We start from the raw sequence: 42,889 nt of genomic DNA, 5'->3' as shown, positions 1-42,889 counted from the left end.
GCCCGAGATGGTCAAGGGCGACTGGCTCAAGCCGGGTGCGGTCGTCATCGATGTGGGCATCAACCGTACCGACGCGGGTTTGGTCGGAGACGTGGAGTTCGCTTCCGCGAGCGAGGTCGCCTCGGCGATCACGCCCGTTCCCGGCGGGGTCGGACCGATGACCATCGCCATGCTGCTCGAGAACACGCTCATCGCCGCGGCGCGCGCCGCGGGCCTGAAGTAGGAGAGGAGCCACCATGCCGTACCAGGATCCCACCGAGAAGCCTTCCGGACGCATCCGTGAGGCCACGCTCGGAACCGGCGCCGGCGCCGTGACCGTAGGCGGAGCCGCGGCGCTGCCGTTCTACGCGTTTGACGGCGAGCTGCCGCATCCGCCGACCATCGCGATGGAGGTCTTCGACGTCGTTCCCGATGGCTGGGCGACGGCGCTCACCGACGCGCTCGGCGACCTCATCGGCGATCCGGTGGCGTGGGCCAAGGCCAACGTCGACCGCTATGGCGCCGACATGGTGTGCGTCCAGCTTGCAGGCACCGATCCCAACGGCGCGAACCGCACGCCCGAGGAGGCCGCCGAGACGGTCGCGGCCGTCGTGGCAGCTGTCGACGTGCCGGTGCTCGTGTACGGCAGCGGCAACGCCGAGAAGGACGCCGAGGTGCTCAAGAAGGTCGCCGAGACGGTCACGACGACGCGTCTGGCGATCGGCTCGGCGACAGAGGACAACTACAAGCCGATCACGGCGGCGGCCATGGGCTACGGCCACTCGGTCATCGCCGAGACGCCGATCGACGTGAACATGGCCAAGCAGCTCAACATCCTGATGACACAGCTCGGCCTGCCCGCCGACCGCATCCTCATCGACCCGTCGGTCGGCGCGGTCGGCTACGGCGCCGAGTACGCCTACACGGTCATGGAGCGGTTGCGTCTGGCCGCGCTGAACCAGAACGACGACATGACGCAGATGCCGATGATCTGCAACCTCGGCAAGGAGGCGTGGCGCAGCAAGGAGGCGCGCGCGACCGAGGAAGAGGAGCCCGGCTGGGGCGACGCCGACAAGCGCGGCGTGCTCTGGGAGTCGGTCACCGCCATCACCCTCGCCGTTGCGGGCGCCGACATCCTCGTGATGCGGCACCCCGCGGCCGTCGAGACCGTCCGCAAAGCCGTCGCCGGTCTGTCGGCGTCGTGATGAAGCCCGCGACCGTGGCAGACCAAGGAGGTTTCCGATGACCGACGTGACCAAGGCGGGGCCAACGGACTTCACCGACTACTCCATCGACCCGACCGCCTCCGAGATGCTCAAGATCGCGGAGGACGCCGGTATCGAGACGGTGTTCTCGCGCTCCCGCACCATCACCCCGTGCTCCACCGGCGCGAACGGCGCCTGCTGCAAGCTGTGCGCGATGGGCCCCTGTCGGCTCATCGGCAAGCACGACCGCGGCGTGTGTGGCGCCGACCGGCCCACGGTCGCGGCGCGCAACTTCACACGTCAGGTCGCGGCAGGCACGGCCGCGCACTCCGATCACGGCCGCGACGTCGCGCTCGCACTGCACGCCATTGCGAGCGGCGAGATCGAGGGCGGCACCATCTCCGACCCGGTGAAGCTCGCGAAGGTCGCGGGTTACATGGGCATCGAGGCCGCCGGCAAGGACGTCAACGAGCTCGCGCTGGCGGTGTCCGAATGCGCGCTCGCGCAGTTCGGACAGCAGACCGGCGAGCTCATCGGCGTGAGCCGCGCTCCCGAGAAGCGCCAGAAGCTGTGGCGCGAGCTCGACGTCGTGCCGCGCGGCATCGACCGCGAGATCGTCGAGGCGATGCACCGCACGCACGCGGGCACCGATCAGAACTACAAGTCGCTGCTCGACGGCGCGATCAAGTGCGCGCTGGCCAGCGGTTGGGGCGGCTCGATGCTCGCCACCGACCTACAGGACGTGCTCTACGGCACGCCGCAGCCGGTCCGCAGCCAGGCGAACCTCGGCGTGCTCTCGGCAGACAAGGTCAACATCCTCATCCACGGTCACGAGCCGCTGCTCGCGTCCATGATCATCGACGCCACGCGCGAGCCCGAGATGATCGCGCTCGCCGAGACCGTCGGCGCCAAGGGCATCAACGTCGCCGGCATCTGCTGCACCGCCAACGAATCGCTCATGCGCAAGGGCGTGCCGCCCGCGGGCAACATGCTCCATCAGGAGCTCGCGGTGCTCACCGGCGCCGTCGAGACGATGGTCGTCGACGTGCAGTGCATCTTCCAGGGGCTGACCGAGGTCGCCTCGCACTTCCACACGAAGCTCGTCTCCTCGAGCCCGAAGGCCTGCATCGGCGACTCCGAGCAGATCATCGTCGACGAGCACAATCCGCGTGAGGCCGCTCGGGCGATCGTGAAGCAGGCCATCGAGAACTACCCCAACCGCGGCGACGTCCACATCCCCGACGTCTCCGAGCCGCTCGTCGCCGGCTTCAGCCACGAGTACATCCGCTACATGCTCGGCGGCAAGATGCGCGCCTCTCTCACCCCGCTCAACGAGAACATCGTCAACGGCCGCATCCGTGGCGTGGCCGCGATCGTCGGCTGCTCGAGCCCTCGGGCCCAGCAGGACTACGCTGTCGTCAACACGGTGCGCGAGCTCATCGCCAACAACGTGCTCGTGGTCGTCACCGGCTGCGCCGCCATCACGAGTGGCAAGCACGGCCTGCTCACCCCCGAGACGATGGCGTTCGCCGGCGAGACGCTCGCCGAGGTCTGCGAGACGATCGGCATCCCGCCGGTGCTCCACATGGGCAGCTGCGTGGACAACTCCCGCATCCTCACGGTGCTCGCCGACGTGGCGGCCACCGGCGGTTTGGGCGACGACATCGCGGGCCTGCCCGCCGTCGCGCTCTCGCCCGAGTGGTTCTCCGAGAAGGCGCTCGAGATCGCGACCTACGCGGTCGGCAGTGGCGTCCACGTCATCTTCGGCGGTGTCGGCTCACCGACCGCCAACAGCCCCGAGGTCACCGAGTACATGATCTCGGGCTGGACCGAGCGCTACGGCGGCAGCTTGCGCTTCATCGCCGAGCCGCAGGACATGGTCACGGCCACACTCGACCTCATCGACGGGGCACGCGCGGCGCTCAAGATCGACGTTCCCGCAGAGCGCGTGCTGTTCGACATGGACATGAGGAGGGAACTCAGTGTCTAAGATCATCGCTTCCGCGGCGATCCGCGGCGCACACAACATCTTCGCCAAGACCGAGGCCAAGCTCGATCGGGCCAAGGAGAGCTTCGGCGCCGATGCCGCGATCGAGCTCCCCAACACCGGCTACTACCTGCCGGTCATCTACGGCCTGACAGGCGAGAAGGTCGAGAAGCTCTCGGACATGGACCGCGTGCTCGCGTACGCCAAGGACCTGCTCCCCGAGGCGCCGTCGGAGAACCTGTGGCTGCCCTACCTCGGCACCACGCTCGACGCCGGTATCGCCACGCTGCTCTCCGAGGAGTGCCACGAGGCGCTCACCTACCTCGACAACGATCCGACACCCGTGACGGACCTGTGGCTTGGCGCCGCTGACGACGTCATCATGCGCGCCCGCGGCGTCGAGTTCGTCGACGGCTCGGCACCAGGTTTCGCTGCGGTCGTCGGTGCGGCGCCCGACAGCAAGACGGCCGTCAAGCTCGCCCGCGAGATGCAGGAGAAGATGCTCTATGTCTTCATGGCGGGCTCGGAGAACGGCACCTCGTTCGCGCAGCAGCTCGAGTCCGAGGGCGTGCAGCTTGGGTGGGACACGCGCCTGGTGCCCTTCGGCGACGAGGTCTACAGCCAGATCTACTCGCTCGGCTTCGCGACACGCGCCGCGATGGCGTTCGGCGGCGTGCAGCCGGGCGATTACGAGCGCATCCTGGCCTACAACAAGAACCGCATCTTCGCGTTCGTGCTCGCGATGGGCGAGGTCACCGACGAGTGGTACGCCACGGCGGCCGGCGCGATCAGCTACGGCTTCCCGACAATCTCGACCTCTGACATCCCGCAGATTCTTCCCACCGGTGTGTGCACTTACGAGCACGTGGTCAGCAACATCAGCTGCGACGACCTGGTGCAGAAGGCCATCGAGGTTCGCGGCCTGAAGATCAAGGTCGTCGACCTGCCGATCCCCGTGCCGTACGGTCCCGCGTTCGAGGGCGAGCGCGTTCGCAAGGAGGACACCTACGTCGAGGCCGGCGGACAGCGCACCACGGCGTTCGAGTTCGTGCGCACCCGTGATGCAGCCGACGTGGTCGACGGCAAGATCGAGGTCGTCGGTCCCGAGCTCGACGAGCTCGAGGAGGGGTCGCGCGTTCCGCTCGCGATCGTCGTCGACATCGCCGGGCGCAAGATGCAGGCCGACTTCGAGCCGGTCGTCGAGCGCCAGTTCCACCACCTCATGAACTTCGCAGAGGGCGTCCTGCACATGGGCCAGCGCAACCTCATCTGGATCCGCGTGAGCAAGACGGCCAAGGAGAAGGGCTTCAAGTTCCATCACCTCGGCGACATCCTGCGCGCCAAGATCCTCGACGAGTTCGAGGCGATCGTCGACAAGGTCCAAGTCACCATCTACACCGAGCAGGACAAGGTCGACGAGATGCTCGCCATCGCGCAGGAGTCCTACGACACGCGCGACGCGCGCATGGCGCAGCTCACCGATGACACGGTCGACGTCTTCTACTCGTGTTCGCTGTGCCAAAGCTTCGCACCGAGCCACGTGTGCGTGGTCACGCCCGAGCGTCTCGGACTGTGTGGTGCGTACAACTGGCTCGACGCCAAGGCGTCCAATCAGCTCAACCCGACCGGCCCCAACCAGCCCATCGAGAAGGGCGCCGTCGTCTCGACGCTCACCGGTGAGTGGGAGGGCGTCAACGCGTTCATCAAGGAGAAGTCCGGCGGGGCCGTCGAGCGCATGACGTGCTACTCACTCATGGACAACCCGATGACGAGCTGCGGCTGTTTCATGGCGATCATCGCGCTCATGCCCATGTGCAACGGCGTCATGATCGTCAACCGGGAGTTCCCCGGAATGACCCCCTCGGGCATGAAGTTCTCCACGCTCGCGGGCATGGTCGGCGGCGGCGTGCAGGCGCCCGGGTTCATGGGCATCGGCCGCGGCTACATCGCGTCCAAGAAGTTCATGTCGGCCGAGGGCGGCCTTGCCCGCATCGTGTGGATGCCCAAGGAGCTCAAGGAGGCCATGCGCGCGTCACTGACGCCCCGCATGGAGGAGATGGGCGACCCCGACTTTCTCGACAAGATCGCCGATGAGGCCGTCGGTGACTCCGAGGACGCCGTGCTCGAGTTCCTGACCACCGTGGGGCATCCCGCTCTCACGATGGACCCGATGTTCTAGAGAAGCGCCGACCAGTCGCTGACGATACGAAGGAGTTCCCCGATGGGCCTTTCCGGAATCGAGATCTTCAAGAGTCTGCCCAAGACGAACTGCGGTGACTGTGGCGTCCCCACGTGTCTCGCGTTCGCGATGAAGCTCGCGCAGGGTCAGGCGGAGCTCGCCTCGTGCCCCCACGTCTCGGACGAGGCGAAAGCCGCGCTGTCCGAGGCCTCCGCGCCGCCGATGCGCGCGGTCACGGTGGGCGTGGGCGACACCGCCTTCACCGTGGGCGAGGAGACGGTGCTCTTCCGCCACGACAAGACGTTCGTGCACCCGTGCGCGATCGGCGTGAGCGTGGATGCGGGTGCCGATGATGCCGCGATCGACGCGACCGTCGCCGCCGCGAACGCCGCCGACTTCGAGCGCGTCCAGCAGCAGTTGCGCTGCGGCTTCGTCGCGGTGCTCTCCAACGGCGACGCCGCGCGTTACGCGGCTGTGGTCGCTCGCGTGGCCGGGGCCACCAAGCTCCCGCTCGTGCTCATGTCCGAGGACCCGGCCGAGATCGAGGCGGTCATCGCTCCGATCGCGGCGAGCAAGCCGCTCATCTGCGCTGCGACCGAGGCCAACGCCGACGTGATGTTCGCGCTCGCCAAGACGCACGCGTGCCCCGTCGTGGTGCGCGCCAGCGGTCTGGCCGCCGTCTCGGCGCTCACCGAGAAGGCCACGGCAGCCGGCCTGACCGACATCGTCATCGACTCGGCTCCGGCGACACCCGCCGAGGCGCTTCGCGACCACGTCTTCGCTCGCCGCTCCGCCCTCAACAAGAAGTTCGCCGCCCTGGGCTACCCGGTCATCACCTTCCCGGGTGTGTTCGCGGGTGGGGACGATCTGCTCGAGGTCACGTACGCAGCGGTCGATCTGGACAAGTACGGCAGCATCATCGTGCTCTCGGGCGCCGAGCCGTGGCGGATGCTCCCGCTGCTCGTGCTGCGCCAGAACATCTACACCGATCCGCAGCGTCCCATGCAGGCCGAGGCCAAGATCTACGCGATCAACAACCCCGGTCCCGACGCGCCGTTCTTCATCACCACCAACTTCTCGCTCACGTACTTCATCGTCGCCGGCGAGATCGAGGGTGGGAAGATGCCCGCGTATCTCGGCATCGTGGAGTCCGAGGGCCTGTCGGTGCTGACGGCATGGGCAGCGGGTAAGTTCGTGCCCGAGCGCATCGCGAAGTTCATCAAGGAGTCCGGCATCACCGAGCAGATCTCGCATCGCGAGGTCATCATCCCCGGCGCCGTCGCGCAGATCAGCGGCGAGCTGCTCGAGGAGCTCGACGGCTGGAGCGTGACGGTCGGACCGTACGAGGCCGCCGATATCCCCGCGTTCCTCAAGCGCCGAGCCGGCTAGACGAACGACGACGGAACAGCGGCCATGAGCCCCCTGCCCGCAAGCGAGTACTTCGACATCGGCCCGGAGCCCCTCCGGCTCTTTCCGCCCTGCCGTTCGAAGTGCCCCATACATATCGACGTGCCCGGCTATCTCACGATGATCGCCGAGGGCCGCTATACCGAGGCGCTCCAGATCGTGCTCGATCGCAACCCGCTTCCCAGTGTGTGCGGTCGCATCTGCGTGCGCCCGTGCGAGGACGGCTGTCGACGCTGCAACGTCGACGACCCGCTGGCGATCGCGTCGCTCAAGCGCGCGGCCGCCGATTTCGGCTCGTACCCGGCAGCTCGTCCCGATCGGCCGCGTCCGGAGAGCATCGCCATCGTCGGCAGCGGCCCTGCAGGGCTTACCGCCGCGTTCGATCTCGCGCAGCGGGGCTTCCAAGTCACCATCTATGAGGCCAAGGACCGGCTCGGCGGGATGCTTCGTTACGGCATCCCCAACTACCGCCTGCCGGACAACGCGCTGGACAAGGACATCAACTACATCCTCGCGCACGGCGTGACAGTCGAGACCGGCGTCAAAGTCGGGACCGACATCACGCTCGACGAACTGCGCGCCAAGCACACCGCCGTGGTCCTGTCGGCGGGGCTTCAGGGTAGCCGCCCGCTGCCGATCCCCGGCGCAGATCAGCCACGCGTGCTCTCGGCGCTGCCGTTTCTGGAGGCGGCCGCCAACGGCGAGAAGCCCGAGATCGGCGAGCGCGTGGTCGTGGTGGGCGGCGGCAACGTCGCGATGGACGTCGCGCGCACCGCTCGGCGGCTCGGGGCCAAGCACGTCGACGTGAGCTGCCTCGAGAGCGAGGCCGAGATGCCCGCTTCCGAGGAGGAGGTGCACGAGGCGCGCCAGGAAGGCATCTCGCTGCACTGCTCGTGGGGTCCTGTCGAGGTCGCCTTGCACGAGGACGGCGTCTGCGGTCTGGATGTGAAGCGATGCGTCTCGGTGTTCGATGCCGAGAAGCGCTTCAGCCCGGTCTTCGACGACGCCGACATCAAGCGATTCGATGCCGACACGGTGATCTTCGCCACCGGCCAGTTCGCCGACGTCCGCGATATCGGCGTCGAGCTCTCGCCGCGCGGTGGCATCATCGCCGACGCCGAGAGCTGCGCGACGAACCTCTCGGGCGTGTACGCCGCCGGAGACGTCGTGACCGGTCCGAGCCGGGTCGTCGATGCGATCTCGGCGGGCCACCGCGTCGCGATGTGCATCGTGCGCGATCTCACCAACGACGCGCGGCCGCTCGCCGCACTCGACGAGGAGAGCCGCGTGCTGGGTTCGGTGCCGCAGTCGATGATGTCGAAGCTCGAGACGCGCAGGCGCGTGCAGATGGAGAAGCTCGAGTTCTACGAGGCCGTCGACACGTTCGACGAGATCGAGATGGGCTACACCGAGTATGAGGCCGCCCGAGAGGCGCAGCGCTGCCTTGGTTGCACCACGGGTGCTCGGCTGACGCGCGAGAAGTGCGCGTCGTGCCTCACATGCTTGCGCGTGTGTCCGCACAACGCGCCGGGCGTCAAGATCGGCGGCTTCCTCTACTTCGACGCCGAGACCTGCCACGCGTGCGGCGCATGCGTATCGCAGTGCCCCGCGCAGGCGATCAGCCTCGAGGGCCACTCGGACGCCGAGATGATGCTGCGCGTCGAGCGCCTCATGAACGACCCGGGCCTCGACACGACGCTCGCTTTCGCGTGCGGCTGCACGCCCAACCTGCCCGATATCCCCGGCGACGACGTGCGCACGCTGACCGTCACCTGTCATCTGCGTATCGCCGAGACCACCGCGCTCAAGGCGCTGCAGTCGGGTGCCAGCCGCATCGCCTTCGTTGGCTGCGTCGAGTCCAACTGCCGCTTCCCGCACGCCCGTAAGCTCGTCGCCCAGCGCGTCGAGCGCATACAGGACAAGCTGCGCCAGCTCGAGATGAGCAAGTCGCTCTACGTGCCGGCCGAGCGCACCGAAGACGAGGATGTGCACCTCAGATGATCGTCCTTCGACTCAAGCCGATCGCAGACATCCGCTCGATGGTCGAGCGCCATGCTCGCGTGCTCGTCGTGGGGTGCAACACCTGCGCGGCCGTGTCGCTCGCGGGCGGGGAGACCGAGGTCGAGACGCTCGTCGAGACGCTGCGCCTGGGTGCGTCGCGCTCGGCGTGCCAGACCGAGTACACCGGCGCGATGATCCAACGCCAGTGCGAGCCCGAGTTCGTCGACAAGCTCGAGGCCGGCGGTTACGACGCGGTGCTCTCGCTGGGGTGCGGCGCCGGCGTCGCGTTCCTCGCTAACACCGAGAGTGTCCCGGTCTACCCGGCGCTCGACACGCTGTTCATCGGCGCGGCGAAGGGGCATGCGAGCTGGCAGGCCGAATGCTCGGCGTGCGGCAGCTGCGTTCTCGGCGAGACCGCGGGCATCTGCCCAACGACGCGGTGCGCGAAGGGCATCATGAACGGCCCGTGCGGCGGCGTGAAAGACGGCCGCTGCGAGCTCGGTGACCGCGACTGCGCGTGGGTGCAGATCTACGACCGCCTCGACGAGCAGGGCCGAGGCGATGACTTCGACGGGCTCGGCAGCACCAAGGACAACTCGGTCAACTCGATGACCTGCGAGTGGGACATGAACGCCGACAGCGGGGGGTCGAAGTGACCCTCAAAGACGCGTTCGAGCGCGGCGAGTTCGTCGTCACCTCCGAGGTCGGGCCTCCCAAGGGCATCGATATCGCAGAGATGATGCACGCCGCCGAGAACATGAAGAGCCGCGTGCACGCGGTCAACGTCACCGATAACCAGGCGGCGGTCATGCGCCTCTCGACGATCGCGGCGTGCATCCACCTCAAGCAGGCCGGGCTCGAGCCAGTGCTGCAGGTCACGGGCCGCGACCGCAATCGGCTTGCGATCCAGTCCGACCTGCTCGGCGCTGCATCGTTCGGGGTCACGACCGTGCTCGCGCTCACCGGCGACCACGTGGTCGTGGGCGACCACAAGCAGGCCAAGCCGGTGTTCGATCTGGACTCGGTGCAGATCCTCGATGCGGTCGCGGCGCTCAACGCAGGTACCGACCTGATGGGCAACGACCTCAAAGGCGCGCCCGAGATCTTCGCCGGCGCCGTCGTCACGCCGGACTCCAACCCGATACGGCCCCAGCTCGCCAAGTTCGACAAGAAGGTGCGCGCCGGCGCGAAGTACTTCCAGACGCAAGCGGTCTACGACAAAGACAGCTTTCTGCGCTTCATGGAGCACGCTCGTTGTCGCGGCGCCAAAGTGCTCGCCGGCATCGTGGTGCTCCGCTCGGCGAGGATGGCGCGCTTCATGAACAAGAACATCCCGGGCATCGCGGTTCCGCCCGAGCTCATCAACGAACTCGAAGCATCGAAGGAGCCGGAAGCCACCGGCATCGAGATCGCCGCACGCTTCATCCGTGACACGCGTGACGCATGCGATGGCGTCCACATCATGGCAGTGGGAGCCGAGCACCTCGTGCCGAAGGTTCTCGACGCCGCCGGGATAGGGGAGGTCGGACAGTGAAGATCGCGATCTCGGGCAAGGGAGGCGTGGGCAAGACCACGCTCTCATCGAGCCTCGCGCGTATGTGGGTCGAGGAGGGCCGACGCGTCGTCGCGATCGACGCGGATCCGGACGCCAATCTCGCGGCCGCCCTCGGCGCCACGCCTGAGCAGACCGCCACGTGCGTGCCGCTCTCGCAGCAAGACGCACTCATCCTCGAGCGCACCGGCGCGGCTCCCGGCAAGGGCGGCATGTTCATCCTGAACCCGGACGTCTCCGACATCGTGGAGAAGTGCGGCATCGACGTGGGCGGCGTGACGCTGCTTCGCACCGGGACCGTCGAGCTGGGTGGTGGCGGGTGCATGTGCTCGGAGGGCACGTTCCTCAAGGCGTTCATGCGCCACCTGCTGCTCGACTCAGAAGACGTCGCGATCCTCGACATGGAAGCCGGCATCGAGCACCTGGGTCGCGGTACCGCGGAAGGCGTCGACGTGTTCATCGTCGTGGTGGAGCCGGGCATGCGCAGCGTGCAGACCGCACACGTCGTCCGCCAGCTCGCCGGCGACATCGGCGTGCGCGATGTCGTCGCCGTAGGCAACCGCGTCCGTGGCCCCGAGGACATCGCGTATCTGCGCGAGGTTCTCGGCGAGATCGAGCTCATCGGCACGCTTCCCGACAGCGATGCCGTCCGCCGAGCAGACCGCGACGGCGTCTCGCCGTACGGTACCGACCCCGAATTCTCCGAGGCACTGCGCACCATCGCATCCTCGCTCATCGCCCGTTCAGGCCGCGCGTAAGGACCAGAAGGAGTCTCACATGCTCGTCATCGGAGAGAAGATCAACATCATGAGCAAGACGATCGGACCGGCAATGAAGGAGCGCGACGCCGCCCCGATCGAGCGCATGGCGCACCTGCAGGTCGACGGTGGCGCCGACATCCTCGACATCAACCTCGGTCCGGCCACGAAGGGCGGCCCTGAGATGATGGAGTGGGTCGTTGGCGTCGTACAGAATGCCGTGCCCGAGACGCGCCTGTGCCTCGACACGATGAACCCCGAGGCGATGGAGGCCGGCCTGAAGGTCTGCAAGCTGCAGCCGGTCATCAACTCGACGTCGGCCGAGCGTGCTCGCCTCGAGACGTTCCTGCCGCTTGCCAAGACCTACGAGGCCGAGATCATCGGCTTGTGCATGACCGAGAAGGGCGTGTCGCGCGACGCCAACGAGCGCGTTGAAGCGGCGATGACGATCATGGCCGCGATGATGGAGTTCGACGTACCGCTTGACCGCGTCTACCTCGACCCGCTTCTGCTCCCCGTGGGCGTCGCTCAGCAGCAGGCCGTCGAGGCCGCCGAGGCGATCGCGATGTTCGGACACCTGAACGAGCCGCCGCTCAAGACCACGGTCGGCCTCTCGAATATCTACAATGGGTGCCCTGAGCACGTGAAGTCCCCGATGGCCGCTGCACTGCTCGCGATTCTCATCCCCGCAGGCCTGAGTTCGGCCATCATGGACCCCAACGACGAACTGCAGATGAAGGTGGCCCGCACCGCTCCGGCCGACTTGCAGCTCGACGAGGCGCTCGAGAAGACGATGGCGGTGCTCCGAAACGAGACGCTCTACTGCCACTCGTACCTCGATTAGTACGCCACCAGTGAGGAAGCCGGTCCTTTCGTGACGCACGATGCCTGCACATGTGAGCGCGACACCGAGGCGGTCGATCTGACCGCACTCGACGCTATCCTCGCGCGCCATGAGGCTGATTCGGGCGCCCTCATACCGGTGCTTCAGGAGGCTCAGCACGCCTACGGCTACCTGCCGCGGGCGGTTCTCGCCGCCATCGCGCATCGCCGCGACACCCCGTTCGCCGAGGTGTACGGGGTCGCGACGTTCTACTCGCAGTTCCACATGGCGCCGCGCGGCAAGGTCATCGTGCGCATCTGCACGGGTACGGCGTGTCACGTCGCGGGTGCGCCCGAGGTCATGCGCGCGATCGCCGATGAGCTCAACACCGACGTCGGCGCGACGTCGGAGGACATGCAGTTCACCATCGAGGCGGTGGCGTGTGTCGGGTGCTGCGGTCTGGCTCCGGTCGTCGTGGTCGACGAGCACCCCAACGGCCAGCTCGATTCGGGCAAGGCGCGCAAGCTCGCCAAGCAGCTGCTTCGCGAGGCGAAGTCGTGACGACGCCCACCGACACCATCGTTGCCGAGATTCGCGTCTGCGCCGGCTCAGGCTGCGTCGCCAACGGCTCGCTCGAGATCGCGGACCGCTTCGACGCTGCGATCGAGCAGGCCGGCGCCGCGGATCGATTCCGCGTGGTCCGCACCGGCTGCCACGGCCTGTGCGCGCTTGGCCCGGTCGTGGTCACCTCACCCGACGGCGTCTTCTACCCGAGCGTGAAGGGCAAGGTCGCCGAGGAAGTCGTGGCCGCGCTCATCGCGGGCACCGGGCCGGTCGAGGATGCGCTGTACCGCGGCGATGACGGCGAGCCGATCGTCCGCTACGCCGATGTGCCCTTCAACTCGCGTCAGCACCGCATCGTGCTGCGCAACTGCGGCGTCATCGACCCCGAGGACCTGGGCAGCGCGCTTGCAGCTGGCGCCTACGAAGGGTTGCGCGCCACACTCGAGCGCTCGACGCCGGAAGGCGTCATCAAGGAGATCCTCGATTCGGGTCTACGCGGCAGGGGAGGCGCGGGTTTCCCCACCGGCATGAAGTGGCAGCTGGCCCGTGCGAGCGAGGGCCCCAAGAAGTACATGATCTGCAACGCCGATGAGGGCGACCCCGGTGCGTTCATGGACCGAAGCGTGCTCGAGGGCGACCCGCACGCGGTGCTCGAGGGCATGGCGATCGCCGGCTTCGCGATCGGGGCCGACGAGGGCTACGTCTACGTCCGCGCCGAGTACCCGCTGGCGGTCAAGCGCCTGCGCAAGGCGATCGCGGATGCGACGGCGGCCGGGTATCTCGGCGAGGGACTGATGGGTACCGACTTCGCCTTCACGGTCAAGATCCGCGAAGGAGCGGGCGCGTTCGTCTGCGGTGAAGAGACAGCGCTCATGACCTCCGTCGAAGGTGGTCGAGGCATGCCTAGGCCGCGCCCGCCGTTCCCGACGACGTCGGGCCTGTGGGGTAAGCCGACGTGCATAAACAACGTCGAGACGCTCGCCAACGTCGCGTGGATCATGGGCCACGGCGCCGAGGCGTACTCGGCGTTCGGCACCGGCAAGTCGCGCGGCACCAAGGTCTTCGCGGTCACCGGCAAGGTCAAGCACAGCGGCCTGGTCGAAGTGCCGTTCGGACTGTCGCTCGACGAGCTCATCAACGGCGTCGGCGGCGGGTGTATCGGCGGGAAGCCGGCCAAGGCCGTGCAGATCGGCGGCCCGTCCGGCGGCTGCATCCCGGCAAGCATGTTCGACACGCCCGTGGAGTACGACGCGCTGATGGCCGCGGGTGCGGTCGTGGGCTCGGGCGGCATGGTCGTCGTCGACGAGACCACCTGCATGGTCGACCTCGCACGCTACTTCCTGGCGTTCACGCAGGAGGAGTCGTGTGGCAAGTGCGTGCCGTGCCGTATCGGCACGAAGCGCATGCTCGAGATCGTCACGCGCATCACCGAGGGTAAGGGTGAGCAGCGTGACATCGAGCTGCTCGAGCAGCTCGGCAGCGTGATCAAGAGCGCATCGCTGTGCCAGCTGGGCGGGACCGCTCCCAACCCCGTTCTCACGACGATCAAGTACTTCCGCGAGGAGTACGAGGAGCACATCGCCGAGAAGAAGTGTCGGGCGCATGCGTGCGCGGCGCTCTCCAACTACGTCGTTATCGCCGAGGCCTGCAAGGGCTGCGGCGTGTGCAAGAAGAACTGCCCCGCCGACGCCATCACCGGCGAGATCAAGGGTGTCTACAACATCAACTCCGAGAAGTGCATCAAGTGCGGTATCTGCGAGTCCAAGTGTCCGTTCGACGCCATCATCAAGGCGTGAGCGCGCCCATGGCCCGCGCGAAAGGGGAGCAAAGATGAAGGTTTCCGATCTCATGACCCGGCGTGTCGTCGACATGCCGTCCGATTCGAGTGTGGCCTCCGTCGCCAAGCGAATGCGCGACGAGCAGGTCGGCTCGGTGATTATCACCAAGGACGGCCACATGGTCGGGATCGTGACCGACCGCCAGATCACGCACACCGTGGTCGCCGACGGTGGGGATCCGACGACGGTCCACGTCTCGGAGATCATGTTCACCGACTTCGTGCCGCTCGAGCCCGATATGGATCTCTCGCAAGCGGTGCGCCTCCAGCGCGAACTCGCGATGCGGCGTCTGCCGGTCGTCGAGAACGGCAAGCCGGTCGGCATCCTGTCGGTCTCTGACATCGCGGCGTTCGCCAAGGAGCTCATCGACTGCGTGCTCGTCGAGGGCGAAGTGCGCGTGCTCAGGCGGGGCGGCAAGTGACCGAGCCGCTCACAACAGCCACGGTCACGCTGACCGTCGACGGTCGCAGCATCGCTGCGCGTGACGGCGCGAGCGTGCTCGAGGCCTGCCGAGAAGCGGGCGTCCACATCCCCACGCTCTGCCACGACCCGCGGCTCGAGCCCTTCGGGGCGTGCCGTCTGTGCGTCGTCCAGATCGAGGGCATGCGCGGCTTCCCGACGTCGTGCACCACGGCCGCGTCGGAGGGCATGGTCGTCACTACGAAGTCCGACGCGCTGCACTCCATCCGCTCGACCATCGTCGAGCTGCTGCTCTCGGACCACAAGATCGAGTGCCTCACCTGCGAGTCGAACGGCAAGTGCGGCCTGCAGGACGCCGCCTACGACCTCGGCATCGAGGCCGCGCGCTTCGAGGGCGAGCGCCACGAGTCCGGATGCGATGACGAGAACCCGCTCATCGCGCGCGACCTTTCGAAGTGCATCTCGTGCGGCCGGTGCGTACGCATCTGCCACGAGGTGCAGGGCTGCGACGTCTGGGGCTTCACCAATCGCGGGTTCGAGTCGGTGCCCAACACCGCGTTCGGGATGTCGATGCGCGAGGCGGGCTGCGAGTTCTGCGGCCAGTGCGTCTCCACCTGTCCCACCGGCGCGCTCACCGATCGGCTCAGCAGGTTTAAGGGGCGCCACTGGGAAGTCGAGTGGACCCGAACGACGTGTGGTTACTGCGGCGTGGGCTGCACCATCGAGTTCGCGACAAACGACGGCCAGGTTATCGGCGCACGCGCTCCGCTCGATGCCGGCCCCAACCACGGCAACCTGTGCGCCAAGGGCCGCTACGGGTGGAGCTTCGCGCAGCACCCCGACCGGCTCACGACGCCCCTCATCCGCCGCGACGGCGAACTCGTCGAGGCGACCTGGGACGAGGCGCTCGCGCTCGTGGCCGGTGAGCTCTCGCGCATCCGAGACGCGCATGGCGGCGATGCGGTCGCAGGGCTTGCCTCGGCGAAGTGCACGAACGAGGAGAACTACCTCTTCCAGAAACTGATGCGCGCCGGTCTCGGCACGCAGAACATCGACCACTGCGCCCGTCTTTGACACAGCTCCACGGTGGCCGGTCTGGCCGCAGCATTCGGGAGTGGCGCGATGACGAACTCGATCGACGACCTCGGTCAGGCCGAGGTGATCCTCGTCATCGGATCCAACACCACAGAAGCGCATCCGATCATCGGCATCGAGCTCAAGCGCGCTGCGATGCACGGGACGCGCGTGTTCGTGATCGATCCGCGCAGCATCCGGCTGGCGCGCCACGCCGAGAAGTGGCTGGCGGTCGAGCCGGGCGCCAACGTCGCGCTCATCAACGCGATGATGCGCGTGATCCTCGATGAGGGACTCGCCGACGAGGAGTTCATCGCGAAGCGCACGGAAGGCTTCGAGGCGGTGCGCGAGCTCGTGGCCGACTACGACATCGACGCTGCCGCCACGATCACCGGCATCAGCGTCGACGACATCCGCGAGGTCGCGATCGCGTACGGCTCGGCTGAGCGTTCGGCGATCGTCTACTCGATGGGCGTCACGCAGCACGAGAGCGGTACCGAGCAGGTCCGGGCGGTCGCCAACCTCGCGATGATGACCGGCAACATCGGCCGCCCAGGCACCGGCGTCAATCCGCTGCGTGGCCAGAACAACGTCCAGGGCGCCTGCGACCTCGCATGTCTCCCCAACTGCCTGCCGGGCTACCAGCCGCTCACCACCGACTCGGTGCTGCGCGCGTGTGAGCTGTGGGAGATGGAGCCCGAGCTGTCCGCCGAGCCGGGACTGACCCTCGTCGAGATGATGGACGCCGCACATGCGGGCTCGCTCAAGGCGATGTACGTGATGGGGGAGAACCCCGTCATCGCCGACCCCGATCAGGTCCACGTGCTCGAGGGACTCGAGGCGCTCGACTTCCTCGTCGTGCAGGACATCTTCATGACAGAGACCGCCTCGCTTGCCGACGTGGTGCTCCCTGCAGCGTCCTTCCTCGAGAAGGAGGGCACCTTCACCAACACCGACCGCCGCATCAAGCGTGCGCGCAAGGTCATCGACTCGCCCGGCGACGCGTTGCCCGATGGCGAGATCATCGTACGGCTCTCGCATCTGCTCGGCATCGACGACGAGTACGCATCGCCGTCCGAGGTGATGATCGAGATGTCGGCGTTCACGCCGCAGTACGGTGGCGTGAGCTACAAGCGGCTCGAGGCCGAGGGTGAAGTGCGCTGGCCCTGCCCCGACGACGACCATCCCGGCACGCCGATCCTGCACGCCGAGCGGTTCACGCGCGGCCTTGGCGAGTTCAAGGCGGTCGACTACCGGGTGCCGACCGACACCGTCAGTGCCGAGCGGCCGCTCATCCTGACGACCGGCCGCCAGCTGTGGAACTTCCACACCAACACGATGACCAAGCGCAGCGCGGGTCTGAGTGGGCTCAAGGACCGCGGTTACGTCGAGATCAGCAGGCAGGACGCAGCGGCCCGCGGCATCTGCGACGGTGACGCGGTCGAGGTCGTGGGCGAGCGCGGCACGGTGACCGCTCAGGCGAGCGTCGCCGAGCGGGGCGGACCGAAGACGGGCGTCGTGTTCATGGCGTTCCACTTCGCCGATGCCCCGGCCAACCTGCTCACAGGCACGACGCTCGATCCGAGCGCGAAGATCCCCAACCTCAAAGTGACGTCGGTGCAGGTGCAGAAGGTGGGGCGGGCGTAGGTCGTCGTCTGCGGCGGGTGCGCCGTGCGTTGGCCCGCGGCTGCATACAGCGTCGCTACGCTGGCGTCCGCTACTCGCTGTCGGGCCTCATCCCGCGCAGGATCGCGCAGTCTGCCGCCGCCGAGCACCAGTCGGCGCAGTTGTCGCCCCGGTCGCGCATTACCTTCTGGCCGCACGACTGGCACTTGCGGGAGCGCTCATCGGAGAAGAACTCGACCGCGTAACCGCAGACGGGGCAGGCGACATCCTCGGCGGTGAGGGCTCGGGCGTCCTGTCCGGGGCATCCTGCGACGGGCATGGTGATCCTCCGTGGTACAGCCGGTGCGGCGTGGTCGAAGTGGTCGCATCAGTGTATCGGCCGGAATCGACGGCGACACGCAGTGGTCGGTGGACGGGCGTTTGGGCAGCGTGTCTGGTATAATCTCGCGGCGCTCTTGCCGCGTCCGGCGAGAATCGCGCGGTTGCGCACGCACCGCGCCCACAACGACCACGGAGTTCATCCATGGCAGAGAAGAAGTTCGTCTTTTCAGCAGATGCCGACCGCGCCGATGTCGCGGAGAAGGCGCTGACCGACACAAAGATCCTCAAGCTCGTCGTCGATTCCCTGGCGGGCGATGACCGTCGTTCTCGGCAGGCGGCGGCAAGCGTCGTGCGCATCGTCTCCGAGACGAACGCCTCGCTGCTCAAGCCCTACGCTCCCGAGCTCACCGACGCGCTGCACCGCCCTGAGTCGCAGACCCGCTGGGAGGTGCTCTCCACCTTCGAGAAGCTCGTCGACGTCGACGCGCGTCTCGTGGACAAGGCGCTCGCCGGTGCGGAGACCGCGCTGCACGACGAGGAGTCCGGTGTCGTGAGACTCGCGGCGTTCAGGCTGCTGTGCACGTACGGTGCGACGACGTCACACCGCTCGGATCGCGTATGGCCGCTCATCGACGACGCCATCCGCTGCTACCACGGCGACGATGAGTTCCCGGCGATGCTCACCAGCATCATCATTCTCGTGACCGGCGGCGCATCCGACGCAGTGAAGACCGCCGCCGCCGAGCGCATGCTCTTCGACTCCGAGAACGGCAAGGGACTGCTCAAGCGCCGCGCTACAAGCATCGTCAAGGCCGCCCCCAAGAAGCGCGGTCGCAAGAAGCCCGCCGAGAAGCCTGCCGAGTAACGAGTATTCCGGCGTGCACACGCCTTATCACCGCACCGCCCAGACACTGCATCGACCAGGAGGAACCGCCGAATGACCAAGCACATCGTCACGCTCATCCCCGGGGACGGCATCGGCCCCGAACTGACCACCGCCATGACGCGTGTCGTTGAGGCCACCGGCGTCGATATCGCCTGGGAGATCGCCGAGGCGGGTAGCGACCAGATCGAGAAGTACGGCACTCCGCTGCCTGAGTCCACGCTCGACTCCATCCGCAAGAACAAGGTCGCCATCAAGGGCCCGATCACCACGCCCGTCGGCGGAGGTTTCCGCAGCGTGAACGTCGCGATCCGCAAGGAGCTCGACCTGTACGCCTGTCTGCGCCCGGCGTTCTCGATCGCGGGCTCGGGTGCGCGCTACGACGACATCGACATCGTCATCGTGCGTGAGAACACCGAGGACCTTTACGCCGGCATCGAGTTCGAGCAGGGCACCCAGGATGCAGCCGACCTCATCAAGTTCGCCGCCGATCGTGGTGCCGGCATCATTCGCCCCGACTCCGGCCTCTCGCTCAAGCCGATCTCGATCATGGGCACCGAGCGCATCGTGCGCTACGCCTTCGATTACGCCATCGCCAACGGCCGCAAGAAGGTCACGGCGGTCCACAAGGCCAACATCCTCAAGATGAGCGACGGCCTGTTCCTGAAGGTCGCCCGTCAGGTCGCCGAGGAGTACAAGGACTCCGGTATCGAGTTCGAAGACTACATCGTGGATGCCACCTGCATGCAGCTCGTGCTGCATCCCGAGTGGTGGGACGTGCTCGTGCTCCCCAACCTCTACGGCGACATCATCTCCGACCTCTCGGCCGGACTCATCGGCGGTCTGGGTATCGCGATGGGTGCAAATATCGGTACCGACTGCGCCGTCTTCGAGCCGGTGCACGGCTCGGCGCCCAAGTACACCGGCAAGGACATGGCCAACCCCACCGCCGAGATCCTCTCGGCGATGCTCATGCTCAAGCACCTCGGTGAAGTCGAGGCCGCCGATCGCGTCCTGAACGCCGTGCGCACGGTCATCGGCAAGGGCGAGAAGGTCACCTACGACATCAAGCGGTCGGTCACCGGCTCAACCAATGGCTGTGTGGGCACGCAGGCGTATGCCGACGCGCTCATCGAGGCCCTCTAGGTTCGGACCGGGAGGGCAGGCCGTGACCGCAACCCGAGCACCCCGCGACCGCGAGAGGATGCTGCACATCGCCGCGATCGCCGGCGCTGCGGTCCTCGCGCTGTCGATGGTGGGCGCAGCGGCGTGGGCGCTCACTCGGCCGGCGCCACCGGGTTCGCTGCCCGCCGAGACCACCGCGACGGCCGATGCGAGCGCGACGGTCGCCACGGCCGCCCCCGTGCCAGGCGGTGCCATGGTGGGGACGGGCGGTGTCGTCCCCGGCGGCTCATCGGCCGTGACGACCGGCACGGCGCCAGGGGCGCCGCTCGCCGCCGCGCATCGGATCGCGTTCCACATCGGGACGACGCTGTACGTCTCTGACGCTGCGGGCAAGAACAAGCGCCCGATGCACGTCGTCGGCACCAACTACGCCGTCTCGCCCGATGGCGTCACCGTCGCAGCCGTCGAGTCGGGCAAGCTGCTGATCGCCAACGTAGGTGAGCACCTGCTCGCCACGTCAGCGCTTACGCCGGGCCTCTCGGCAGAAGCAGCACCGCCGGTCTGGGCGCCGGACTCCTCGGCGGCCTACGTTCTTCGCACCGACTCTGACGGCGTGCCCAGCGTGTGGCGCGTCGATCGCAGAACGTTCTCTGCCACTCGTGTGCGGGCTGGCGCGGGGGTCGCGATATCGCCCGATGGACGCACGATCGTGGTGCTGCCCAACGAGGACTCGACCAAGCGCGCACTCTCCGTGCAGGTATCCGGTGGCACCTGGAAGTCGATTCCGATCGGCCAGGGCGACCCGATCGCACTGGCTGCGAGCAACAGCCGCATCTACGCATCCATCGTCACCACCTCGGGCGTTCCCGAGATATGGTCGTATGCGGTCGAGGGTACGGGTAAGTCGCGCATCGTGGGGGCCTCGGTCGTCGGGAGTGCCTCGGTCACGTTCGGCGAGATGATCGTGTCACCCGACGGCAGCAAGCTGCTGTTCGCTGCCGACGGCGATGACGGCTACTCGCGGTTGTGGCTCGTGCCGACCGCAGGCGGTAAGTCGGTCGCGCTGAGCGGGCGGCGCGATGGGTATGCAGTGAGTTGGACCCGCGACAGCGCGTACGTGCTGTTCATCGATGGCAACGCGTTCCAAGGGCAGACGACGTCGCTCATGCGGTGCGACCTCAAGGGCTCCAGACGCACGACGCTCGTCGGCTCGGCCACACTCTGACAACGGAGGCACACATGCAGCTCGACTACACCGTTCCCACGAGCAAGTCGCACGAGGAAGCCGTTCAGGCCGTCGTGGACGCAGCGCAGGCCAACGGGTTCTCGGTGCCGTTCGTCAATCGCCTCTCCAAGACACTCTCCGATAAGGGCTTCGTGCGTGAGGCGACCACGATCATCGAGATGTGCAACGCCAAGCACGCCGCGGCTGTGCTCGAGCGCGACGTCAAGATCGGCCTGATGTTCCCGTGTCCGGTGCTCGTCTACAACGAGAACGGCGCCGTGTTCGTCACCACCATGCGCCCGTCGCTCATCGGCTCGTTCTATCCTGAAGCCGGCATCGATGTGATCGCCGATGAGGTCGAGACGGCTATCCTCGCCATCGTCGACGAGGCCGCTGCCAGCTAGTTCGCCGCTCCCGTCACGCTATCGCCCGCTCGCGGGCCGAGCTGCTCCGATGGCGTTTCAATGGTGTTTCCCGAGGTTGCCGCGTTGCGGGCCTTGCGTTAGTATCCGAACCCAACCGAACAGCGCAATCAGGCGTTGACGGGGACAGTAGAGGCCAATCCTCGCTATCAGAGAACCGGGTCACGGTGGAAGCCCGGTGCAGGACGCTTCGAATCTCGCCCCTGAGCCATCCGGTAGAACGGTCCGGGCCCGTTACGCGAACGACCTTCGCAGGGTTCGGAACAAGTAGGCCGGGTCGGTGGCATCCGTTACCTGCCGTACGAGTGGGCGTCCGCTTCGCTGTTTCGTCGCATGCCGCGCGATCCAGCCGAGAGACCCGGACGCCAAGCGGGGTGGTACCGCGGAAGCAGTGGCTTTCGTCCCGGCACGGGGCGTTGTGCTGCGCTTATCCGCGGTTTCGTCGTCTTGTGACCCCCTCGCTTCAGTTCTCGACGTGTCGTCAGCGCCCTGTGCGTATGGCGGGCGTTCACGCACCCGTGCGGCCGGAAGCGCGCCGCCTACCCGCAATGGGAAGGGCAAGGCATGACGCTGAACAGCGACCGCATGAAGGGTGGCCTCTCCAAGGCACCTCACCGAAGCCTGCTCAAGGCCGACGGATTGACCGATGAGGAGATCAATCGGCCTCTTGTCGCAGTCATCAACTCGCGAAACGACATCATTCCCGGTCACCTGATGCTCGACAAGATCGGCGACGCGGTGAAGACCGGCGTCATCATGGGCGGCGGCACGCCGTTCGAGATCTCGACCATCGGCGTGTGCGACGGCATCGCGATGAACCACGCCGGCATGCGCGCGAGCCTGCCGAGTCGCGAGGTCATCGCCGACAGCGTCGAGCTTGCCGTCTCGGCGCACGCGTTTGACGCGGTCGTGCTCATCCCCAACTGCGACAAGGTCATCCCGGGCATGCTCATGGCTGCCGCGCGGCTCGATCTTCCCACCGTCGTCATCTCGGGTGGACCGATGCTCGCCGGCAGGGGCCCCAAGGGCGAAGCCGTCGACCTCGACACCGTGTTCACTGCGGTGGGCAAGGTCACGAGCGGTCAGATGTCGGCCGAGGACCTGCTCGACCTCGAAGAGCATGCCTGCCCCACGTGCGGCAGCTGCGCCGGACTGTTCACCGCCAACTCGATGAACTGCCTGGTGGAGGCGATCGGCATCGGCCTGCCGGGCAACGGCACCATCCCCGCCGTCTACTCGGAGCGCATTCGCCTGGCGAAGAAGGCCGGCATGCGCGTCATGGAGCTGCATGCGGCAGGAGTGACGGCTCGGCAGATCATGACCGCCGACGCCGTCAAGAACGCGATGACGCTCGACATGGCGTTCGGCGGCTCAAGCAACACCGTGCTGCACCTCACGGCGATCGCGCACGAGGCGAATGCCGACGTGACGCTCGATGACTGGGCGGCCGTCTCGGCCAAGACGCCGAATCTCGTGCGCATCAGCCCGGCGAGCAACCTGCACATGGAAGACCTTCACGTGGTTGGCGGCATCCCAACGATCATGCGTGAGCTCGACAAGCGCGGGCTGATCGAGCGCGATGCGATGACGGTCAATGGCCAGACGATGGGGCAGATCACCGACGCGGCGCGTGAAGCCGATGGGACCGTCGTGCACACGCTCGACAACGCCTACTACCCCGAGGGCGGCCTGCGCGTACTGCGCGGCAACCTTGCGCCCGACGGCGCGGTCGTCAAGCAGTCGGCGGTGCCCAAGGAGATGCGCGTGACGACCGGTCCGGCCCGCGTCTTCGAGACCGAGGAGAGCGCGGTTGCGGCGATTCTCGGCGGGGATGTGAAGCCCGGCGACATCATCGTCATCCGCTACGAGGGCCCCAAGGGCGGCCCCGGTATGCGCGAGATGCTCACGCCCACCTCGGCGATCGCCGGGATGCCCGCGCTCGCGACGAGCTGCGCGCTCATCACCGACGGCCGCTTCTCGGGCGCGACGAAGGGCCCGGCCGTGGGTCACGTTTCGCCGGAAGCCGCGGCCGGCGGCCCGATCGCGCTGGTCGCCGAGGGTGACTCGATCACCGTCGACATCGATTCCGCGACGCTCACGCTCCACGTCGCCGAGGAGGAGCTCGTTGCGCGCAAGGCCGCGTGGCAGGCTCCTGAGCCTCGGGTGACGACCGGCGTGCTCGCGCGCTACGCAAAGTTGGTTTCGAGTGCTGATAAGGGGGCGGTGCTGTCATGAGTGAACGCATCACCGGCGCCGAAGCTCTCGTGCGATGTCTCGAGGCCGAAGGCGTGGACACGCTCTTCGGCTATCCGGGAGGTGTCGCGCTGCCGATCTTCGACGCCCTGTACGACAGCAAGCAGATACGGACGATCCTGCCGCGCCACGAACAGGGCGTCGTTCACGCATCCGATGGCTACGCGCGTGCCACCGGGCGCATCGCTCCGGCGCTCGTGACGAGCGGTCCGGGCGCGACCAACACCATCACGGGACTCGCGAACGCCTACATGGACTCGATCCCCATGGTGGTCTTCACCGCGCAGGTCTCGCAGGCGGTGCTCGGAACCGACGCGTTCCAGGAGTCCGACATCACCGGCATCACGCTGCCGATCACCAAGCACAACTACCTGGTCAAGGATCCGGCCGACCTGCCGGCGGTCATCAAGGAGGCGTTCCACATCGCCTCGACCGGCCGTCCCGGCCCGGTGCTCATCGACCTTCCCATCGACGTCAGCCGAGGCGAGCTGGACTTCGAGTATCCCGAGACGGTGCACCTGCCTGGCTACAAGCCCACCACCAAGGGCCACAGCCGCCAGATCAAGCAGGCCGCCGGCCTCATCGCCAAGGCGCGCAGGCCGCTTCTGTACGCCGGTGGCGGCGTGCTCGCCGGCGAGGGCACCAAGGAGCTCAAGGAACTCGCCGAGCTCATGCAGATACCCGTCGTCACGACGCTTATGGGCAAGGGCGCCTTCCCGGAGGACCACCACCTTTGGATCGGCATGCCCGGCATGCACGGCGCGAAGTACACCAACTACACGATCACCGAGACCGACCTGCTCATCGCGGTGGGTGTGCGCTTCGACGACCGCGTGACCGGCAAGCTCTCGAGTTTCGCGAGCAAGGCCAAGATCATCCACATCGACGTCGACCCCGCCGAGATCGGCAAGAACAAGGCCGTCGACGTGCCCATCGTGGGCGATGCCAAGCCCATCCTCGCCGGCCTCGTGGGCGAGCTGCGCAAGTCGGCGGCCGACCCCAAGACCGAGGCGTGGGTGCGCGCGATCGACGACTGGCGCAAGCAGTTCCCGCTGCACTACCACACGGTCGAGGGCCACATCGCTCCCGAGACGGTCGTGCAGGTCATCGACAAGCTCACCATGAAGCAGAAGCGGGTCATCTGCACCGAGGTCGGACAGAACCAGATGTGGGCGTGCCAGTACACCCACCTCACCGAGCCGCGCACCTGGGTCTCATCGGGAGGTCTGGGCACGATGGGCTTTGGTCTGCCGGCCGCGATGGGCGCCGCAGTCGGTCGACCCGACCATCTCGTCATCGACATCGCCGGTGACGGCTCGATCCAGATGAACAGCCAGGAGATGGCGACCTGCAAGATCAACGACATCCCGGTCAAGGTCGTCATCCTCAACAACGGCTACCTGGGCATGGTGCGCCAGTGGCAGGAGCTGTTCTACGATCGCCGCTACGCCTCGTCGGTGCTCGATCAGATGTGCCCCGACTTCGTGAAGCTCGCCGATGCGTATGGCTGGAAGGGCTACCGGATCACCGACCCCGCCGATCTCGAGAAGACGCTGAAGAAGGCGCTCGCCGAGGATGGCCCGGTCATGATCGACGTGCACGTCGAGCGCGAGGAGTGCGTGTTCCCGATGGTCGCCCCGGGCGGCTCGATCGACGAGATGCTCGGCGGTGTTCCAGGAGCGCCGGTATCTGACATGCTCGATGACGACCTGCTTGAGGAGGTGTGGGAGTAACCATGAAGCACACACTCTCAGTCCTGGTCGAGAACAAGTCCGGCGTGCTCACGCGCGTCACCTCGTTGTTCGCCCGTCGCGGCTTCAACATCGACTCGCTCGCTGTGGGCCCCACCGAGGACCCCACGCTCTCGCGCATCACGATCGTGGTCAGCGCCGAGGACACGCCCATCGAGCAGATCACCAAGCAGCTCCATAAGCTCATCAACGTCATCAAGATCCAGGACCTCGATCCGGCTGAGTCAATCGACCGCGAGCTGGTGCTGTTCAAGGTCAACGCCACACCGGAGCGGCGTCACGAGATCATCGAGATCGCCAACGTGTTCCGCGCCAAGATCATCGACGTCGGCCGCAACTCGCTGACCATCGAGGCGACGGGCTCCACCGATAAGCTCCAGGCGATGGAGGACCTCTTCCGCGCGTACGGCATCAAGGAACTCGCACGAACCGGCAAGATCGCGCTGGCCCGCGGATCGCGGGACTCAGAAGCGCGCTGACATACACCTACCTGCATACACATCCGATCACGCACGACCGACATTGGGAGGCACACCGCACATGGCAACGATCTTCTACGAGAAGGACTGCGACCCGGCAATCATCAAGGGCAAGAAGGTGGCCGTTATCGGCTACGGCAGCCAGGGTCACGCGCACGCGCTCAACCTGCACGACTCAGGCGTCGACGTTCGCGTCGGTCTGCGCGCCGGCTCGAAGAACTGGGACAAGGCCAAGGAGGCCGGTCTGAAGGTCGCGACCGTCCGCGAGGCCGCCGCTGAGGCCGACCTCATCATGATCCTCGCGCCCGACGAGCTGCAGGCGCACATCTACTACAGCGAGATCCACGAGTCGATGACGCCGGGCAAGGCACTTGCCTTCGCGCACGGCTTCAACATCCGCTTCGATGCGATCGAGGCTCCCGAGGGCGTCGATGTCATCATGATCGCCCCCAAGGGCCCGGGCCACATGGTCCGCCGCGTCTACACCGAGGGCTCCGGCGTACCCAACGTCATCGCCGTCCATCAGGACGCGACCGGCGGCGCGTGGGACCTCGCGAAGTCGTACGCATGGGGCATCGGCGGGGCTCGTGCCGGCATCATCGTGACCACCTTCTCCGAGGAGACCGAGACCGATCTCTTCGGCGAGCAGGTCGTGCTCTGCGGCGGTCTGACCCATCTCATCCAGGCGGGTTTCGACACGCTTGTCGAGGCGGGTTACCAGCCCGAGATCGCGTACTTCGAGTGCCTGCACGAGGTCAAGCTCATCGTCGACCTCATGTTCGAGGGCGGCATGGCCAAGATGCGCGACTCCATCTCCAACACCGCCGAGTACGGCGACTACTACACCGGCCCCAAGATCATCACCGACGACACCAAGGACGCGATGGCCGAGGCGCTGTGGAACATCCAGAACGGTGGCTTCGCTCGCGACTGGATCCTGGAGAACAAGGCCGGCCAGCCGTGGTTCAAGTCGATGCGCCGCATCCATGCCGACGCGTACGTCGAGGAAGTCGGCTCGGAGCTTCGGAGCATGTTCTCGTGGATTAAGAAGGACGCGTAGGGACGCGAGGCGGGCGCAACCCTGCGCTCACGTCCTCGCGGGGCCCTGACGCCTACGGCGTCCGCCCCCGCTGCGGGATGTTCGCTTCGGGTCGTGCCCGACTCGCTGCGCTCGCACGATGCTTCAACCCGCACCATGGACCGAGATCAGATGCCTGGAACCGATAGGAGCGCGTACATGCAGAAGAAGTACCTGATGACGCCGGGTCCGACCCCCGTACCCGCCGAGGTCATGCTCACCATGGCCGCACCGATCATCCACCACCGCACGCCAGACTTCTCGGCGGCGTTCGCCGAGTCCATCAACGGCCTGAAGTACGTCTTCCAGACCGAAGGTGACGTGCTCCTGTTCGCGTGCTCCGGCACGGGCGTCATGGAAGCCGCGATCGTGAACTGCTTCTCGGCGGGAGACACGGTCATCGTGTGCCGCAACGGCAAGTTCGGTGACCGCCAGAAGAAGATCGCCGAGACCTACGGTCTGACCGTCGTCGATCTCGCGTACGGCTGGACCGAGGTCGTTCGTCCGGCCGACATCGCGGCGGCGCTTGAGGCGCACCCCGAGGCGCGCGGCGTCATCGTGACGCAGTCCGAGACCTCCAGCGGTGTGCTCAACGACGTCAAGGCGATCGGCGAGATCGTGGGACCGATGGAAGATGTCGTGCTCATCGTCGACTCGATCACCGGCATCGGTGCCGTCGAGTGCAAGACCGACGAGTGGGGCCTGGACGTCGTCATGACCGGCTCGCAGAAGGGGCTCATGCTTCCGCCGGGTCTGGCTGCCTGTACCGTCTCCAAGAAGGCGTGGAAGGCCTACGAGCGCTCCACGCTTCCCAAGTTCTACTTCGACTGGATGAGCTATCAGAAGAACGTCGCCAAGGACACGACGCCGTTCACTCCGGCCGTCACGCTCGTGCTCGGCCTCAACGAGTCGCTCAAGATGATCCGCGAGGAGGGCATCGAGAACACGATCGCCCGGCACTCCCAGCTCGCCGAGGCCACGCGCCGCGGCTGTGAGGCGCTCGGCCTGAGGCTCTTCGCTCCGCCCGAGGGTCGCGGCAGCGCCGTGACGCCGGCGTGGGTGCCCGACGGCATCGACGGCAAGAAGGTCGTCAGCATCCTCAAGAACAAGTACGGCGTCACCATCGCCGGCGGCCAGGACGACTACGTCGGCAAGATCATCCGGATCGGCCACCTGGGCTACTTCGGTCAGTTCGACATCATCACCACGCTCACGGCGCTCGAGATGACGCTCGCTGAGCTTGGCTACGAGTTCACCCGCGGCGCCGGCGTCGTCGCGGCCGAGTCAGTATTCATGGAAGGGTAGGGGACCACGCATGAAGGTACTTGTCGCCGAGCAGATCGCCGCTAGTGGCATCGAGCTCCTGAAGTCGAAGTTCGATGTCGACGTGAAGACCGATCTGACGCCCGAGGAGCTCGTGGCCGCGATTCCGGCGTACGACGCGCTCGTCGTGCGTTCGGCAACGCAGGCAACTCGTGAGGTCATCGAGGCCGGCGTGAATCTCAAGATCATCGGTCGCGCCGGGGTCGGCGTGGATAACGTCGACGTCGACGCGGCCACCTCGCGTGGCGTCATCGTGTGTAACGCGCCGACGTCCAACATCGTGTCAGCCGCCGAGCAGACGCTCGCGCTCATGCTCGCCATCGCGCGCAAGACGCCGCAGGCCAACGCCTCGATGCATGCCGGCAAGTGGGAGCGCTCGAAGTTCACCGGCACCGAGCTCTACGAGAAGACGCTCGCCGTCATCGGCCTGGGTCGTATCGGCTCGCTCGTCGCCGAGCGCGCACGCGGCTTCGGCATGAAGCTCATCGGTTTCGATCCGTACACCTCCGAGGAGCGCGCCGCCAAGATGGGCGTCACCCTCTACGAGACGATCGACGAGATGCTGCCGGTCGCCGACTTCATCACGGTGCACCTGCCCAAGACCAAAGAGACGATCGGCATGTTCGGCGCCGAGCAGTTCGCGAAGATGAAGGACGGCGTGCGCCTGGTCAACACCGCGCGCGGCGGCATCTACCAGGTCGAGGCGCTCGCCGACGCGGTGCGCGCAGGCAAGGTCGCCGGCGCCGGCATCGACGTGTTCGAGGTCGAGCCGTGCACCGACAGTCCGCTCATCGAGTTCGACAACGTCGTGCTCACCCCGCATCTGGGTGCGTCGACCGCTGAGGCGCAGGACCGTGCCGGCGAGCAGATCGCCGAGTACGTGGTGCTCGGCCTCGAGGGCCGCATGGTCCCGACCGCCGTCAATGTCGCGCCCGTGCCGCAGGAGGTCATGGAGAAGGTCGGACCCTACATCGACCTCGCGCAGGACCTCGGAACGATGCTCGCGCAGATCGCGCGCGGTGGCGTCGAGGAGCTCGACATCCTCACGATCGGCCAGCTCGCCGACGACGACACGCGCATCGTGCGCACGGCCGCGGTCAAGGGCCTGCTCACCCGCGCGAGCGACGAGGGCGTCAACTTCGTCAACGCCGAGTACCTCGCCGAGCAGCGCGGCATCAAGATCACCGAGACCAAGCGCGCCGAGACGCACGACTTCGTGTCGATGCTCGTCCTGCGCGCCGTCACGCCGCACGGCCCCATCGACATCGGCGCGGCCCTGCTCGGCAAGCGCGATCAGCCCCGCATCGTCTCCATGCTCGGCTACGAGCTCGACATGGCGCCCAGCAAGAACATGGCGTTCTTCCAGTACAAGGACCGTCCGGGTGTCATCGGCAAGGTCGGTACGATCGTTGGAGAGGCCGAGGTCAACATCGCGACGATGGACGTCGGTCGCCTCGAGGCCGGCGGTACCGCGCTGATGGGTCTGAACCTCGACTCGCCGCTGTCGCCTGAGACGCTCGCACACATCGCAACCGATCTCGATGTCGACGACGCCTGGTACGTGGAGCTGTAGCCGATGCCCGTTAGGGGCCACATGAGCGAGCGAATGGCTAGAATCCCATTGTTGATAGTTGCCGGCATGGTCGTCCTTGTGATTCTTGTGAGCGGTAACCTGAGCGCCATCGGTGTAGGCGGGACATCGATGCTCTCCGATCCGATTGCGCTCCCTCGGTTGGCCATCGCGGCTGTGCTGGTGTGTGCCGCGTGGCTCGCGTGGTTTGCGATCGGTATGCAAGACGGCCCGTCGCTGCGATTCGACTTGGTCTGGGCGGCTCTGGCGGCCTTGGCCTGCTGGGCCATGCTGTCGACCGCGTTGTCTCCACACCGTTTGCTCGCTGTGCTCGGACAGTCCGAGCGGCTCGAGGGCGCGGTCAGCGTTGTCATCTACTGTCTCTTGTATGGCATCGGGCTGCAGGTGGTGCGTCACGTGAGGGCGGCGCGGGTGCTTGCGACGGCGGTTGTCGTCTCTGCAGCGGTGCTGGCGTTGTACGGCGTCGCGCAGTGGATGGGAATCGATCCTGCAAACTACACATGGGAGGGCTACGGCTTCTCCATGCGGCGCGCTTTCGCGACTATGGGCAACCCAAACTACCTGGCTGGGCTACTCGTGCTGGCACTGCCCATCTCAATCATGCTGACCATAGGAAGTCAGGCAACCGCTCGCCGCTGGGCGTGGGGGGGCGCCACCATGCTGGTCGGCGGCGCGCTCTTCCTCACGTTTACTCGCGCCGCATGGCTGGCAGCGGCGCTCGAGGTGATTCTGATCTCCGTGTATTACTTCCGAAGTCGCGCGCGGGACAAGGGTCTCGATTCGGCGGTCTCCTCGTCGGGTCCCGTTCTCGCAGTTGCGTCAGCCGTACTTGTGATACTCGTCATCGTCTCCGTGTGGGGATCGGCGGAAACGAACGTTGTCAGCCGCGTTCAGGATGCACTCGCGCTTCGCAATAGCGCTGGCGAGCGCGTCTTGACGGCTCGAATCGCCCTGGATGCAGCTGCCACTAGGCCGGTGTTCGGTTACGGACCCGATGCGTTCCTACCTGCGTTCAGGTTGCACAGAACGGAAGCGTACGTTGACGAGTTCGGGGTAGGGGCAACATCGAGTAACGCTCATTCTTGGCCACTCCAGTACGCGGCTACTGTTGGTTTTGTCGGGGCGCTGCTTCTCGTGACGGCCATCGTGCTTGGGCTCGTGCGATCACGACGATACATGTCGAGCGCTAGCACTAATGCGTCGGGTTTGCTGATGGCAGGTATCTGGATTGGATGTCTCGGCTTCGTCGTGGACATGCTCTTCAACGTAGCCGTTCTAGGAGCTACTGTGCCCTTCTGGGTCTTGCTGGGAGTGCTTGGGGCACCATCCGCGCCGGAGGTTCGTCTGGGCGCGACGTGGCGGTGGCTCGGCGCGGCCGTCTTCGCGGTCGCCACCGGAGCCGCCATTCTGGCCGCAGGGTCGGTAGTGTCCGCGGATGTGGCTCACGGGGCGGCGACCGCTGCCTTTCTCGGTGAAACCGATCGCGACGCCCGGACGCTCGCGCTGAGAGCGCGGACCAGCAACCCCACGTCCGTGAAGTACGCGGGCACACTTGCCCAGGTCAGCGCCGACAGAGTGTTCAGGGCTATTGCTGGTGAGGCGCCGCCCGAGACGGTCCGGGCCCTGTACGAGATAGCTGATGCGGACTTCACCAAGACTCTGGAGATGCACCCGGCCGACTACCATGCCCGCGCATGGTACGCCGCTATGCAGGCATATGCCGGGGGTTACCTGAAGGATTCGGAGCTATTGAAGCAGTCAGCAGAAACGGCAGGTCGCGCGCAGGCGCTGGATCGGCATCACGACAACGTTCGGGCGCTTGCGTCGGGGGACACGTCAATTGAGGCCATTCAGCAGGCGCTGGGCGTCCCGCGGCTCCCATAGCGCCAGCGTGCGCACGTGAGCCGTGACCGCACGCAGATGATTGAAGACGATGATTGTCTGCACGTAACGGGGCACAGTCATTGTGGTAGGCAGGGCTACTTGACGGAGTGAACAACCATGAGCGATCAGGTCTACATATTCGACACGACGCTGCGTGACGGCGAGCAGTCGCCGGGCGCATCCATGAACACCGACGAGAAGCTCGAGATCGCGCGCCAGCTCGTGCGCCTCAACGTCGACGTCATCGAGGCGGGTTTCCCGATCTCGAGCCCCGGCGACTTCGAGAGCGTGGCTCGCATCGGCGCTGAGGTCGGTGACGCTGCGGTGGTCTGCGGGCTGTCGCGCGCCATCCCCAAGGACATCGAGACGGCAGCCGCCGCGCTCAAGACCGCCGCACGCCCGCGCATCCACACCGGCATCGGCGTCTCCGAAAGCCACCTGCGCGACAAGCTGCGCATCTCGGGCGACGAGGCCATCGAGCGCGCGGTGGCCGCGGTCAAGCTCGCCCGCACCTTCGTCGAGGACGTCGAGTTCTACGCCGAGGATGCCGGCCGAGCAGAGCCGGCCTTCCTCTACCGCATGGTCGAGGCGGCCATCGCCGCCGGCGCAACCGTCGTCAACATCCCCGATACCACCGGCTACACGTATCCCGAGGAGTTCGGCGCGCTCATCGCCGGCCTCGCGAACCACGTGAGCGGCATCGAGAACGCCACGATCGCCGTGCACTGCCACAACGACCTGGGCATGGCCACGGCCAACGCGCTGGCGGGCGTGAAGGCGGGCGCACGCCAGGTCGAGTGCACCGTCAACGGTCTCGGTGAGCGCGCGGGCAACACGTCGATGGAGGAGGTCGTGATGGCCATCCGCCAGCGCGGCGACATCCTCGGCGTGCGCACCGAGATCAACACCCGCGAGATCATCCGCGCCTCGCGCCTCGTGAGCAGCATCACCGGCATCGTCGTGCAGCCCAACAAGGCCATCGTCGGCGCCAACGCGTTCGCACACAGCAGCGGCATCCACCAGGATGGCGTGCTCAAGGAGCGCTCGACCTACGAGATCATCGACCCGGCCGATGTGGGTGCCGGCGGCTCGTCGATCGTGCTCACCGCGCGCAGCGGGCGCCACGCGCTCAAGCACCGCCTCGAGGAGCTCGGCTTCTCGCTGCCCGAGGACGAGTTCGAGCGCGTGCACACCGCGTTCCTCGATTTGGCCGACAAGAAGAAGGAGGTCTTCGACGAGGACCTCGAGGCACTTGTGGGCGAGACGGAGCGCACCCTGCACGAGACCTATCACCTCGAGCAGGTGCACTTCACGAGCGGCGAGCCCGGTATCCCCACGGCGACCGTCGAGCTCATCACCGCCGAGGGCGAGCACCTCATCGACTCGAGCCACGGCACCGGTCCGGTCGACGCCGTCTACAAGGCGATCAACCGCATCGTGGACGTGGACAACGAGCTGACCGAGTTCCGGGTGCAGGCCGTCACGCGCGGCATCGACGCTTTGGGCGAGGTCACGATCCGCGTCACGGCGGGCGATGGCAACGTCTTCACCGGCCGAGGAGCGCACTCGGATATCCTTGTGGCTGCAGCCAAGGCGTACACCAATGCGCTGAACAGGCTGCTCGTCGCCGAGAAGAAGACGGTCGAAGAGGAGCTGTAGCGCCGCATGACCCGTATCGCCAACGCAGCCGCCTGGGTCGCAGCCGGGATGGTCTTCCTCGTCGCGGTCGTGTGGACCAACCTCACCGGGCTTGGCATCAGTGCCCAGCAGTTCACCTACGACGACGTCGCGCTACCGCGGTTCGCGGTCGCGCTCGTCGGCGTGGCGCTCGCCTGGGTACTCGTCTCGTGGCTCGTGTGGCGAGGCAATCCGCTCGGCGTTGACGTCACGTGGGCGCTGCTCGGCGGGTTGAGTGTGTGGGCGCTCGTCTCGGCTGCGCTGGCTGGCTCGCCGATCGTGTGGCTCGGACAGTCCGAGCGGCTCGAAGGCGCTGTGACCGTGGTGCTGTACGCGCTGCTGTTTGGCTTGGGGCTGCAGCTTGGGCGCTCGAAGCGGTTCGTGCGGCGGATCGGTGGGGCGCTTGTGCTCGGCTCGGCGCTGCTCAGCGTCCACGGGCTGTTGCAGACACTTAAGTTGGACCCCACGAACTACCTTGTGAGCGGATCGAGTCTCTATCTGGGATCGGCGTTCGCGAGTCTGAGTAACCCCAACTTCCTTGCAGCGCTGCTTGTTCTTGCGCTGCCGATCGCCATCGGCCTCGCGCTGACCGCCGAGAACCTCGTGGTCCGTATCGCGTGGTGGGTGTGCGCCGTGCTCGCGCTCGCGGCGCTGTACGCGACGTACTCGCAGGGCGCGTGGCTCGCGGCCGTCATCGAGCTAGCGGTGGGCCTCGCGCTGTGGCTTGCTGCGCGGCAGCGCGCGAGCGACGCGGTGGCCGAGGACGCCACGTCGTCGAGCACGCCCGCACGGCGTCGCATGAACCCCGCGCTGATCGCCGGCCTTGTGGTGGTCGCTGGTGTGGTGCTCATCGTTGCGGTGACCACATTCGCGACCTCTCGCGGCCTGCGCTTGTGGGGCTCGAGCCTCACTGAGACCAGCTCGGGTCGCATTCTGCTCATGCAGACCAGCGCCAACGCCGCCGGAGCCAAGCCGATTCTGGGATGGGGCCCCGATAGCTTCCTCGCCGCGTTTCGTCTCGAGCGACCCGACCGCTACATGGAGGTGTTCGGCGAGACCGCGACCAACTCCAACGCACACAACTGGGTGCTGCAGTACGCGACGACGACCGGCGTGATCGGGGCGCTGCTGTTGCTGTCGGCGCTGGCGTTCGGTCTATGGCGGGCACGACCTTGGCGGACAGACGATGCAACCGCCGCACTCGATATCATGCAGTGTGCGGTGTGGGCGGGTGCGCTCGGTTTCAGCATCCAAGCTGTCTTCAACGTTGCGATGCTCGCCTCAACGGTCCCGTTCTGGCTGCTGCTGGGTGCCATCTCCGCACCTCGCGCACGTCGCGTCTCAGTGCAGACCTGGGCCGGCGCGGCTGCGGTAGCCGTGTTCGGCGCGCTACTCGTCGCCGGTGCCTACGGCTCGTACCGGCTGATCGCTGCTGACTCGACCTTCCTTGCTGCCCGCGAGGTCTACTACACCGGCGACTTCGGCGCGTCGCACGATCTGGCGCTCGAGGCTGCGGCGCTCAATCCGCTCTCGGTGAAGTACTCGCGCGCGGCGGCGCAGGCGAGTGCCGAAAACGCGGTGCTCATGGCCGGCGCCGACGGCTTCGACGACGAATCAGTCCGCACGGCTTACGACCTCGCTGCAGAGGACTTCGCGCGGACGCTCGTCGTCGCACCCAACGACTACGCGGCTCTTGCGTGGCTTGCGGGTCTGCAGGCGCGGATAGGCGAGCGGCTCGGCGACGAGCAACTCAGGGCCGCAGCACAGCGAACCGCCGAGGAGGCAGCCGCGCTCGACCGCACGCACACGCACGTGCAACGCGTGCTGGCAGGGGAGACCGACAAGGGTGCTGCTCGTGAGGCGCTCTCGGCTCCTGGGCTGCCGTAGTGGGCGAGCGAACCAAGGTCGCGGTGCTGGTTGGCGCGCTCGAGGTGGGTGGGGCCGAGCTCGACATTGCCCGCAACTTCCCGCGACTGAATCGCAATGAGTTCGACGTCGTGGTGGTGAGCTTCGGGACGGCTGGAGCACTGGGGCCGGAGCTGGAGCGCCACGGCATCCGCGTGGTCGCCCGGCTCGACAGCGAGCGGGTCTCGGATGGTGTGCCCGCCCGAGCGTGGCGCTACGTCGCGGTCACGCGGTGGGTCGCGCGGGTCTTCGCCGACGAGCAGATCGACATCGCACACTTCTTCTTGCCGCACGCCTACGTGTACGGCATGGCGGCGTGCCTGCTCGGCCGTCGCAGCGCGAAGACGGTCATGAGTCGGCTCTCGCTGAACTTCTACGAGTCGAGTCACAGGATGATCGCGCGCGCCGAGCGCAGCTTCGCTCACCCCCGAGTCGATATCGCCATCGGCAACTCGCACCCCATCCTCACCGAACTCGCAGAGGAAGGCGTGGCTCCGGACAAGCTGCGGCTCATCCACAACGGCATCGAGGCCGCACCGCTGGCGCGCGGCACGGGCGATCGCGAAGAGGCCCGCACGGCGCTCGCGATCGCGCCCGATGCGTTCGTCATCGTCGCCGTCGGCAACCTGCACATCTACAAGGGCCACGCCGATCTCATCGAGGCGTGCGCACTCGTTGCGAGCAACCTGCCGCCGAGCTGGCGGCTTCTGATCGCCGGCCGAGACGAACAGGGCAACGCCGCCGCGCTCACATCGCTGGCGTCGCAGCGCGGCATCGCGGAGCACGTCGAGTTGTTGGGCCAGTGCGACGACGTCGCACAGCTGCTGCACGCCGCCGACGTGTTCGCGCACCCCTCGCACCACGAGGGCCTGCCAAACGCCTTGCTCGAGGCGATGGCAGCCGGGCTGCCGGTCGTCGCGACCGAGGTCGGCGGCATCCCCGAGGCGGTCGTGCCCGCCGGCGCGGTCGGCCAGACGGGCTGGTTGGTCGCGCCGCACGTGCCGCAGGCGCTGGCCGGTGCGATCGAGGCTGCCTGCGCGGACCCGGCGAGGCGCGCGGCGATGGGAGAGAGCGCGACCGCGCGCATCATGGCTGAGTTCTCGCTTGATAGCAGCGTCGCGGCGTACGAGGCGGTCTACCGAGGACTTCGCGACTAAACACGGCTCGCTTCCCGTACAATGTGCGGGCGAGTTCATGTCTGGTCATGAGCTGCCAACGCCGCATAGACACCGCCGGACAACGGCGCAGCTGCAATACAAGGAGTGCATGTGAGCGACCTCTATCTCGTCACGGGTGGGGCTGGGTTCATCGGCTCGCATGTTGTCGACGAGTTGTTGAGCCGGGGCGACCGCGTACGCGTCATCGACAACTTCGCCACAGGTCGCCGAGAGAACCTCGCTCACATCGCCGACGATGTTGAGCTGTTCGAGGGCGATATCCGCAGCTACGAGCGGGTGCATAACGCCGCGAGAGGCGTTGACTACGTCGTGCATCTTGCGGCATTGCCGTCGGTGCCGCGCTCGATTCAAGACCCGCTCACAACCCACGAGGTCAATACGACCGGCACCCTGAACGTTCTGCTCGCTGCGCGTGACACGGGGGCAAGGCGCGTTGTTATCGCCTCGTCGTCATCGGTCTACGGCGCGAACGTGGCCCTGCCCAAGCGCGAGGACATGGTGCTGCTCCCGATCTCGCCGTACGGCGTCACCAAGCTCGCCGCCGAGCGCTACTGCCGCGCGTTCTCCGAGGTCTACGGCCTGGAGACGTCGGCGCTGCGCTACTTCAACGTCTTCGGCCCGCGCCAGAATCCGCACTCGCAGTACAGCGCGGTCATCCCCAAGTTCATCGACCTTGCGCGCAAAGGTGAGCGGCCCGTGATCTTCGGCGACGGCTCCCAGACTCGTGACTTCACCTTCGTCGCCAACGTCGTCAATGGCACACTGGCCGCCACTACGGCCGAGAAGGCATCCGGGCATGCGATGAACGTCGCGTGCGGCGCCTCGACCTCGCTCAACGAGCTCGTGCATGTGATCGGCGAGGTGCTGGGCACGCCGGTCCAGTGCGACTTCGAGCCGGAGCGTATCGGCGATATCAAGGACTCGTACGCGGATGTCTCGCTCGCGCGCGAACTGCTCGGATACGAGCCGCACGTGTCGTTGCATGAGGGTGTGCAGCGCGTGGTGGCTGCGCTCGATGACGGTGGTGTGCAGTGAGCCAGAACGCCGTGTACGACTCCAGTAAGCGCGCTCCGGCGTTCATCGAGGAGATAACGGAGTCGTGGAAGTACCGCCACATGATCAAGGAGTTCGTGCGTCGCGACATCACGACTCGCTACAAGCGTTCGTACCTCGGCGTGCTGTGGACGATGCTCAATCCGCTCGGAATGATGCTCATCATGACGCTTGTCTTCTACAACTTGTTTCAGATGCAGCAGCCCAAGTTCCCGTTGTTCGTGTTCACCGGTCTGATCTGCTGGAACTTCTTCGCACAGGTAACCGAGGCCGCGCCGCGTACGCTGTTGTGGTCGGGCACGCTGATCCACCGCGTCTACCTGCCGAGAACGTCGTTCGCTCTGGTGGCGCTAGGCGGTGCGCTGGTGAACTTCCTGCTTTCGTTCATCCCGTTCGCGCTAATCATGGCGGCGCTGCGCGTCATGCCAGGACCGGAGATCCTCTTCGTACCGGTCGCGATCGTATTGCTGTCGCTGTTCTCCCTGGGCGTCGGGCTGATGCTCTCGTCGGTGGTCGTCTACTTCCCCGATGTGATCGACGCATGGGGAATAGCACTTATGGCGTGGATGTACCTCTCGGCGATCTTCTATCCCTACTCCATCATTCCGGAGTCGTATCGCTGGTGGTTCTTCAACCTCAACCCGATCTACCACCTGATCTTGCTGTTCCGCGATCCGCTCTACTACGGCAACTGGCCATCGCTTGCGCATATCGGTGCAGCGACGTTCGTGTCGCTGTCCACGTTGCTGGTCGGCTGGTTCATGTTCACCAGAAAGGCTGATGAGCTTGCCTACCGAATCTGAGCCCATCGTCGCGACCGAAGCCTGCGCAGGCGATGTCGTCTTGAGCGTCGAGAACGTGTCGATCGTCTACAAGGTGACCAAGGAGCGGATCACCTCGCTCAAGGAATACGCGATTCGTCGCGCCAAGCGCCAGCTCGTCATCGAGGAGTTCTGGGCGCTCAAGAACGTGAGCTTCGAGCTCCGGTCCGGTGAGGTGTTTGGCATCATGGGCAGTAACGGTGCCGGCAAGTCTACGATGCTCAAAGTCATCGCCCGGGTGCTCCGGCCGACCGCCGGCAGAGTGCGTGTGTGTGGCCATGTCGCACCGCTTCTGGAGATGGGCGCCGGATTTCACATGGAGCTCACCGGTCGGGAGAACATCTACCTGTACGGCTCGCTTCTGGGCTACTCGCGCACCGAGATGGACGAGAAGTTCGATCGCATCGTGTCCTTCGCCGATATCGGCGAGTTCATCGATTCGCCGCTTCGGACGTACTCGACCGGCATGGTCACGCGGCTCGGGTTTTCGATTGCGACCGACGTGAAGCCCGAGATTCTCATCGTCGACGAGATTCTCGGTGTGGGCGATGCGGCGTTTCAGCAGAAGAGCCGGGCTCGAATGCTCGGGTTCTGCGCCGAGGGCACGACGGTCATTCTCGTAAGCCATAACGCCGACCTGATGCGAACCACGTGTCAGCGCGCCATGTGGCTCGATCACGGCCAGGTGAAGATGATCGGGCCGATCGAAGAAGTCGCCGACGCCTACGCCGCAGCCACGATGGTCGTGTAGGGAAGCCTGGTGGGCGTGAGCAGCGACACGAGCGGTGAGCGCATTCACGTCATGGTTCTGACCTACGCGATGACCGCGGGCGGGTCGCGCACATTCATCTCGACGCTGCTCGAGCATCTCGACCGCGATCGGTATCGCCTTTCGCTCGCATCGATCCTCGATACCGATGAACCCGAGCTCCCGGCTGATGTACCCCACTTCTGGCTCTCTAGGGAGTCGCCCCAGCCCGCAGCTGCTGTGAGTCTCGATGCCGGCATCACCGCCGACTTTGGCGATTGGGTCGAGGAGCGTGTCCGACAGCTCGTCGCGCTTGTGGTCCGTGAATCCCCCGATGTGCTCGTGTGCGCACCGGAGCATGCCGCCGCGATCGCTGCGGCTGCGACGCCGTGGTTCCCGGCACACACGCGTGTCGTGGGTCGCATCGGTGCCGCGGTCGGGCGCGCGTTTCCACAGGACGGCGATGCTTCGCTCTACACGCGGCTGCTCGCCGACAACGTGGACGAGCTGGATCGCATCGTCGGTGTATCGCAGGTCATCGCGGACGACATGGTGCGACTCATGGGTGCCGACCCTACGCGCGTCGTGCTGCTCCACAACCCGGTCGACGTATCCCGCATTCGCACCGCAGCCGTCGAGCTGATGGCTCCCTCGATGTCGCAGCCCTACGACAGTGGCGAGCCGGTTCTCCTATTCGTCGGCAGGCTCGAGCGCGTCAAGGGTCTCGAGTCGCTGCTGCGGGCGTTCGCGACGCTGCGCGAGACGATCCCCGTGCAGCTGGTGATCGTGGGCGACGGAAGTCGCCGCAACTACTTGGATGCACTCGCCGTCAACCTCGGGATTAGAGCATCGGTCACGTTCGTTGGCACCGACGCGAATCCCTATCGCCACATGTCACGCGCGACGCTGTTCGTGCTTCCGTCCCGATCCGAGGGTATGCCCAACGTGCTGCTCGAATCGATGGCGTGCGGATGCCCGATCGTCGCGACTGACATCGAAGGCGGCGCTACTCGTGAACTGCTTGCCGACGGCGAGTGCGGGGTGCTCGTGCCCGTGGCCGATGCCGACGCGCTTACCGAGGCGATCGGCGACCTCGTGCGCGACCGCCCGCGCCGAGACGCGCTCGCTCAGCGCGGGCTCGTGCGTGTGTCCGAGTTCGATCCCGACGCCACGATCGCGCGCTACGACGAGGTGCTCGCGGCAGTCGCCCAGACGCCGCCGAGACGCGAGCAACCTGAGGTCGCCGAGACTCCCGATAGCGCCGACACGCCGGCACTCGGCGATGCGCACGCACCCGGCGACCCGGTGACTGCCACCGTTTCCGGCTCCGAGGCAACAGCCGTGGCTCCGCAACCGGTCGCATCCGGTGTTGCGACGCCGACGCATCCGTCGCTGTTCAGTCGCGTCATCGGCGTCCTCTCTCGGGTGAAGCGAGCGATTCTACCGCCACGCGTCCGGATGCCCGCGGTGGTCGATCAGTCGGGCTCGCGGATCCCCGAGAGCACGCGCACTCGCGCCGTCGTGCTCGCGCTCACGCGAGACGTCCCCGCCGTTGCCGCGATGACCGATGCGTTGTCCGGTTCGCTGCCCGATGCCGGCGTCGACGTGGTGCTGGCCGTGGCTTCGTGCGCGGCGGCGCGCGCCGGAACCGCACCGGTTGCGGTGGTGGCGCTGGAAGCCGTGGGTGTCCCAGCCACACTCACCACTGACGATCTTGCGGTCGCTGTTCCCGACGCCAGTGCCCAGTATCTGGGCTGGGCCATCGGCCTGGCCGAGAACCTCGCCCTGACCGTGCGCGAAACCGGCGCCGATGTCGTTATCGCGCAGGGCTACGACGCCGCACTGCCGGCACTCATCGCGAAACGCCATCTCATCGGCGACGTTCCGCTCATCGTCGAGCATCACGGCCGCATCTCGCAGATCGCAGGCTGGTGGGCCGATGAGCCCGTCAGCGACTTCATGCGTGAGTATCTGCCCGACACGGATGCGCTCGTTGTGTCAGCAGTCGACGACGCCGCAGACATGGCCGACTACGGGCAGCGCGCTATCGAGAAGGTCGCGGTCATCGAGCCGCCGATCGACGCCGAGGCGGTGCTCGCTCGGCTCGGGGGAGGGGCCGCGGCCGATGAGGCTGTGCCGCCGTTCACGGTCGTGCTCGATCTCGATGTCGATTCGTGGGACGAGTGCGCGCCGCTGTTCGCCGCGCTGTCCATCGCACGAGAGAAGGAGCCGTCGCTGCGGTTCGTCGCGATTGGGCGGTATCCCGACAGCGCGCCAGGTGAGGGCGTGGACCTTGAGCTCGCGGATGTGCCCTCCGATGCGGGATCGCTCGCACAGACCGCGGCGGTGCTCGTCCATTGGCGCGCGAGCGTGATCGACTCGCTTCCGGACGCACCCGTCGCCGCGCTGCTCGCCGGCGTGCCGGTGCTCTGCACGCGTGCCTCGGAGCACGTGAGCGAGGTGCTGTCGGCGGGCGTCATCTGGTGGCTGGCGACGGTGCCCGACGCCGATGACATCGCGGAAGACGTCCTCACCTACGTCTGGGCGCGCGAGCGCGCGGCGACACTGGGTGATGCCGGGCGTCAGCGAGTGGGCGCAATCTCTGCGCAGGCCGCGAGTCGTCAGATGGCAGAGATCATCAGCACGCTGGTGCCCACGCCCGAGACGGAAGGCGCCTGATGGCCGCCGGGCGCACTACGCGCGTCTTGCTCGTGACCTCGGCCATGCGCCGAGGCGGTGCCCAGGCGTTCGTGCAGCTTCTGCTCGAGAAGCTGGACCGCAAGCGATTCGAGCCGCATCTGCTCATCACGTCGGACGAGGAGTCCGAGTACCCGATACCGCCCGACGTTGTGACGCACAGGCTTGACGGGGACGCCGCGCGGCTCCCGCGTCTCGTACTCGATCTCGGTGACGCTGGGCAGCCAGGCGACCAAGCGGACCTCGGCTGGGTCGCCGAGGAGGCGCGCCGTATCGCTGCCGCGGTCCGTGCGGTGCATCCCGACGTGGTCTTCACGTCTCCCGAGTGGACGACTGTGATCGTGGCGGCCGGCGCTTCGCTGTTCCCGGCCGACACGCGTTTCGTCGGCCGCATCGACGCGCCTGCCTCTGTGGCGTTTCCCGAGCAGGGCGTGGGTTCGGTGTTGCGGCCTGTAGCCGCCCGCTACCTGCGCGATGCCGATACGCTCGTCGCCGTCTCGCACCCGATCGCCGATGATCTCGTCGCGGCGTTCGCGGTGCCTCGCGACCGCATAGAGCTGATGCGCAACGCCGTCGACCTCGCCGCCGCGTCAGCGATGGCGGTCGAGCAGATAGAGCCCGGCGTGTTCGAGGACGGCGTGCAAAGCGTGCTGTACGTGGGACGGCTCAACCGCGCCAAGGGCCTGGACTACCTGCTTCGTGCATTCGCTCGCCTGGGCGCCGGGCGCACCGCGCGTCTCGTGATCGTGGGCGACGGTGAGTACGGCGTGTTCCTGCGCGCGCTCGCAGTTCATCTGGGACTTAGCGACCGCGTCCATTTCGCGGGCGCTCAGGTCAACCCGTTCAAGTACATGGCTCGAGCGGATCTGCTCGTGCTGCCTTCGCTGTCCGAGGGGCTGCCGACCGTGCTCGTCGAGGCCATCGATCTTCTCGCTAACCGGGTTCCGTGCGAAGCCGGCGTTGCTCTGGTTGTCGCCATCGTGTCCGCAATGAAGAACCAGTCGACCGCACCGGCGATGGTCATCCTCGGTGACCTCAGCATTCAGGGAAACATCAAGGCCG

The 42,889-nt window shown here is 66.6% G+C and carries 34 protein-coding genes; 33 read left to right on the top strand and 1 reads right to left on the bottom strand.

Annotated elements, in window-relative coordinates; all coding sequences use genetic code 11:
* The 14 genes from HGB10_05915 to fdhF form a co-directional block, all read left to right on the top strand.
* The coding region (locus HGB10_05915) for a bifunctional methylenetetrahydrofolate dehydrogenase/methenyltetrahydrofolate cyclohydrolase (protein ID NTU71336.1) at nucleotides 1-223 on the top strand (223 nt) is incomplete at its 5' end.
* Between the two features lie 13 nt (nucleotides 224-236).
* Entirely contained in the window at nucleotides 237-1,184 is a 948-nt protein-coding gene (locus HGB10_05910) for an acetyl-CoA decarbonylase/synthase complex subunit delta (GenBank protein NTU71335.1), read from the top strand.
* 37 nt (nucleotides 1,185-1,221) lie between these two features.
* A complete protein-coding gene (cooS, locus tag HGB10_05905) occupies nucleotides 1,222-3,174 on the top strand; it encodes an anaerobic carbon-monoxide dehydrogenase catalytic subunit (protein NTU71334.1) in 1,953 nt (650 codons plus the stop codon).
* The gene (gene cdhC, locus HGB10_05900) at nucleotides 3,167-5,350 is read left to right on the top strand and encodes a CO dehydrogenase/CO-methylating acetyl-CoA synthase complex subunit beta (protein NTU71333.1); all 2,184 of its coding nucleotides are present in this window, start codon (nucleotides 3,167-3,169) and stop codon (nucleotides 5,348-5,350) included. Before cooS ends, cdhC begins: the two co-directional genes overlap by 8 nt.
* Before the next feature lie 42 nt (nucleotides 5,351-5,392).
* Nucleotides 5,393-6,739 carry an acetyl-CoA decarbonylase/synthase complex subunit gamma gene (locus tag HGB10_05895; GenBank protein NTU71332.1) on the top strand — a complete coding sequence of 449 codons (1,347 nt, stop codon included), beginning with the start codon at nucleotides 5,393-5,395 and terminating at the stop codon, nucleotides 6,737-6,739.
* A gap of 24 nt (nucleotides 6,740-6,763) precedes the next feature.
* Nucleotides 6,764-8,758: an FAD-dependent oxidoreductase gene (locus tag HGB10_05890; protein ID NTU71331.1), complete on the top strand. Its 1,995-nt coding sequence runs from the start codon at nucleotides 6,764-6,766 to the stop codon at nucleotides 8,756-8,758.
* Nucleotides 8,755-9,414, top strand: coding sequence for a hypothetical protein (locus tag HGB10_05885; protein ID NTU71330.1), 660 nt, complete (start codon nucleotides 8,755-8,757; stop codon nucleotides 9,412-9,414). The genes HGB10_05890 and HGB10_05885 overlap by 4 nt, the downstream gene beginning before the upstream one ends.
* A complete protein-coding gene (locus HGB10_05880) occupies nucleotides 9,411-10,292 on the top strand; it encodes a 5,10-methylenetetrahydrofolate reductase (GenBank protein ID NTU71329.1) in 882 nt (293 codons plus the stop codon). The genes HGB10_05885 and HGB10_05880 overlap by 4 nt, the downstream gene beginning before the upstream one ends.
* Nucleotides 10,202-11,068, top strand: coding sequence for an AAA family ATPase (locus HGB10_05875; GenBank protein NTU71328.1), 867 nt, complete (start codon nucleotides 10,202-10,204; stop codon nucleotides 11,066-11,068). Before HGB10_05880 ends, HGB10_05875 begins: the two co-directional genes overlap by 91 nt.
* Before the next feature lie 19 nt (nucleotides 11,069-11,087).
* Nucleotides 11,088-11,912, top strand: coding sequence for a dihydropteroate synthase (locus HGB10_05870; GenBank protein ID NTU71327.1), 825 nt, complete (start codon nucleotides 11,088-11,090; stop codon nucleotides 11,910-11,912).
* A 30-nt stretch (nucleotides 11,913-11,942) separates the two neighbouring features.
* A complete protein-coding gene (locus HGB10_05865; protein NTU71326.1) occupies nucleotides 11,943-12,452 on the top strand; it encodes an NAD(P)H-dependent oxidoreductase subunit E in 510 nt (169 codons plus the stop codon).
* Nucleotides 12,449-14,251: a 4Fe-4S binding protein gene (locus HGB10_05860; protein NTU71325.1), complete on the top strand. Its 1,803-nt coding sequence runs from the start codon at nucleotides 12,449-12,451 to the stop codon at nucleotides 14,249-14,251. The genes HGB10_05865 and HGB10_05860 overlap by 4 nt, the downstream gene beginning before the upstream one ends.
* A 34-nt stretch (nucleotides 14,252-14,285) precedes the next feature.
* Nucleotides 14,286-14,714, top strand: a complete 429-nt coding sequence (locus tag HGB10_05855) for a CBS domain-containing protein (protein NTU71324.1) — start codon at nucleotides 14,286-14,288, stop codon at nucleotides 14,712-14,714.
* Nucleotides 14,711-17,434, top strand: coding sequence for a formate dehydrogenase subunit alpha (gene fdhF / locus HGB10_05850; protein ID NTU71323.1), 2,724 nt, complete (start codon nucleotides 14,711-14,713; stop codon nucleotides 17,432-17,434). Before HGB10_05855 ends, fdhF begins: the two co-directional genes overlap by 4 nt.
* Nucleotides 17,435-17,504: 70 nt before the next feature.
* On the opposite strand, the gene HGB10_05845 is transcribed toward fdhF, so the two are convergent.
* The gene (locus tag HGB10_05845; protein ID NTU71322.1) at nucleotides 17,505-17,732 is read right to left on the bottom strand and encodes a phosphohydrolase; all 228 of its coding nucleotides are present in this window, start codon (nucleotides 17,730-17,732) and stop codon (nucleotides 17,505-17,507) included.
* Between the two features lie 204 nt (nucleotides 17,733-17,936).
* Here HGB10_05845 and HGB10_05840 point away from each other — a divergent pair, with 204 nt between their 5' ends.
* The 19 genes from HGB10_05840 to HGB10_05750 all read left to right on the top strand — a co-directional run.
* Complete coding sequence (locus tag HGB10_05840) at nucleotides 17,937-18,599, top strand: hypothetical protein (protein NTU71321.1); 663 nt, start codon at nucleotides 17,937-17,939, stop codon at nucleotides 18,597-18,599.
* 72 nt (nucleotides 18,600-18,671) lie between these two features.
* Nucleotides 18,672-19,763: an isocitrate/isopropylmalate dehydrogenase family protein gene (locus HGB10_05835; GenBank protein ID NTU71320.1), complete on the top strand. Its 1,092-nt coding sequence runs from the start codon at nucleotides 18,672-18,674 to the stop codon at nucleotides 19,761-19,763.
* Nucleotides 19,764-19,785: 22 nt separating this feature from the next.
* Nucleotides 19,786-20,967 carry a hypothetical protein gene (locus HGB10_05830; protein ID NTU71319.1) on the top strand — a complete coding sequence of 394 codons (1,182 nt, stop codon included), beginning with the start codon at nucleotides 19,786-19,788 and terminating at the stop codon, nucleotides 20,965-20,967.
* A 14-nt stretch (nucleotides 20,968-20,981) separates the two neighbouring features.
* Nucleotides 20,982-21,371, top strand: a complete 390-nt coding sequence (locus HGB10_05825) for a DUF302 domain-containing protein (GenBank protein NTU71318.1) — start codon at nucleotides 20,982-20,984, stop codon at nucleotides 21,369-21,371.
* Nucleotides 21,372-21,953: 582 nt separating this feature from the next.
* Nucleotides 21,954-23,624, top strand: coding sequence for a dihydroxy-acid dehydratase (gene ilvD / locus HGB10_05820; protein ID NTU71317.1), 1,671 nt, complete (start codon nucleotides 21,954-21,956; stop codon nucleotides 23,622-23,624).
* Nucleotides 23,621-25,375, top strand: coding sequence for a biosynthetic-type acetolactate synthase large subunit (ilvB, locus tag HGB10_05815; protein ID NTU71316.1), 1,755 nt, complete (start codon nucleotides 23,621-23,623; stop codon nucleotides 25,373-25,375). The genes ilvD and ilvB overlap by 4 nt, the downstream gene beginning before the upstream one ends.
* A gap of 2 nt (nucleotides 25,376-25,377) precedes the next feature.
* On the top strand, nucleotides 25,378-25,872 hold the full coding sequence (gene ilvN, locus HGB10_05810; protein NTU71315.1) for an acetolactate synthase small subunit: 495 nt from the start codon (nucleotides 25,378-25,380) through the stop codon (nucleotides 25,870-25,872).
* A gap of 61 nt (nucleotides 25,873-25,933) precedes the next feature.
* Entirely contained in the window at nucleotides 25,934-26,932 is a 999-nt protein-coding gene (ilvC, locus tag HGB10_05805; protein ID NTU71314.1) for a ketol-acid reductoisomerase, read from the top strand.
* A 177-nt stretch (nucleotides 26,933-27,109) separates the two neighbouring features.
* A complete protein-coding gene (locus tag HGB10_05800) occupies nucleotides 27,110-28,255 on the top strand; it encodes an alanine--glyoxylate aminotransferase family protein (GenBank protein ID NTU71313.1) in 1,146 nt (381 codons plus the stop codon).
* A 10-nt stretch (nucleotides 28,256-28,265) separates the two neighbouring features.
* On the top strand, nucleotides 28,266-29,846 hold the full coding sequence (locus tag HGB10_05795; protein ID NTU71312.1) for a phosphoglycerate dehydrogenase: 1,581 nt from the start codon (nucleotides 28,266-28,268) through the stop codon (nucleotides 29,844-29,846).
* Between the two features lie 33 nt (nucleotides 29,847-29,879).
* Nucleotides 29,880-31,748, top strand: coding sequence for an O-antigen ligase family protein (locus tag HGB10_05790; GenBank protein NTU71311.1), 1,869 nt, complete (start codon nucleotides 29,880-29,882; stop codon nucleotides 31,746-31,748).
* A 117-nt stretch (nucleotides 31,749-31,865) separates the two neighbouring features.
* On the top strand, nucleotides 31,866-33,407 hold the full coding sequence (locus tag HGB10_05785; protein ID NTU71310.1) for a 2-isopropylmalate synthase: 1,542 nt from the start codon (nucleotides 31,866-31,868) through the stop codon (nucleotides 33,405-33,407).
* A 6-nt stretch (nucleotides 33,408-33,413) separates the two neighbouring features.
* Nucleotides 33,414-35,312 carry an O-antigen ligase family protein gene (locus HGB10_05780; protein ID NTU71309.1) on the top strand — a complete coding sequence of 633 codons (1,899 nt, stop codon included), beginning with the start codon at nucleotides 33,414-33,416 and terminating at the stop codon, nucleotides 35,310-35,312.
* Nucleotides 35,312-36,487 carry a glycosyltransferase gene (locus tag HGB10_05775; protein NTU71308.1) on the top strand — a complete coding sequence of 392 codons (1,176 nt, stop codon included), beginning with the start codon at nucleotides 35,312-35,314 and terminating at the stop codon, nucleotides 36,485-36,487. Before HGB10_05780 ends, HGB10_05775 begins: the two co-directional genes overlap by 1 nt.
* Before the next feature lie 111 nt (nucleotides 36,488-36,598).
* Nucleotides 36,599-37,543, top strand: a complete 945-nt coding sequence (locus HGB10_05770) for an SDR family oxidoreductase (GenBank protein NTU71307.1) — start codon at nucleotides 36,599-36,601, stop codon at nucleotides 37,541-37,543.
* Nucleotides 37,540-38,364, top strand: coding sequence for an ABC transporter permease (locus tag HGB10_05765; GenBank protein ID NTU71306.1), 825 nt, complete (start codon nucleotides 37,540-37,542; stop codon nucleotides 38,362-38,364). The genes HGB10_05770 and HGB10_05765 overlap by 4 nt, the downstream gene beginning before the upstream one ends.
* Entirely contained in the window at nucleotides 38,342-39,133 is a 792-nt protein-coding gene (locus tag HGB10_05760; protein ID NTU71305.1) for an ABC transporter ATP-binding protein, read from the top strand. The genes HGB10_05765 and HGB10_05760 overlap by 23 nt, the downstream gene beginning before the upstream one ends.
* Nucleotides 39,134-39,148: 15 nt before the next feature.
* A complete protein-coding gene (locus tag HGB10_05755) occupies nucleotides 39,149-41,809 on the top strand; it encodes a glycosyltransferase (GenBank protein ID NTU71304.1) in 2,661 nt (886 codons plus the stop codon).
* A partial coding sequence (locus tag HGB10_05750; protein ID NTU71303.1) for a glycosyltransferase occupies nucleotides 41,809-42,889 on the top strand: 1,081 nt, incomplete at its 3' end. The genes HGB10_05755 and HGB10_05750, both read left to right, overlap by 1 nt.

This window comes from Coriobacteriia bacterium, from assembly GCA_013334745.1.
Lineage (GTDB): Bacteria > Actinomycetota > Coriobacteriia > Anaerosomatales > JAAXUF01 > JAAXWY01.
The sequence above is the reverse complement of the archived record's forward strand: the minus strand, read 5'-3'. Positions and strand labels throughout refer to the sequence as shown.

What these genes read in the sequence shown, in the direction of transcription:
- HGB10_05910 (NTU71335.1), top strand. Translation starts at nt 237, where the DNA reads ATGCCGTACCAGGATCCCACCGAGAAGCCTTCCGGACGCATCCGTGAG.
- cooS (NTU71334.1), top strand. Translation starts at nt 1,222, where the DNA reads ATGACCGACGTGACCAAGGCGGGGCCAACGGACTTCACCGACTACTCC.
- HGB10_05895 (NTU71332.1), top strand. Translation starts at nt 5,393, where the DNA reads ATGGGCCTTTCCGGAATCGAGATCTTCAAGAGTCTGCCCAAGACGAAC.
- HGB10_05890 (NTU71331.1), top strand. Translation starts at nt 6,764, where the DNA reads ATGAGCCCCCTGCCCGCAAGCGAGTACTTCGACATCGGCCCGGAGCCC.
- HGB10_05885 (NTU71330.1), top strand. Translation starts at nt 8,755, where the DNA reads ATGATCGTCCTTCGACTCAAGCCGATCGCAGACATCCGCTCGATGGTC.
- HGB10_05875 (NTU71328.1), top strand. Translation starts at nt 10,202, where the DNA reads ATGCGATGGCGTCCACATCATGGCAGTGGGAGCCGAGCACCTCGTGCC.
- HGB10_05870 (NTU71327.1), top strand. Translation starts at nt 11,088, where the DNA reads ATGCTCGTCATCGGAGAGAAGATCAACATCATGAGCAAGACGATCGGA.
- HGB10_05855 (NTU71324.1), top strand. Translation starts at nt 14,286, where the DNA reads ATGAAGGTTTCCGATCTCATGACCCGGCGTGTCGTCGACATGCCGTCC.
- HGB10_05845 (NTU71322.1), bottom strand. Translation starts at nt 17,732, where the DNA reads ATGCCCGTCGCAGGATGCCCCGGACAGGACGCCCGAGCCCTCACCGCC.
- HGB10_05840 (NTU71321.1), top strand. Translation starts at nt 17,937, where the DNA reads ATGGCAGAGAAGAAGTTCGTCTTTTCAGCAGATGCCGACCGCGCCGAT.
- HGB10_05835 (NTU71320.1), top strand. Translation starts at nt 18,672, where the DNA reads ATGACCAAGCACATCGTCACGCTCATCCCCGGGGACGGCATCGGCCCC.
- HGB10_05825 (NTU71318.1), top strand. Translation starts at nt 20,982, where the DNA reads ATGCAGCTCGACTACACCGTTCCCACGAGCAAGTCGCACGAGGAAGCC.
- ilvD (NTU71317.1), top strand. Translation starts at nt 21,954, where the DNA reads ATGACGCTGAACAGCGACCGCATGAAGGGTGGCCTCTCCAAGGCACCT.
- ilvB (NTU71316.1), top strand. Translation starts at nt 23,621, where the DNA reads ATGAGTGAACGCATCACCGGCGCCGAAGCTCTCGTGCGATGTCTCGAG.
- ilvN (NTU71315.1), top strand. Translation starts at nt 25,378, where the DNA reads ATGAAGCACACACTCTCAGTCCTGGTCGAGAACAAGTCCGGCGTGCTC.
- ilvC (NTU71314.1), top strand. Translation starts at nt 25,934, where the DNA reads ATGGCAACGATCTTCTACGAGAAGGACTGCGACCCGGCAATCATCAAG.
- HGB10_05800 (NTU71313.1), top strand. Translation starts at nt 27,110, where the DNA reads ATGCAGAAGAAGTACCTGATGACGCCGGGTCCGACCCCCGTACCCGCC.
- HGB10_05795 (NTU71312.1), top strand. Translation starts at nt 28,266, where the DNA reads ATGAAGGTACTTGTCGCCGAGCAGATCGCCGCTAGTGGCATCGAGCTC.
- HGB10_05790 (NTU71311.1), top strand. Translation starts at nt 29,880, where the DNA reads ATGGCTAGAATCCCATTGTTGATAGTTGCCGGCATGGTCGTCCTTGTG.
- HGB10_05785 (NTU71310.1), top strand. Translation starts at nt 31,866, where the DNA reads ATGAGCGATCAGGTCTACATATTCGACACGACGCTGCGTGACGGCGAG.
- HGB10_05780 (NTU71309.1), top strand. Translation starts at nt 33,414, where the DNA reads ATGACCCGTATCGCCAACGCAGCCGCCTGGGTCGCAGCCGGGATGGTC.
- HGB10_05760 (NTU71305.1), top strand. Translation starts at nt 38,342, where the DNA reads ATGAGCTTGCCTACCGAATCTGAGCCCATCGTCGCGACCGAAGCCTGC.